Raw genomic sequence first — 57,671 nt, 5'->3', positions numbered from 1 at the left:
CCTGATGTACAGTGTGGGAAAGCTTCTCTTCAGCTTGCCGCTGGCCATTATCCTTGCCATTACCATCTATGAGTGCAACAAGCCCTTCTTGCGAAAAATCGTGCAGACCCTGGCCTACCTTCCCCACTTCCTCTCCTGGGTAATCATGTATGGCATCCTGCTTGCCCTGCTTGCCCCCGGCGATGGCATCATCAACGACGTCATCAAGCTGTTTGGTGGAAAGCCACTGGATTTCCTTACCAACACCGATGCGTTCCCCTGGATTGTCATCCTTAGTGACGCCTGGAAGGAGATGGGCTGGAGTGCCATCATCTTCATCGCCGCCCTGATGGGCATCGACCCCTCCCTGTTTGAGGCCGCCTTGGTTGAGGGGGCGAACTCCTGGCAGCGGGTGCGCTACATAACCCTGCCCTCCATACTGCCGGTGATCGTCATCGTCGTCCTGCTTCGGCTGGGGACCATCCTCGATGCGGGCTTCAACCAGATTTTCATGCTCTACTCTACACCGGTACTCTCGGTTGCCGACATTATCGATACATGGGTCTACCGTCAGGGCTTGCTGGAGTTCCAGTTTGGGCTTGCTACAGCTGTAGGGCTGTTCAAGGGTTTCATCGGAATGTTCCTGATTCTTGGATCGAACCGCCTGGTAAGGCGTTTCGGTGGAAGTTCGTTATTCTAGGAGTTGGCAGATGAAAAAGACTACAGGCTACAGAAGGGTGGGAAACACCTCAGTGGCCATAAAACCGACCAAGGCAGACCACTCCTTCAACTTTCTGGTTGATTTTTTCCTGGCTGTGCTGCTCGTTATCATCGCGGTCCCGCTCTGGAGTACGATAACGCTCTCCTTCAGGCCCAACGACTATATTGGGAATAACCTGCAGGGGATGTTCCTCGCCCCCTGGAACTGGTCGTTCGCTGCCTATAAGGCACTTTTGGGCAACCAGGGCTTCATCCTGGCATTCAAGAACAGCATCCTCATCCTCATCGGGGGAGTGGCTACATCGCTGCTGCTTACCATACCGCTAGCCTACGTGCTCTCCATCACCACCCTGCCAGGGCGAAAATTCCTCAACCTGCTGATCGTTGTGCCCTATGTGTTCAACGTTGGGATGATTCCTTCCTACCTGCTGGTGACCCACCTCGGCTTGATAGACCACCTTGCGGCAATTTTCCTTCCTGGGGCGATCAGCACCTACAACTGCCTGATCATGCGATCCTTCTTTGAAGGGCTTCCCAACGAGCTGAAGGAGTCTGCCCGGATCGATGGCGCTACGGAGATCCAGGTGCTCATCCGAGTCATCCTTCCCCTGTCCAAGGCCATCATCATGACCATCGGCCTCTTCTATGGGGTCTCGTTCTGGAACGACTTCTTCCACGCGATGCTCTATCTCAACGACAACAGCCTGCAGCCCCTGCCAATCCTTCTTAGGAACATCCTGATGGCCAGCGGCATGAACGAGTATGTTGAGGTCAATGCTTTCGGTGATGCCCCCATAGCAGCCATCAAGGCGGCATCGGTATTCATGAGCGCAATCCCGATGGTGATCGCCTATCCGTTCATCCAGAAATATTTTACCAAGGGTACTTTGTTGGGAAGTGTGAAGGGCTAATACCCCATCCCAACGTATAGATACATTGAAGTTTTTCATGAAGGAGGATTTTCCATGAAAAAACATTGCACATCACGAATTGGTATGGCAACTGTTGTGTTGCTTCTCTCCCTCTCCTTGTTTGCACAGGGTACAAAAGAGGAGGTCAAGGCCGCCGGTCCCACATCCGTTGAACTCTGGTACGGGGCAGCCATCACCGAAGCTGGACCACCCCCAGCTGACTGGGTTGGATTCAAGGTCATCAAGGACAAGCTGAACATCGACCTGAAGCTTACCGCCCTCCCTTCCAACGAGAACGACCAGGATGTGAAGATCCAGGCAGCTGCAGCAGCCAACAACCTTCCTGACCTGTTCATGGTTCGCCGTGATGTCCTCAGCCGTCTGGTTCCCCAGGGCCTGGTAGCACCGGTGGATGATCTCTATGCAAAGATGCCAGTCAGGACTGCAGACCACTATGACGCGGTCAGCCAGAACCATGCCCGCATCAACGGCAAGAGCTATGGACTTGCAGATCCCGGTTCGATCAACATGAACGAAGGCCTGCTCATCCGTAAGGATTGGCTCGACAACCTCGGGCTCGCAGTTCCCACCACAACTGATGAGCTGCTGGCTGTCATGCGTGCCTTTACCTTCAACGACCCGGACAAGAACGGGAAGAATGACACCTGGGGCTACGGAGCCTTCCAGGAGATCAACAACTTTGAGGCTTGGCCAGGCAGACGCCTTGAGCCCCTCTTCGGAGCATTTGGTGTCGATGGTACCTGGAGTCTGAAGGAATCCGAAGCCGGCCTCAATGTCCTCAAGGGCGAGTTCTACGATGCAATGGTCTTCCTCAAGAAGATTGTTGATGAAGGAATCATGGATCCCAACTGGCTCTCCTACAAGAAGGATGACTTCAGGGCCGCATGGAAGCAGGGTCGGTTCGGCATCATGCGCGAACAGAATGCTGCATTTGCCGCCCAGGCCAACTATGCACCGTTTGACAAGAACTTCCCGGAAGGCAACTGGATCGTCATCGATCCTCCAAAGGGCCCGACCGGTAAGGCCTCCATCGGTCCCTATACTGCCAACTACCGCATCTATGCGATCAGTGCCAAGGCAGCAAAGGAAGGAAAGGCTGACAAGATCGCCGCTCTTCTGGAATGGATGGCCTCCGATGAAGGCTACTACCTGCTCGGATGGGGCGTGGAAGGGGTGAACTACACCAAGGATGCAGATGGCATTCCTGTGGCAAAGGGCCTTGCCGATCCTAACCTTGCATTCTCCGCACCTGGTGGACAGACGGTCACCCAGCTGAGGAACATGGTCTTCTACAATGGCGACATCGAGCTCTATGCCCGCTATCCCCTGTACGTTACCGAGACAAGCAAGAAGGAGATGTCTGCCCTTACCGTCATGCGCGAGATGCAGACCAAGGCCTGGACAGCTCAGATCGGGTCCGACACCCTTCCTATTCCCAATGCAGACCTGAAGCGTTTCTACGAGCAGGGCTTGAGCGAATTCATCACCGGAAAGAGGGTACTCAATCCCGCCAACTGGGCAAAATGGATTGACGAGTTCAAGAAGCTTGGTGGACAGGAGTGGAATGACAAGGGCGTTGCCTTTGCAAAGGAAAACAATCTACTCACCCGATAATTTTGTAGGCAGGAGATCAACTGCTCCCGTATGGGGGCAGCTGATCATCACCTAAGATACTTTGAGTAAGGAAATAACATGAACTCTGGTGAAAACCTCTCGCTTGCCATGGCTAGAAGTGTGGCTCGTCGTTATACCAAAGATATGATGCGTTGGCACTATGAACATGGGTTGGTAATACAGGCCTGTCTTGCAGTAGGGGAGACGTTGCATCTCCAGGAGTTCTATCCCTGGGCATATGGGATGTATGACCCTTTCGTAGCTGCAGATGGGACAATCGCGACCTATCGTCAGGGTGAGTACAATCTCGATCAGATCAATGCAGGGCGGAACCTCTTTCTTCTGTATGAGAAGAGTGGGGAAGAACGATTTCTCCTTGCCGCAAAGAATCTGAGAAAGCAATTGGACGAACAACCTCGGACCTTGAGCGGGGTGTTCTGGCATAAGGAGATCTATCCTTGGCAGATCTGGCTCGATGGGCTCTACATGCAGGGTCCGTTCAATGCACAGTTTGCCAAGCTCTCTGGCAGAGGGGCCGATTTTGACGACCTGGCCAACCAGATCCAGACGGTCTACCAGACCCTGAAGGACCCCAAAACAGGATTGCTCTACCATGCCTATGATGAATCGAGGGGCATGAGGTGGTCTGACCTCTCTACAGGCCTCTCTCCCCATGTCTGGGGAAGGGCCCTTGGCTGGTTCTGCATGGCCTTGGTGGATATCCTGGATTTCCTCCCTCCCGACCATCCGAAACGGGAGAGTCTCCATGCAATCCTTCGTTCGACCCTGGGTTCTGTCTTGGCTTTCCAGGATGGTTCCGGGTTGTGGTACCAGGTTATTGATAAGCCAGAGGTGGGCGGCAACTATCTTGAGGCCTCCTGCACGAGCATGTTCTGCTACGTCCTGTTCAAGGCCGTACGGGTGGGCATCGTCGTGGATGCGAGGCAAAAAGAGAGCTTTCTCAAACAGGCCAGATTGGCTTTGAAAGGCCTGAAGGAGACCTATCTGAGGCAGGACGACCAGGGCTCTCTCCATCTTGGAGGGATCTGCTCGGTAGCCGGTCTTGGAGGCAATCCTTACAGGGACGGTTCGTTCCCCTACTATATCTCTGAGGCTGTGGTAGAGGATGACTTTAAGGGCGTAGGTGCCTTTATCCTGGCCGCCTTAGAGGCAGAACATGCAGAAAAGGGGTAATCCCTTTTTGGATTTCTGAAAGAAAAAAGAGGGAACCCTCTATACAAGTAGTTGTATCAGTACAGAATATGCGCTTTTCCTCAATTTCTATTTCGTTTTCTTTATTTGACATTGGCAGATGGTGATTGTAGAATGGGGACGTGACGACTCTTTATATTCACATTCGAAACATAGGAGAAAACGTAATGAAGAAACTGACTGTTGCACTCTGTATCTTCCTCATGCTTGGTTCCATGGCATTTGCCCAGGGATCAGGTGAGGCTGCTGGAAAAAGCAATCTTCGCGTTGGAATGGTAACTGATGCAGGTACTATTGATGATAAATCCTTCAATCAGGGAACCTGGGAAGGTATCAAGCGTGCTGGTGTTGACTATGGTCTTGATATCAAGTATCTCAAGCCAGCTGGTACAACCGAAGCCGATTACCTCAAGGAAATTGGCAACCTCGTAGATGCTGGGTACAATTTGATCATCTGCCCAGGATTCAAGTTTGAGACCACCCTGTTTGAGGCTCAGGACAAGTATCCCAAGGTAAAGTTCGTCATTCTTGATGGCGAGCCCCACTCTGCAGACTACTCCACCTTCCGCATCGAGAAGAACGTTGTAGGTGTCTATTGGGCAGAGCATGAATCCGGCTTCCTTGCTGGTTTCGCAGCAGCCCTTCAGATGAAGGATGCTGAGTTTGGTTTTGTTGGCGGAATGGAAATTCCCGCTGTCCAGAAGTTCAACTGGGGCTTCCAGCAGGGCGTGAAATATGCAAATGCAAATTTCGGTACCAAGATTGTCATGAAACAGGAAAACAACCTCTATCAGGGTTCCTTTGACAACGTCAGTGCCGGTCAGCAGATTGCAGCTTCCATGTACGACAAGGGTGTAAAGGTTATCTTTGCAGCAGCCGGCGGTGTCGGTGTTGGCGTCATCAATGAAGCCAAGAACCGTGTCGCAGCTGGAAAGGAAGTATGGGTCATCGGTGTTGATGTCGACCAGTACAACGAAGGCGTGATGAGCGCTGGTGGAAAGTCCATCATCCTTACCTCAGCAATGAAATACCTCGACCGCGCATCCTATGACATGATCAAGGCTGAGCTCAATGGTCAGTTCCCTGGTGGTTCTATCCTCCATCTTGATGCAACAAACGACGGTGTCGGAATTCCTGTGAGCAACCCGAACCTGTCCCAGAGCGTCACCGATGAGGTTGCCAAGCTTTATGCAAAGATGAAGAGTGGTGAAGTCAAGGTCGCAGCAGCTAATGACGGCCTTTTCAAATAAGGTCCGCTATCTGTCCTAATTACAAGGGTCACCATACAAAGGTGACCCTTGTGTGCTATTATAGCCCATTATTATCCTACACGCGCTGCGTGTCCTCATAGGGAGTCCACCAATGAGTCATGTTATTGAGATGCTAAACATCCGCAAGGAGTTCCCGGGTATTGTCGCCAACGATGATATCACCCTGCAGGTAGAGCAAGGGGAGATCCACGCAATTCTCGGTGAGAATGGTGCGGGGAAATCTACCCTGATGAGTATCCTTTTCGGCTTGTACCATGCCGATAGGGGCCAGATCAAGGTCAAGGGAAGGGAAGTCCACATATCCAGCCCCAACGATGCCAACGACTTGGGTATCGGGATGGTGCATCAGCACTTCCAGCTGGTACACCCCTTTACGGTTACAGAGAACATTATCCTCGGAAAAGAAGGTCACTTCTTCCTCGATCGCCGTTCGGCTGCGAAGAAGATCAAGGCCCTTTCTGAGAAATACGGGTTGAACATCGACCCAGATATGATTATTGAAGACATAACGGTCGGCATGCAACAGCGCGTCGAAATCCTCAAGATGCTCTATCGCGATGCAGAGATCCTTATATTTGATGAGCCCACTGCCGTGCTTACCCCCCAGGAGATCGATGACCTGATGCAGATCATGCGCAACCTGGTCTCTGAAGGAAAGAGTGTAATCCTCATTACCCATAAGCTCAACGAAATCAAGGCCGTCGCAGACCGGTGTACCATCATACGCCGAGGAAAGCTCATCGGGGTGGTGGATGTGAAGAAGACATCCCAGGCTGAAATGGCCTCCATGATGGTCGGTCGTCCTGTCAGCTTCAAGGTCGACAAGAAGCCTGCCCAGGTAGGGAGGGTCATCCTTGAACTGTACGACCTGAAGGTCATGAACAACAAGAAGACCCTTGGGGTAAAGGGCATCAACCTTTCGGTCAAGAGTGGGGAAATCGTGGGAATTGCCGGTGTCGATGGAAACGGCCAGACCGAGCTGATCGAGGCAATAACCGGCCTGCGTCAGGTTGAGAGCGGAACCATCGTCCTCGATGGTAATGACATCACCAATGCCCCTATTCGCAAACGCAACGAGGTTGGGCTGGGACACATTCCCGAGGACAGGCAGAAGCGGGGCCTTGTCATGGAGAACTCGCTGTTCAACAACGTCGCCATCAAGGAGTTCTATCACGCTCCTTTCAGCAAGCATGGGATACTCGATGACGAGTACCTCAAGCAGTATGCCCAGGATGTCATCACGCAGTTTGATGTCCGTAGCGGAGAGGGTATCTATTCGCTTGCAGGAAAACTGTCCGGTGGAAACCAGCAAAAACTCATTGTCGGGCGTGAGGTTGTCTCGGACCCCGAGCTGCTCATAGCCGTGCAGCCGACCCGCGGCCTTGATGTGGGTGCTATCGAATACATCCACTCCCAACTGATTGCCCACCGTGACAAGGGCCATGCGGTACTGCTGGTATCGTTTGAATTGGATGAGATCTTCAATCTCTCCGACAGGATTGCCGTCATGAATTCAGGGGAACTGATCGACATCGTGAAGACCAGTGAGACCGATGAGAGTGCTGTCGGCCTGATGATGGCGGGTGTTAAGCGCAAGGAAGGTGGACAATGAGCGAAATAGAAAACAAAGAAATGAAGAGCAATGCCTTCCTCGTTGCCATCAGTGCGGTGGTTCTGGGCCTCATTGCAGGGGCTGTGTTGATGGCACTTATCGGAAGCAACCCCTTTACTGGATTCTGGTTCTTGTTCCGTGGCGGGCTTATGAACATCGAGAGGGTCGGAAACACCCTCGCTACTGCCACCAACCTCATGTTGGTCGGTCTTTCGGTAGCCTTTGCCTTCAGGACCGGGCTGTTCAACATCGGTGCCTCCGGCCAGATGCTTGTCGGCGGGTTGTGTGCCACCCTGGTTGCCCACCATGTCTTTTTGCCCCGTCCCCTCTACCTGGTCGTACTCATCCTCTCCGGTCTCCTCGGTGGAGCTGTCTGGGGAATAATTCCTGGCTTCCTCAAGGCCAAGTTCAATGTCCATGAGGTTGTTGCAACCATCATGATGAACTGGATAGCCTACTGGTCGGTCTACTACTTTGTCCCTGCCTACCTGAAGGGACCTTCCTTGGAAACAGAGTCGGCAAGCATTGCCATCGAGCAGACCTTACGCTCCCCGTGGCTGACCAAGCTGTTCCCCGGTTCCTACATAAACCTGGGATTCCTGGTAGCCATAGCCTCGGTTATCATCATCAAGTTCATCCTTGACAAGACAACCCTGGGCTTTGAATTGAAGGCTGTGGGTTCCAACAGGTTCTGTGCCGAATATGCAGGCATCAGGGTAAACAAGAATGTGGTCCTCTCCATGATGATTGCAGGAGGTCTGGCCGGTCTGGCCGGTCTCTCCTTCTATACCGGCTACTCACGGAACATGCAGATCGGTGTCCTTCCTTCACAAGGGTTTGACGGGATTGCGGTAGCCTTGCTGGGTGCAAGCAATCCTCTTGGGGTGCTTTTCAGCTCGCTGTTCTTCGGGGTGCTTCAGTCAGGCAAGGGATTCATGAACGCCATGACCAAGGTCCCCCCTGAGATTGCCGATACCATCATCTCGGTCATCATCTACTTTACGGCAACCAGTGTCCTCTTCAAGCGTCTCTGGGAGGCACTGTTCAAGATCCTCTCCCGGAAAAAAGCGGTGAGGGATGCCAAGCCTACCAACAACAAGGAGGTGAAATAATATGTGGTTAACCCTTACCCGTATCTTTCCCTACGCCATAGCCTATACCATCCCGATGCTGGTCACCTCCCTCGGAGGCCTCTACAGTGAACGAAGCGGGGTGACGAACATTGGCCTTGAAGGCCTGATGCTCGTCGGATATTTTGCTACAGCCATTACCATCAAGCTTACCGAGGCTACCTTGGGGATCAACGCCCTGGCCCTTGGGGTGATGGTGGGCGTGCTCGCTGGGGCAGTCTTCTCCCTGCTGCATGCCTTCGCTTCCATCAACCTGAAGGCCGACCAGATCATCAGCGGTACTGCCATCAACATGTTGGCCTCTGCCCTTACCGTCTACCTTGCCCGTACCATCTCCGGAAGCGGAAACGTGCGGATCCTCATGGGTATTGTCCGTAAGAACATTCCTGTGCTCTCCAGGATTCCCATCCTAGGGCCCCTGTTCTTTAGCCAGACCTATTGGACAACCTGGCTCTGTCTGCTCATCTGGGGCCTCTCCTGGATCCTTCTCTACAAGACCTCCTTTGGCCTACGGCTCAGGGCTTGTGGGGAACACCCTTCGGCAGTCGCCTCTGCAGGTGTCAATGTGCACATGATGCGCTACTTCGGGGTCATCATGAGCGGCTCCCTTGCCGGCCTTGGCGGGTCTGTCATCCTGATCACCTACTCAGGGGAGTTCAACGGGACTGTAGCCGGTCTTGGTTTTCTCTCCCTTGCCGCCCTGATCTTCGGACAGTGGAAACCCCTTGGCATTTTGGGTGCTACCTTCTTTTTCGGAATAGCCACCACCATTGCCAACGTCTCCCAGGTCATCCCTTCGCTGAACATAGTGCCACCGGTAGTATTCAAGATATTCCCCTATGTGGCGACACTGCTTGCCTTGGTGTTGTTCTCCAAGAAGTCGGCGGCGCCCAAGGCGGCTGGTGATACGTTCTGACCTGCTATACAACTGATAATTGGAGGATATATGGAGAATCTCAAGGAAAAGATGCAAGAGGCTGCGATGTACATCACCTCACGTATTGGTGAGGAGCCTGTTTTGATCGGCATGGTACTTGGCAGTGGGTTGGGGGATCTGGCCGAGCAGTTGGAGGACCGCATCTACATCTCCTACAAGGATGTCCCCTTCTTTCCCGTATCCACGGTCTTTGGACACAAGGGCCGGTTGGTCGTGGGAACGCTGGAGGGCAAGCGTGTCATGTGCATGCAGGGCCGCTTCCACTACTATGAGGGCTATGGAATGGACCAGGTGGTGTTTCCCATCCAGGTCATGCATGCCCTTGGGATCAAGGACCTGTTGGTAACCAACGCTGCAGGTGGGGTCAACACCTCCTTCAAGGTGGGCGACCTCATGTTGATCACCGACCATATCAAGCTTATTGCCGACAGCCCGATGCGCGGGCCGAACTATGATGACCTGGGCCCCCGTTTCTTTGACATGACCGGCACCTATGACAAGTCCCTTATGGCCATTGCAAGAAAAGAGGCCGCTTCCTTGGGTATGACCCTGCAGGAAGGTATCTACATGTTCTTTGCCGGCCCCTCCTTCGAGACTCCTGCAGAGGTTCGTGCAGCAAGGATCCTTGGATCCGATGCCGTGGGCATGTCCACGGTCCCGGAAGCCATTGCGGCAAGCCATATGCGCATGAGGGTGTTGGGTATCAGCTGCATCACCAATATGGCCGCAGGAATTCTGCAGCAACCCCTCAACCATGAGGAGGTGATGGAGACCGGGGAGTTGGTCAAGGAAGGCTTTGGAAACCTGATCCGTAGGGTCACCCGCCAATGGCCGTTCTAGAGGAAGAGGTTCGCCACCTCATACAGAAGCTCGGCCTTGAGAGGCTTGAAGGCGAAGGTGGGTACTTTCGCAAGTACTATACCCACCGGAGCGGTTCTGCCATCTTGGGGGGGACGATCTACTACCTGGTAACGGAGGATAGCTTCTCGTCCCTGCACTGGTTGCCAACCGATGAGCTCTGGTATTTTTTGCAGGGGTCCAGGCTTGAGCAGCTGGTGCTCTATCCTGACGGAAGGCATAGCCTTACCTTGCTTGGTCCTGTTGGGGAAGCTGTAGCACCCCTTTCCCTCGTCCCCGGGGGATGCTATCAGGGGACAAGGTTGTTGGAGGGGGGATATGCCCTCTGTGCAACCACCATGTGCCCGCCCTATGACCCCGATCGCTATGTGCAGGGCACAAAGGCCCTGTTGGATGACTATCCAACGTGCACTCGTCTTGTGGATTTCCTACGCGAGGAGGATCGATGAGGACAGTTTTGGTTACCGGTGGAACAAGCAATTTGGGAGAGGCTATCTGCAGGCAGTTCATCCATGCCGGGGATTCTGTGATCTGCACCTACGCCCATAGCAAGGAGAGGGCGGAACAGCTGAGAGAGGAACTTGGGCCAAAACTGACCATCATGGCCCTGGACCTGCTCAAAGAGGAGAGTGTCACCGATCTTTTTTCCAGACTGCACAGCCTCGATGTCCTGGTAAACAACAGCGGCCTCTTTACCCTTGGCGAGCAGCAGAGCCTGTCCACCTCCGACTGGGATAGGGTATTTGATACCAATGTGAAGGGTCTTTTCCTGGTTACCCGGGGAGCCATTCCTCTGCTCAAGCAGTCCAGGCAGGCCAGCATCATCAATATCGCCTCAATACATGCCCTGCACCCTGGCTTTGGCCTGACAGCCCACTACGATGCCTCCAAAGGTGCGGTCGTCTCCTATACCAGGAGCCTTGCTGCCGAACTTGCACCCGCCATACGGGTCAATGCAGTTGCCCCGGGCCTGCTTGATGCCCCCTACCTCCATGAAGGGGAAAACCCTGTGGTAGAGATGTTTGAGCAGCGCGCACTGCTCAAGCGGATGGTGAAGGCGGAGGAGGTCGCCTCCTGTGTCCGTTTCCTCTCCGACTCCCCTGCGATAACGGCAGAGGTCATAACCGTAGACTGTGGATACCTGGTGGGATAGCCATGAAAATACTCTGTATCTCCGATGAGACCGACCCCCTGATCTACTCCAAGAACATCGTATCGCGGTATGGGGATGTCGACCTGGTACTGGCAGCGGGGGACCTCCCGCTCAAGTACTACGAGTTCATCATATCGTCGCTGAACAAGCCTCTCTATTTTGTGTTCGGAAACCATAACCTGGAGTTTTTGCACCAGTTTACCTCTTCCTCGGCGATCGTGCAGTACGGATACTCTGACGGAAAGGGCGAGGTACAGGTGCTTCCAGCCTTTGGTGGTGACTTTGTCGACGGGAAGGTTGTCTATGACAAGCGCAACAAGCTCATCATCGCAGGCCTCGGCGGGGCGATGCGCTACAACAAGGGGAAGCACCAGTTCACCGAGCGTGAGATGTTCTTCAGGGTGATGAAGATGGTTCCCCACCTCCTCTTCAACCGACTCTTCCGTGGCAGGTATCTGGACATCCTGCTAACCCATGCGGCCCCCCTGGGGTTGGGTGACGATTCCGACCGCTGCCATCAGGGGTTTGCCACATTTCTGACCTTTATGGAGTGGTTCAAGCCTACATACCTGTTGCACGGGCATATTCACTTGCATGACCTCAACGCAAACCGGCATACTGTCTTCAAGGAAACCAAGATTATCAACGTCTTCCAGAACTACATGCTGGAGGACCCTTCACTAGGAAAGGATAGTGCCAATGGGAATTGATATGTCCAACCAAGCCCGTGAGGATTTTGAGAAAGCCCGTTCACGGGGAAGGATGCAGTCCCTGATGGGCAGCCTTGCCTGGAAGAATACGGACCTGCTCTCCCTCTATGCGGTCACCGAGATGATCAAGCCAAAGAATGAGACCTATCTGGGGATGAGGACCATCTCTGTAGCCAAGATCATCGGCAGTGAGGGAAGGTACCAGGACTTTACCCTGGCTTTCTATCCGAAGAAGGAACTGCTCCGATCGCGCTGGCAATCCATAGACAGGGCTGCCAAGGAGTATGTGATCCTCCCTCCCATCTCTGTCTATCAGGTAGGGGACTGGTATTTTGTGCGCGATGGGAACCACCGCGTCTCGGTGGCAAAGACCCAAGGGGTCGAGTTCATCGATGCCGAGGTTGTCCGCCTGGACACGGAAATCCCCCTTGAGCCCGGACTGACCATGAAACAGCTGGCCAAACGGGTTGTCGCCTACGAGCGGGAGCGGTTCATCGAACAGTATACCCCCTCCTTTCTTCCCATGGACCAGATTGCCTTTACCTCCCCCGGTTCCTATCCGGAGATGGTCAACCACATCCTTGTGCACAAGTACTACCTCAATGAGGGAAAGGAAGAGGAGCTGAGTTTTGAGACGGCAGCCCGTTCGTGGTACCGCACTGTCTACTCGCCAATCGTTGAGGAGATTCGTCGGTCAAAGCTTCTTGCTTCCTTTCCGGGAAATACCGAGAGTGACCTCTATATGTGGATAGTACGCCATTGGGACAATCTCAAGCATATGAGTGGTAGCCATGAGGTCTCCATCGAGAGTGCCACCAACGACTACAAGGCCCGCTACGGTAGGGGCCGGCTCTTGCGTTGGGTCAACAGGATCAAGGGGTTTTTCTCCAAGGAATAGGAAACCAGTTCCATAGCATGAAACAAAGAAAGGAAGCGGTCAACGGCCGCTTCCTTTTCGATGAAACCAGGTATGGAGATCTCTCTACTCCTGGATGTATGCACTCAGGATGTCTGCATAGGTCTCCATCTCCTTGCCAAGGCGGTCGCTAGGACGGATGGAATCCTCTTTTCCTGCCAGATGTACGAGGCCGGCGACAGGCTGGTCGTAGCTGTCAAGGTCCTCATGGACACCATAGGGAATGTGGAGCATCCCCATGCTCTGTGCCCAGTAGATCATGGCGCTGAGGGTGTGGGCCCCTTCACAGGTGGAGTGGGAACAGCTGGTGAAACAGGCAAAGAACTTGCTTTCGAGGCTCTGGTCCTTGCTGAGGGGGACTGTGGTGTCAAGGAAGGTCTTCATCTCCGCTGTGGTATTTCCAAAACGGGTAGGGCTACCCAGGATGATCATGTCACTTTTGAGGAGGGTCGAGGTGTTTGCTACGGGAAGGGCAAGAATATCCTCATAGAAATCATTGGTGGTTTCTTGGGTGTTCGCCCAGATGTGCAGGTCGGGATCCTCAACACGGTAGAGCCTCGCATCGACGTTGCGCTCCATCATGAGTTCCTGAAGATAGGAACCGATGATGAAACAGTTGCCGCTTACACTGTGAATTATTATGGAACAACGCTTCATAGGTAGACCTCGCTTGTTATGTTCTTATGAGAAATATACTACAAAAAAGAGGAGACGTGGGAAAAAACAGAGAATAGCAGATTAGCACCAGGCTGTGAAGAGTCCTTCCCTTTTGTCGATGAAGACCTTCGAGCCATATACCGCAGAGAGGACATCCTCGCGTATGATCTCTTCCTTGGGACCGTCTGCCACGATCTTCCCCTTGCTCATGACCACCACGCGAGCGATGGCTGGGATGATCTCGCTCAGTTCATGGGTTGCAAGGATGAGTGTCTTTCCTTCCCTGTCCAGCTGCTCGAGGGAAGAGCGGTAGAGGTGACGGGAGGGGAAGTCGAGGTTGGCCCCAGCTTCGTCGAGCAGCATTACCTGGGGGTCGTGCACACTTGCCCGGCAGAGGAGCACCCGTCTTGCCTCGCCAGAGGAGAGGCGGTTCATCTGCTTCTCCTCCAGAGGCCAGACACCATAGGTTTTCATGGTCGCTTCCACCTTCAGAAGCTGCCCTTCTGTAACCTGGTGATGGAAGTCCAGCCCTATGGAGCTGAAGAAGCCCGATGCCACGATTTCCCAGGCTTTATAGGTGCTATTGCACAGGTACTGCAGCGACTGGGAGACGATGCCGAGCTGCTTTCTCAGTTCCAGGACCTGCCATCGTGGTTGCCCAAAGAGGATTCGCTTGGAGAGGGGGTTGTACAAGGGGTGGATCTCTTCACTGATGACCTGGACCAGGGTGCTTTTCCCCGCCCCGTTGGGTCCGATTATTGCTACATGCTCGCCTCTGGTAACCGAAAAGGAGACATCGTCAAGAATTGGTCTGCCTTGTCTTCGTACTGTTGCATGTGCAATCTCAATGATCCGTTCACCCATAAAAAATGCCTCCTGTGTGGACTATACCACAGGGGAGGCATCTTGCTGAAGGACCGGCCTCAGTTAGGCGTAGGCAACCGCGCTATCGTCAGGATAGCGGTCAATTACCTTGTTCTCCAAAGTGGTGAGGGTAACCAGCACAAGGGCTACGGCGAGGTCTGTCTGCCCGTTTTGGAGAGCTTCACAAAGATAGGAGTAATCACGGACACGCTTTTCGATTTGGGCAGGGGTGAATTTGATGGCATTGAGGGCTGTGACTAGCATGGGAGCCAGGTTGTCATAGATGCAGATGAGGATCTGGTTCCCGTTTGCATTGATGAGGATCTGGTGGAACTCATTCTCTGCATCCTGGAACATCTTGAGCCCCTGGGCATCTTTCTTGAAAATTTTGGGTAGGGCTGCCTCCATGGTGTTGCTTGCACGCCAAAGCTGGGCAAGATAGGCCTCACGGTCCTGGAGCCTGGTGAACTCCCTTGCGGCACTGGTGGCAACTGAGATACGTACCTGCATAAGGTTTCTCATGAGTTTGCCGGTACTTATGGGGCTGTTGACGAGGGTAGTGGATAGGGACTCCACGTATTGGTCGAGGTTGTTGCTACGGATCTGCGCACGACGACCTTGGGTGATGATTACCAGGCCCTTTGCCTCAAGAAGCTTCAACGCTTCCCGGATCGGACGGCTCGAAGTCTGGAATTGCTCTGCCAGCAGTTGTTGTGATGGCAGGAAAGTTCCACTTTTCAGGGTGTTATCGAGTATCATTGTTTCAAGCGCAGTGGCTATTCTGGTTGATTTGGTTTCTGAAAGATAATTCATTAAAATATCCCTTTTCAATACAAGCTATGTACAAACTTAAGATGTCATAAGTTCTATGTTGTATCCTATTATTAAGGTAACCTGTATCGTAACTTTTTGCAATAGCAAGATATCAAAAATATTATATATGTCATCAGTTGTATCTAGTATAAGAAAATAGATGCATATACCATACCTTTGACATATGAATTTATGCATAAGGGAAGGTATATTTCTCGTAAATATATATGGTTATGATCATGGGAAGGGATAAAAACAGGGGAGCTAGAAGCTCCCCTGCTGTTGATGGAATAAGGATGTACTAGAGCTTGAGCTGCTCGAACTTGTCCTTGATGTTGGTCAGGTTGACCAGGGTAAGTGCTACGGCCAGGTCGGTCTGCCCATTTTCAAGGGCCTCAACCAGGTAACGATACTCGTTGACCTTCTTGCGCTGCTCGTTGAAGGATTCCGGAAGGCGGTCAAGTGCTGCGTAGAGTTGGGGGGCAAGGTTTTCGTAAATGCTGCTGAGGATGACGTTGTCATTTGACTTGATCAGGGCAGCATGGAATTCGAAATCGATCTGCTTGAACCGGTTGATGGCCTCGATGTCCTTTCCCGATTCCAGGGAGGGTAGCATCTGCTCCATCTTGGTGCAGCTGCGGTCGAGGGAGCGGACGATGAGCATTCTGCTGGGGTCGCGGGAGAGCTCCCTGGTAGCAGAGACCTCAATGGTCGTCCTTACCTGCATGAGGTCGGTCAGCAGCTTCTTGTCAGGTGCTTGCTTGCTGATCATGGACATGGAGAGGGACTCAACGAACTGGTCGAGGTTGTTGCTCTTTACGATGGCCTTCTTTCCCTGGGTAACTTCAATGAGTCCTTTGGCCTCAAGGTTCTTGAAGGCTTCTCGGACACTTCTGCTGCTTGCAGAGAACTGTTGGGCGAGGGTGTGCTGGCTGGGGAGGTTTTCCCCTGCCTTATATTTTTTGGACAGAATCATCTCTTCGAGCTGATTAGCTATCATGGTTGATTTTGTTTCGGAAGCAATCGGCATTATCATTCTTATGTATCCTCATGGTTTTGGTCTCTGGTTAGGAGACGTAAATAGATAACCTCTTACATTTGTAAGGTTTCACCTAGATAGTATCCTGTTTCAAGGGGAATTACAATGCAAAGATGTGAGGATATGTTAGAAGTTTGGGCGTGGTTGCATAAGGATATCTGCTAAAACGATTAGGGAATATTCATTCCAATCCTTTTCTGAAAAGAAGGTTATGAAGAGATCTATACAGTAGGAGCACTATTCAGAGGTGCCTGGTACTTATTGCAAATTGACATAAGGATAGAACTGTTGGTTTTTGGGAGAAGTTGGCTATATGAGGTTTTGGACAAAAAAGAATTACCTTAAGGATGTCATAAGATGAAAACATGTAAATCTATATATAAAAATAAATAAATAGGAATAAACAAAAAATCAATATTATTTTATTGTAAAACTGAATGCGTTCTTGACATAAGTTTCTCAATGGCGCTATAGTTAGGTATAGATGAGCGGAAAGAACTTGCACACTTTCTCGGAGGAAACCATCAATACTATGAAAAAGAATTTTCTAGTCATATATATATTTTTGTTGGCAATGTCACTTGGGGCTGTAGGCAGCTCGACGTCGGTGAGCATCAGGCTGACCACCTCGGTTCCTGGGTATCTGATCCATGGATTCCTGACTGCTCCTTCTGAAGCCACCTTTGAAGAGAGCCCAACGGTCAATGATGCCTTCAATCCTAACGGGGCAGTGCTGAACTATGGCATCAAGACAAACACTCCCATTCCCTTGATCGTAAATGCGACGATTTCTGATTTCGAGCAGCAGGATGTTGTCAACCCCGCAATGATACCGGTTAGTGAGGTAAAGGTTGGCTCCACTCCTGCAACCTATAACAGCGGAGATGGCAATTTCCATCTGTTGAATTTTACCCCAACTCCAGGAACCATCTTTTATGCATATACCCTTACCATATTGGTTGACCAAGCCTTGGTTAACAGTTCTCCGGTAGGAAGCTACAAGTCAACAGTCTCCATCGCTATTGAGACCGACCAATAGTACCAAGATACAAAAGATGAAACACGAGGTGTCCGAAAGGGCACCTTTTTTCATAAAAGTCTCTATAAGTACGCAATCGATATGACAAGAGTAGGGGTATGTATGGTAAAGGTCCCTACGTTACTAGGGATTCAATCACTATTAAACAGAGCAATCTAGAATCCATGTCAGACCTGCGTTATAAGTTATGTATAGGTTAAAATATTATAATAAAAGAAAATAACATATAAAATAAATATTTATTGAAAATATATATGATTCTCAACGATTGGATATTGACATAAGTCTGAGTAGGCAGTATTGTATGTCCATAGATGAGAGAACCCCTCGGACGGCTCTCACCATAAGGAGATTTTATGAAAAAGAGAGCTTTGGCTATATTGTTGGTTCTGGTCATGGTGACAGCAGGGTTGTTTGCAGCCCCTACAGTAACTGTTCCTGGAGCAGTAACTGCAACTTTGAAAGCAAATATTGGTGAATATTTGAATCATGGATTTAATATTGCTGGTACAAAATATCAGCCTACTGTAACTGTTGAAGATGCCTTTGGTGCAACCGCCCCTTCCTTCAGGTACGGCTATAAGACCAATGCTGCTGGTACTTTTATCTTCAAGATGGCTGTAGGAAACTTTACTAACAGTACCGTTGCTGGAACCGTCAAGATTGCTTCTGTAAGCAGTGACAAGGGTACTTCTTATGTTGGAGGCTTCTACACTATCTTCACTGATACTTCTGCTACAGTTACAAGTGCAGAGCGCTATGATGAAGCACTTATCACCATTACTCCTGCAAGAACTGCCAACATTGGTTCTGTAGACCATACTGGTGCTGGTGGAAATATCGTTGCTGCAGAGACTGTCGAAGGCGGTTCTGCTGGTGCCTATACTGCTACGCTTACCTTCTCTATCTCCGCTTCATGATGTTGATCCTCTAATTTGTTGAGAGTTTGGCTGTGCAGGAATCTGCACAGCTTTTTTTTACTCATCTCTTTCCTTGCACGACACTACTTGCTATGATGATTCCATCGACAAGTATTTGTATGGGAGTTTACTATGAAAAGACTACTTGGAGTTATCCTTGTTATATCTATAGGTTTTTCACTCTTTGCTGCAGATGCTGTCTTCATCACTCCTACCCACGCCGTTGTCTACCTCAAAGGTCTGATAGGAAGTGTCTCCACCAAGATACGTGCATATGATGAATATGGCATGGAATTGGATCAGGACAGCGCCATCCTTTCCTTTGATTTCCCTGCAACTGAAGCATGGGAGATTAGCAAGGTCGTACATTTCAAGTATACCTCAAACCTGCCTACAGGAACCTATGGGAAGCTTACCTTCAATATCACCGACCTTCGGCTCAATGATATCAATACCCTGCGAACCACCATGGAACTTGCATCCGAGCATATCATGACCCAGGTCGAGGGGGCGAATACCTTTGCCATAACCTTCCTCCCTGGTGCACAGAAAGACAGGGAGATCGGGAGCATGACCGTAAAGGTCCAGAAAAAGGCGAATGACCTATTCACTGCTGGCTCCTATTCAGGCTCCTTGTCAGTTAATTATACCGATGGGTTATGATTTGCGTTGAACGATTCTATTTCCCTTGCATATCCCTATTCTCGTGAATAAGAGAAAATTATTGGAAATTTGTTTTACATCGCTAGGAAAGCATGTAATAATCATGAGTGTCGTTGCTCGAAGTCCATTCCGATTTTTCCAGCGGGTGGACAGGTACTCCAGGGGAGGGATCCTGGGGTTTTCAAGGAGGTTGCCGCTATCCAGTAACATGGATAGCGGTTTTTTATTGCTCCTGGCCCTGCATCATCTCCAGCATCGACCGCCTGAACATCCAGCTGTCCAAGGCAACTGCAATACTGCCAAGGAGCGTCTGCTTCTCGCCAAGGGATGAACAGACTATCTCGACCTTCTCCCTATTGGAGTGCTCCCTATAGAAATCCCTGAGATAGGAAAGATACTCCTCGTCGAGGTTTGCGAGCCCCCCACCCAGGATGATCCTGTTGCATCCTGTGATGGCACTTGCCGCGACCAGGGCCATTCCCATCGCCTGGGCGGCACTCTTCAGATCCTGCTTGATGGCTCCATCACTTTCCTGGGCGAGCTGCTTTACCGTCCTTCCTCCGTGTCGTTCACTGAGGGCCCACCCGGCTGCCACACTCTCCAGGCACCCGATCTTCCCGCATCTGCACAGCCCTGTCGAGGCAACCATCAGGTGTCCGAACTGGGTCCCCTGGCTGGTGACCGTCCTGTTGGCTACCCAGGCACTTCCTATATGCTCTCCCCAATTTACAAAGAAGAAGGAAGACTCCTCTTCCTTGGCGACCCAACGCTGGGCAAAGACCATCGCCTCCACGCTATGGACCAGGAGGGTAGGAAGTGAGGTGTTCTTCTCGATGAGGGCGGCGAGGGGAATCTCACTCCAATCCCATATCTCGCTTCTGAGGATATCCCGCCTGTCTTCGCTGATCAGGGCATTGACGGCAACCACCACACCAAGGATAGGGGAGGTGGCAAGCTTTGCCATCTTCCTGCAGGCCCTGATGACATCCGAGCAGAGCTGCTTTACCTCAGGCTGTTGTGGGGTGGGGAACCGTTCAAAACGGAGGATGTTTCCCTTGAGGTCAGCTATGGCGACCGATGTGTTGCGGCTACCCATATCCACCCCCAGCACCAGGGCGGCATCGGGGACGAGGGCGATGGACACAGGCCTACGCCCAGAGGTGGTTTCTTTTTTGCCTGTCTCCACCACCAGACCATCGTTGAGCAGTTGCTCGACTATCTCGCTTGTCGAAGGCTTGTTGAGCTTGAGGGTGCGGGCGATATCGGCCCGGCTATATGCATCGTCCTGCTCTAGCAGATTCAGCACCCTGAGGCGATTGACCTCCCGGGCAGCTGTGGGTTGGGTGAACTTCATGGATGAAGCATACCCCAAGCCCAACTTTTTGTTAAGGAAAGATTGCCGATACAAAAAAAAATCACTATGTTAACGTATATCCTTTTGGAGGTATCTAGCAAACATGGAACAAAAAAAGTTTAAAACTGAAGTATCAGAGTTGCTTCAGCTTATTATTCACTCGCTCTATTCAAACAAGGAAATTTTCCTTAGGGAGCTTGTCTCGAACTCTTCCGATGCCTTGGACAAACTCAAATATCTCTCCCTTACCGATGAGAAACTCAAGGGCTTCTCTTTTGAGCCGAGGATCGACATCTCCTTCGCTGAAGGTGAGAAGAGAACCCTTACCATCATGGACAACGGCCTTGGCATGGACCATGAAGACCTTACCAACAACCTCGGTACCATCGCATCAAGCGGAACCAAGAAGTTCCTTGCTTCCCTTACTGACGAGCAGAAGAAGGACAGCAACCTCATCGGCCAGTTTGGCGTAGGGTTCTACAGCGCCTTCATGGTTGCAGAGAAGGTCGAGGTCCTCAGCCGCAAGGCAGGACAGGATGCAGCATTCAAGTGGAGCAGTACTGGCAAGGGAACCTACACCCTTGAGGAGGCCACTCGCGATGCACAGGGCACCACCATTATCCTCTACCTCAATGAGGAGGGAAACGAGTACGCCAACCGCTGGCAGATTGAGCAGCTGGTAAAGAAATACAGCGACCATATCGCCTATCCCATCTTCCTCTCCTATGACCAGGAGTCAGTCGACGACAAGAAGAAGGACAAGGAAGGCAACCCCCTCAAGACAGTCGAGCACAAGGTGGAGCAGATCAACAACAGCTCAGCCCTCTGGAGAAAGAGCAAGACAGAGATTACCCCTGAAGAGTATAACGAGTTCTACAAGAGCGCTTCCTATGACAGCCAGGACCCTCTCTTCTATGTCCATACGAAGGCAGAAGGTTCCATCGAGTACACCACACTCTTCTACGTCCCAGAGAAGGCTCCCTTCGACATGAACTACGCAGACTATCGTCCGGGGGTAAAGCTCTTTGTCAAGCGCGTGTACATCACCGATGACGACAAGGAACTGCTTCCCACCTACCTCAGGTTTGTACGCGGTATCATCGACAGTGAGGATCTTCCCCTTAACGTCAGCCGTGAGATCCTGCAGCAGAACCGCGTGATGTCAGCTATCCGCAACGCATCGGTGAAGAAGCTGCTCTCCGAGTTCCAGAAGATCAGCGAACAGAATCCCGAGATGTATGCCAAGTTCATCGAGCAGTACAACCGCCCGCTGAAGGAAGGCCTCTACTCCGACTATGCAAACAGGGATGCCCTGCTTGAGCTGGTTCGCTTCAAGTCCTCCTCTGAAGAGGGGTATGTCAGCCTTGCTTCCTACAAGGAGCGCATGGGCAGCGAGCAGAAGAGCATCTACTACATCACCGGTGGCAAGGAAGCTACCCTGAAGGCAAGTCCGCTTCTGGAAGCCTATCGCAAGAAGGGATTTGAAGTTCTGGTCATGAGCGATGACATCGACGATATCGTCGTCGGTTCCATCGGGACCTACAAGGAACTTCCCCTCAAGGCCATCAACAAGAGCGGTGCCGTGGACGACCTCAAGGGCGATGATGAACCCCAGGAGAAGTCCAAGGAATCGAAGAAGCTGGTGAAGAAAATCAAGAAGGCCCTTGGCGACAAGGTCAAGGATGTTGTGGTCTCCTCCCGCCTGGTAGAGTCTCCAGCTGTCGTGGTAGTCGATGAGAATGACCCTTCAGTGCAGATGCAGCAGATGCTCAAGAGCATGGGCCAAGCCGACTTTGAGGATGCCAAGCCGATTCTCGAGGTCAATGTGGACGACCCCATGGTCAAGAAGATCGAAGAGAGCGAAGACGATGCATATGTCGCCGACCTCTGCTCGGTCCTGCTGGACCAGGCTCTGCTTGCCGAGGGTGTGATGCCCAAGGATCCTGTAGCCTTCACCAAGAAGCTGCACTCCCTGCTCTCACGATAACCCTATAGGCAACGAATTGTCAGAGGCAGGGGAAGGGTAACCTTCCCTTGCTTTTTTCGTGTCCCGATGGTAGGGTTTTCCTATATCCCTCCCCCTTAAAAGGATGAATACAAGATGCTTTCAACTATTATGGCTCTTGCGAGCGAAGCCGCAACGACCGCACCACAAGCCGCTGCAGAAAGTGGCAGTTTTTTCTCCCAGGTAGTGCTCAACCTCCATGAATGGTCCCAACTCGGACCTGTCGCATTCTTTCTCTCACTCGGTGGGGGCCTATTGATAGTTTTGATAGGAAAACTCCTCATCTACTGGCTCAGCAGGATCCTCAAGCGAGCCCTTGGCAGGTCAAAGAAGATAAACGACCTGATGGCACGCTTCATCTTGCAGCTGACCAATATCCTAGGATGGATTTTCCTTATCATTGCATTTCTGCAGCACATGGGCCTCAATATGGGTCCGGTCCTTGCAGGCTTGGGCATTACCGGGGTCATCCTTGGCCTTGCCTTCCAGGAGACCATCGGAAACCTACTCAGTGGCGTGATGATCGTCATCAACGCTCCGTTCAGGATAGGGGACTACATCGATGCAGGCTCATTTTCCGGAACCGTCACCGATATGGACATGATCTGTGTCATCCTCTCCACCCCTGACAACAAGAAGATTACGATGTCAAACAAGCTGGTATGGGGAAGCCCCATCGTAAACTACTCCAACATGGACAGAAGGAGGGTCGACCTTTTGGTAAGTGTTGCTTACGGCTCTGATGTAGCGACCGTCAAGCAGGTCATCTCTTCCATCTTCAGCCGCTATGAGGAGATCCTACCCGAGCCAGCCCCTGTCATTGAGGTCAGCAAGCTCAGTGCTTCCTCCATAGACTTCATCGCCCGTCCATGGACAAAGCCCCAGGACTACTGGAAGGTCAACTGGCGGTTCCAGGGTGAGATCTGCAGCAGGCTGGCAGAGGTCGGCATCTCAGTCCCCTTCAACCAGCTGGATTTGCATATCATCGACGCCCCCAAGGGCCTCGAGCTGTCGAATAAGGCATAGTCCAAGAGGAAGGGTAGGTAACGAACAAGGCGGCCGGTCAATCCGGTCGCTTTGTCGTCTCTGGCTCCTCTTTCTCTATACAATACTTGGTTACCAGGGTGCAGAACTCCTTGGTATCCGAAAGGATGAAGTTAGCCAGGGTTGAGTTGCTCTTCCAGCTTTTTGCACCGAAGAGCAGGGTTATGACCTGCTTCTCTGTCTCCAGTTGGACAATGATGTCTATCCACTTGCCGTTGTCCAGGGTGGTGTGGCTTGCCGTACAGGAGACCACTTCAGAGAAGGGGATCAGGTAGAAGGCATCCTTGAGCGTTATGCCCATCTTTTTCTTCTCATGGTCAAAGGTGAGGAGGATCCCTTCATTCAGGTCGTTGATGTACCCATGTTTTTCACTGAAGAAGAGCTGGCGTTTCTTCATCTCGGCAAAGGTCTTGACCTCAAGGTCTGCAAGGGTTTTCTGGTAGAGGGCGACAGCCTGCTTCTTTTTCTTCCTCCCGATGGTGAGGGCGTAGAGATTGAATAGGGTCAAGAGTACCAGAGCGACAAGGATGACGGATTGCAAAAGGTTCATGGGTAGCCTCCACTGCGACAATAGCAAGAGGGGCGATGGTTTGTAAAGCGGTGCTCTTCATGGTATCATCGGCATAACGGAGGAAAGCTTGATCACAATACTGGTAGTCGTTCCCTATAGGGAGCTACAAGATGCCTTTGAAGAGGTCATTACCACCTTCGACCATGATGGCATCTCCATCAGCACGACGCATGTGGCAGGCACCGACCCCAAGGTCATTGGGACCCTGGATGCCGACATCATTGTAGCCAGAGGCATTACCGCCAGTGCCATCGCAAAGCTCAAGCCCTCCACCCATGTCATTCCCATCGCCTTGAGTAGCGGAGATGTGCTTACCGCCCTCTCCTTGGCAAAGAAAGAGAACCATCCTTGTAATATCGGCATCATCTCCAATGAGGAGCTCTGTGACAGCTCTGCCCTTGCATCGCTAGTCGACTGCCCGGTTACCGTAGTGAAGGTATCCGACCAGAAGGATGTACACGATGCTGTATTCTCCCTGCGGGAAAGAGGGTGTACCGTGCTGGTCGGGGGCCTGACGATGACCACCCTCTGCAGGGAAAACTCCATTGCCTATGTGCATGTGAAGACCGGTTACCAGGCTATCGTGCATGCGATTGAGGATGCCATTGCCACCGCCCGGTCACTGGAGCGGGCAAAGACAAGGGGAAATCTTTTGGAGACCCTTCTCAACAACGCAACCTATGCACTCTTTGCGATCAACAGCTATGGGGTCATCATTGCAGGGAACCGTCAGGCCGAACAGCTTTTCGGCATCTCCCCCCTGGAAGGGAGATCCATCGATATGATCTACCAGGGAAGCAAGTGGTCGCAGACTGTCATATCTGGTTCCCTGGTCGAGGAGCTGCAGACGCTTGACGGACAGCAGGTCCTGGTAAGCCAACAACCCATACGGGTTGATGAGCAGACCTCCGGTGTCCTGTTTACCTTCCAGAATGCACAGGCCATCCAGAACACTGAACATAAGATCAGGACCGAACTCAACCGCAAGGGGCTGGTCGCCCGCTATAGTTTCAGTGATATTGTCACCCAGAATCCCCAGATGCTCCAGCTCGTGGAAAAGGCCAAGCGATTTAGCCAGGTCAATGGTTCTGTCTTGTTGCTGGGCGAAACAGGAACGGGCAAGGAGTTGTTTGCCCAGAGCATCCACAACCACTCCCCCCGAAGCAAGGAGCCTTTTGTTGCCGTAAACTGTGCGGCCCTTCCCGAGCAGCTGTTGGAAAGCGAGCTCTTTGGCTACAGCGAAGGCTCCTTCACCGGTGCCAGCAAAGGGGGAAAGGCCGGCTTGTTTGAGCTTGCCCACAAGGGAACACTCTTCCTGGATGAGATAGGGGAGATGCCCATCATCCTCCAGGCCAAGCTGTTGAGGGTCCTGCAAGAGAAAGAGGTACGCAAGATTGGGGCGGACAAGGTGGTTCCCGTGGATGTACGGGTCATCAGCGCAGCCAACTGCAACATCATGGAGAGGGTGAAAAGCGGAAGCTTCCGGCTCGACCTCTTCTACCGCATCAGCCTGTTGAGCTTGCAGATCATCACCCTTAGGGAGCGCAAGGATGATATTGGCATCCTCTTCAGGTATTTTGTCGAGCAGTATTGCAAACGCCATAGCCTGAAGGCCCCCACCATTACCCCTGCGGCTATCGATGCCCTGCAGCAGTTCTACTGGCCAGGCAATATCCGGGAACTTCGCAACGCTGCAGAACGGTTGGCCATCCTCCACTCCTCACCGGAGGTAGGGGTGGTTGAGATCGAACAGCTGGATATTGGTTCCACCAGCCTCTATGGAGAGGCCACGCCCCCTCCATTCTCCCCAAAGCGGCGTCTGGTGACCTCCCTGTCCGATGGAGAACTCTATCGTGAGTATCTCTCAAGCGGGCTGACTCGGGAATCCTTTGCCCGGAAGATGGGTTTGAGCAGGACTACCCTGTGGAGGAAGTTTTCCAAGTTTGAGGAATAGGGTTCTTATGTTTCAATGATGTTTCAATTGAAACATGAAACATGTAACGAAACAAAACGTATGCAGAAGCAAAATGCAGGAAAAAAAGTAATTTGCCCCTCTTTTATTTCCTATCTATTGTGTCATCAGACAGTTAGCTGTATACAAATTTACTAAAAACGATAGATTGTATACAATTCTTTCAAGTTGGCACGCAACTTGCTTCCTTGTCCTTGTCGGCACCGCCAGGTGTCTGTCCTACGACTATGAGATAAGGAATACCAGATGAACAAGAAGCCTGTATTGGGAATATTACTTGGCGATGGAGCGGGTGTCGGACCTGAGATCGTCGCAAAGCTTGCTGTAGCCGATTTTTATGCGAAGTATTGCAGACCCATCATCATCGGGGATGCAAGGATCCTCGAGCGCGCGTTTGCGATCATCGGCTCCTCCGTTCCCACCCAGGTCATATCCTCGGCCGATGAGGCTGACTGGAAGGTTGGCCTGCCTGTCCTGGACCAGAAGGACCTGGACCCCAAGGACGTTCCCATCGGCAAGCTTCTGAGAAGCTGTGGCCAGGCGAACCTGAACATGCTCGAGCTGGCTGTCAGGCTCTACCAGGACAGGAAGATCGAAGGCTTCTGCTTCGGCCCGCTGAACAAGGCCGGGATGAAGGAGGCCGGGTGCAAGTTCGAGAGCGAGCACCACTTCATGGCCGACCTGTTCGCCCATACCGAGCCCTTCGGGGAGATCAACGTGGTGGGGAACCTCTGGACCACCCGTACCACCAGCCACATACCCATAAGCGAGGTGAGCAGCCATCTCACCGTCGAGAGCATCCTACGCGCTGTGCGCCTTGCAGACACCTCCATCCGCAACAGCGGTGTGGCCAAGCCCCGCCTGGCTCTGGCAGCACTCAACCCCCACGCCGGAGAGAACGGGATGTGCGGTCGTGAGGAGATTGACGTCATAGAGCCGGCCATCAAGGCAGCACGTGAGATGGGCATCGACGCCTCGGGCCCCTATCCGAGCGACATCACCTTCATCAAGGCTTTCCGTGGGGATTTTGACGGGGTGGTCACCATGTACCACGACCAGGGCCAGATCGCCCTCAAGCTCAAGGGCTTCGACGAGGGTATCACCATAGCAGGAGGGCTTCCTGCCCCCATCGTGACATGTGCCCATGGTACGGCGTACGATATTGCTGGCAAGGGGATTGTGAAGACCCTGGCCTTTGAGAATGCGGTGAAGATGGCCAGCAAGATGGCAAGCCACCTCGCTGAAAAAGCTTGAGGAGGTATACCGGTATGGAAAAGAGGAAGATAACGAGCAAGGTGCTGATCCCAGTCTGTTCTGCACTGATCGCCGTGGTATTCATCACCATGGGATATTTCAAGTATGGATTCTGGCACTCTGCGAAGGGGCCCCTTCCAGGGTTCTTTCCTGTAATCATAGGTACCATCCTCCTGTTGGTAAGCGTCTTGTCCTTCATCTCCTCCTTCAAGGAAGAGGGTACATCCTACCCATGGGAAAATTGGTACCCAGCCTTGGGGGCTGTGGCTGTCATGCTGGCCACCTTGGTCATCGGCATGCTCCCTTCCCTGGCAATCTTTGTCGTGGTGTGGCTGAAGTGGTACGAGAAGTACTCCTGGAAGACCACCCTGATAGTGTTTGCCATCATCATGGGGATTGTCCTGGGTGCTTTTGTGTTCTGGCTTGGTGTCCCTTTTCCAAAAGGGTTCATCTACGAAATGATTGCATACTGAGGGGTTGTATATGGAAAATTTGACAATGTTGTTGGGGGGCTTCTCCGTAGTCCTGACAATGCAAAATATACTGGTAACCCTGTTGGGAGCAGTTTTGGGCCTTATCGTCGGGGCTATGCCTGGTATCGGATCCCTTGCAGGGGTTGCCCTGCTGTTGCCTCTTACCTATAAGTTCAACCCGACCACAGCAATCATCATGCTTGGGTCCCTCTACTATGCAAACATGTATGGTGGTGCCTTCAGTGCCATCCTGCTCAATATCCCTGGTGATTCCCCCGCTGTCATGACCGCCCTCGACGGCTATCCGATGGCAACCAAGCGCAATCGCCCGGGTCAGGCCCTGTTCACCTCCAACATGTCCTCCTTCATCGGTGGGCTCATCGGAATGTTCATCCTCACCTTCACCGGTCCTGCGCTGGCAAACCTTGGGCTGAAGTTCGGTCCTGCAGAGATGACTGCCCTGTTGCTTGTCGCCATGACGAGTATCGGCTGGCTGGTAGGGGAGAACCCCATCAAGGGAGTTCTGCTTACCCTGGTGGGTATCCTCATAGCCTCCATGGGTATGGATACCCTCACCGGTAGCCCCCGATTCGATTTCGGAAACATGTACCTGCTTGGAGGGATTCCCTTTACCCCCTTTGTTATCGGCACTGTCGGGTTCTCCCAGGTACTGAAGCTTATGGGCGAAAGGAACAAGAAGGTTGAAGCCAATCTGAGCCAGAAGCTCACCATCCGTGGCTCGATGCTCACCCTGCACGATATCAAGCGCCTCCTGCCTCCTGCCATCAGGAGTGGATTCCTCGGTACCTTTGTTGGGGTGCTTCCCGGAGCAGGTGCGACAACCGGTTCCTTCATGGGCTATGCGATGCAGAAGGCCTTCAAGAGTGAAGAGGAATTGGGCAGTGGTGCCATCGAGGGAATTGCCGCCTGCGAGGCAGCGAACAATGCCGCAGCCGCCGGGTCTTTTGCCCCCCTGCTTGCCTTGGGTATACCAGGCTCCGGTACCGGTGCCGTCCTCCTGGGTGGGCTGATGATGTGGGGCCTCAACCCAGGACCCCTGTTGTTCACCAACCAGCCTGAGTTCTGCTGGGGCCTTATCGCATCCCTGTTCCTTGCCAACCTGCTGACCCTGGTCATCGCATTGGGTATCATCCCATTTTTGATCAAGATCCTTACCGTCCCCATAAAGATTCTGATCCCTTGCATCACCGTCATCTGTATCGTCGGCAGCTACAGTACCTCGAACTCCATGTATGGTGTGCTGGTGATGTTCTTCTCTGGACTGTTCGGATATATCTTGGACAAGAACGGGTACTCCACGGCCCCTATGCTGCTTGCCTTCGTGTTGGCTCCCTTGCTTGAGTCGAACATGCGCAAGTCCTTCATCAGCAGCCATGGAAGCCTCGATATCTTTTTCAGGAAACCTATCTCTGCATTCCTCATCCTGGTCCTGTTTGCCATCATCCTGACCCCGGTCATCAAGTTTGTCATCAGGAAGGTGAGATCCTCTACGAAGAGCGTTTGATTTGTGTACAACGGGACAACTTGTTGTCTCGAAAAAAATAGGAGAGAAAATTATGAAGAAATTCGCTATTGTACTGGCATTTGCCGTGTTGCTCGCTTTCCCCGTGTTTGCCGCAGCTCAGGCTGAAGTGGCAGGTCCTGCGTCATTTGTTCCAACCAAGAACATCGAATGGTATGTTACCAGTTCCCCAGGTGGTGGCTCTGATATCTTTACCCGTAACCTGATGGACATCATGGTCTCTGACAAGCTTGTCAATGACCAGAACATTGTCATCCAGTACAAGACCGATGGTGCTGGTGAAGTTGGACGCCTCTTGGTTTCCAACATCAAGGCCGGATCCCAGGCTGACCACACCCTGTTGACCTTCAACAGCGGAGACCTCATGCCGATGGCCAAGAATACCAACAACCGTTTCGAGAACTTCCAGCCCATCGCTCACCTTGCTGTAGACAAGCATCTGATCTTCGTTGGCGAAGGTTCTGCCTACAAGAACTTTGAAGAGGTCATTGCTGCCCTCAAGGCTGGCAAGAACATCACCCTCGCTGGCTCCAAAGGTGACGACATCGCATGTCATGCTGCCCTCATCAAGGAACTTGGCGTCTCTGAAGACCAGTTTGCCTACATTGCACATGATGCTTCCAGTGGTGCCATCACCGCAATCCTGGGTAATCACTACGACCTGCTGATCTGTAAGCCCGCTGCTGCCTCCCAGTATGTGGAAGCCGGCAAGATCAAGCCGATCCTTGCTCTTTCCACCAGCCGCTTCCCTGGCAACCTCAGTTCTGCACCCACACTCAAGGAGCTCGGGTACAAGAACGTTGAAGTTCCCAACTGGAGATCTGTTGTTGGCCCGAAGAGCATGAGCGCCGAGGCTGTTGCTTACTGGAGTGATGTATTCAAGCAGGTTTCCACCACGGATGCCTGGACCAAGGGGTACATCGAGAAGCAGAAACTGGTTCCTGAATTCATGGACCACAATGTATTCAAGGCTTATGGTACACAGTTCCAGGCCGAATATCTTGCTTCCATCGGTAAGGACAAATAAGCTGGTTGCATTTTGTTGAGCTAGCTTGATACCAGTGTGGGGGGTGAGTAGGGCAATCCCCTTTCATCCCCCATTTTTCACTTGAGAAGAGTATTCTGTCTACAAGGAGGCCACACTTGAAGAAAGTTGCGATCATCTACACGGTGCGTCCAGTTCTCGCTACCTTCCCTGAACTTCTTGAGGAAGTGGTGGGAGAGCCTTTGAAGATCTTCAATTTGCTCGATGACTTCCTGGCATCAGATCCCGGGGAGACCGGCTCATTCTCCATCGACAACAAGAATCGTCTGTTCAATGACCTCAAGTCCTGCGAATTGACAGGAGCCGATGTCATCGTGGTGACCTGCTCGACCTTGACCCCCATAGTTCAGCTCATCAGGCCTTTCATCAAGGTCCCCATTGTCGCGATCGATGATGCCATGACGGCGAAGGCTGTCAGGATAGGCTCCCGCATCAAGGTGGTGGCAACAGCTGCGAGTACTCTCAAGCCAACTGAGGCAAAGCTCCAACAGGAAGCCAGGCTTGCCGGCGTAGAGATACACATTGACAGTGAAGACAATGAGGTTGCCTATGCAGCGATGAAACGTGGTGACTTGGCGACCCATGACAGGTTGGTCCTCTCCCGCATTGCTGAGGTAAAGGGCTACGATTCCATCGTGTTGGCCCAGGCATCCATGGCCCACCTTGAGGCTGAGGCGGAGAGCCTTGCAAACGTTCCTGTCCTTTCTTCCCCAAGACTCTGCTGTGCCCAGGTAAAGCAGATACTATCGGAGATACATAGATGAAAGATGCCATCCACAACTACTGCCGCCTAGGCATCGTCCTGTCCATGGCCTATCCCGAGTGCTCAGCAAGCGAGGATGCATATCTTGCCTCCCTGAAGAAAATCCTTGTCGATCCGTTCTTCCAGGTTGTGGAGTTGGGATCCCTTCCGTTTCCTTCCCTGGAAGCGAAGGTTCCCCCAATGGTCAGGACAGCCCATTGCGATGCTACCTTCAGTGGCCACTCCCTGCTGTTTTCCCAGAAACTGAACATAAACAGCCTTGATGAGGAAGAGAGACAAAAGGCCGTTTCCCTGTTGAAGAAGGGCATTGACCAGGCCTACAGTTGGGGGTGTGAGGAGTTCCAGTTCCTTTCAAGGGGCTATGAAGTGGGGAAGGAGGAAGCCTACCTGCAGCAGCTGATCCTTTCCACAAGTGAGCTTTGTTCCTATGCACAAATGCAAGGCTCCATGGCTGTGTGCCTTGAGGTATTTGACCATACCATCGACAAGAAGTCCCTTTTGGGACCAGCTCCATTGGTCAGGCGCTACGCCCAAGAGGTCTGTAGAAAGCACAAGAACTTTGGCATCATGGTGGACTGTTCCCATATCCCGATGATAGGCGAGACCATCGATGAGGCGATCGACCCAGTCAGGCAGTACATCCGCCATGTCCATGTGGGCAATACCCTCATAAGCGATCCCAACCATCCAAGCTACGGAGACAACCACCCACGTTTCGGCTATCCGGGGTCGGAAAATGATACGAACTACCTTGCCTCCTTCCTGCAGAAGGTCAAGGATATCGGATACCTGAAGGAAGGAGGGGAGAACATCCTTTCCTTTGAGGTGAAGCCCCAGGGCGGTGAGGATAGCGACCTTGTGGTGGCAAATGCAAAACGCACGTTGCTCGATGCCTGGAAGAGGGTGCGGTAAAAAGAAAGAATCTCTTATTTTTCGATATGGTTGTATGTATATTTTAAGGAAGACCAAAATATTGGTAAAGTATTTTGGCCTTTTCTATATGTATTGCTTCTTGATAAAAAATACAGCCAAAATGGTGAAACAAATTGAATTACCTATCATCCTTGGGTTAGTGACGTGCGAAGGATAGATTCATAAAATGATTTATGCAAAGGTTTAATAGACTTGAGGATGTTCCTTGTAATCAGGAAATACCTCAGTAATTTCTGATTTATCCTTTTTACGGTTTATATATTTCAAAAGAATATTTGTTTCATGTACGTTTCATTTGAAACATGAAACAAATAATGAAACATATGAACCTAAACAATAAATCTAGAAATAAAATTTGTTGTTAAATTGTATATTCCTATAACTAATTTGACCTTCAGTAATTAGCTGTATACAAATTTAAGAAAAACGATAGATTGTATACAATTCTTTCAAGTTGGCACGCAACTTGCTTCCTTGTCCTTGTCGGCACCACCAGGTGCCTGTCCTACGACTATGAGATAAGGAATACCAGATGAACAAGAAGCCTGTATTGGGAATATTGCTTGGCGATGGGGCGGGTGTCGGACCCGAGATCGTCGCAAAGCTTGCTGTAGCCGATTTTTATGCGAAATATTGCAGACCCATCATCATTGGGGATGCAAGGATCCTCGAGCGCGCGTTTGCGATCATCGGCTCCTCCGTTCCCACCCAGGTCATATCCTCGGCCGATGAGGCTGACTGGAAGAAGGGCCTGCCCGTGCTGGACCAGAAGGACCTGGACCCCAGGGAAGTGCCCATCGGCAAGCTTCTGAGAAGCTGTGGCCAGGCGAACCTGAACATGCTCGAGCTGGCTGTCAGGCTCTACCAGGACAGGAAGATTGAAGGCTTCTGCTTCGGCCCGCTGAACAAGGCCGGGATGAAGGAGGCCGGGTGCAAGTTCGAGAGCGAGCATCACTTCATGGCCGACCTGTTCGCCCACACCGAGCCCTTCGGGGAGATAAACGTGGTGGGGAACCTCTGGACCACCCGCACCACCAGCCACATACCCATAAGCGAGGTGAGCAGCCATCTCACCGTCGAGAGCATCCTACGCGCTGTTCGCCTTGCAGACACCTCCATCCGCAACAGCGGTGTGGCCAAGCCCCGCCTGGCTCTGGCAGCACTCAACCCCCATGCCGGAGAGAACGGGATGTGCGGTCGTGAGGAGATTGACGTCATAGAGCCGGCCATCAAGGCAGCACGTGAGATGGGCATCGACGCCTCGGGCCCCTATCCGAGCGACATCACCTTCATCAAGGCTTTCCGTGGGGATTTTGACGGGGTGGTCACTATGTACCACGACCAGGGCCAGATCGCCCTCAAGCTCAGGGGCTTCGACGAGGGCATCACCATTGCAGGAGGGCTTCCCGCCCCCATCGTGACATGTGCCCATGGTACGGCGTACGATATTGCTGGCAAGGGGATCGTGAAGACCCTGGCCTTTGAGAATGCGGTGAAGATGGCCAGCAAGATGGCAAGCCACCTCGCTGGTCGTGACTAAGGCATTGCATGGATGAAATGAGTATACGGATAGTTGTTTCTACAAAACATAGGTTTGGAGGTAATAATGCTAATTGATCTTAGTTTTCCAATACAACCGCATTGGAGATATGGCTTCAAAAGCAAACAAGTCTCTTCGTTTCAAAATGGGGACGCATGGCAAATCACCGAATTCCTTATGAGATCCCATTGGTTTTCTCATATCGATTTTCCAAGGCATACAGGGTTGGAATATCCAGATAGTGAAGCTTTTTCCCTTGAAGCCTATAATGGAAAGGCATCAGTGATTAACGTAAACAGAGAACAAATTGCAAATTATGGTATTACTACTGCCGATTTGCAACTAGCAAGTAACGGAAGGAAGTTAGAGAAAATCTTATTGATAAGAAGTGATTGGGGCTTGGAAACCTCTTGGGAAACAAAGGAATTTTGGTCTAATTCCCCTTATCTTACTGATGATGCAATATACTGGATTTTAGACCAGCAACCTACAGCAGTTGGTTTTGATTTTCCTCAAGATTACTCTATCAGACTTCTTCAAGAAAGGCCTGTCTCTCCTGAAGAACAAAAAACACATACCATTCTTTTACGAAACAATATTCTTCTTATTGAGTATCTGACCAATTTTCATTCCATCAAAGGTGATAGCTGTGAATTTTTCTGCCTGCCTCTCAATTTGAAGCATGTAGATGGTTGTCCTGTTCGTGTAGTAGTTCGTAACAATGAGGATTAGATTGATGAAAAAAGAAAAACTAGAATTACTGAAATCAGGATTTGAGCTGACATTAGGAGCAATTGTATTGGGCTGGGTGCTTCTCGTGAATCTGGGAATTATGACGCGATACGTATTTAAAGTAGCAATTCCCTGGAATGAGGAACTTACAGTTTTGCTATTCAATTGGGTCATTTTCTTTGGAGCTGCTCTCGCTAGTCTCAATGATGGTCATATCACCATTACTTTGCTTCGCGATTCCCTACACGGAAAAGTAAAAACAATGGTTTCTATTGGACAAAATGTCCTGTTTATTGTTTTTATCCTTATCGTTTGTGTGCAGAGCTGGAAAATTGTCATGCTTCAAGCAAGGACAGAACAATTTACCGCAATTCTCAATATTCCTGTCTATGTTACAACCTTAGCTATGAGTATCGGTAGCGTCTTATGGTTGTCCTTCCTAAGCATAAAGACATATCAGTTATGTAAGACACTTATTACTAAAAATGAGGCTCAGCTATGACCAGCATATTAATCATTGTTTTCTTCCTTGTATTTTTATTTTTAGGCGTTCCTGTTGTTGGTGCAATGGGTCTTGGTGCGGTCGTTTATATTATAGGATTTATGAATATTCCTATGAACATCGTCGCAAATCAGATGCTTGGAGGAGTCGGGTCCTATACCCTTATGGCTATTCCCTTCTTCATTATTTCAGGTGCACTGATGGAGTCTGGAGGTATTTCAAAACGCATCATATCATTCTCTACTGCACTTGTAGGCGGGCTCCCTGGAGGCTTGGCTTTGGTCGTTATTGTTGCAAGTGCATTCTTTGCTGCAATGACTGGTTCTGGAGCCGCTTGTGTAGCTGCAATTGGTGGTATGATGATCCCCGCTTTGGTAAAAAATGGATATGATATTGACTTTGCAAGTGCCTTGCAAGCTGCAGGTGGAACCCTTGGTCCAATGATACCCCCGAGCATCCTTATGGTTTTATATAGTGTCTCTACAAGTAATTCAGTAGGCGACATGCTCTTGGCTGGATTGGTTCCCGGTCTTCTTATTGCTGTTAGCATGATGGTCGTAACGGTATTTATATCTGTAAAGAAAGGATACCGTGGTGGCGATCCCTTCTCCATGAAAAAGGTATTGCTCTCTTTCAAAGACTCCATTTGGGCCCTGCTTACTCCTGTTACGATTTTGGGTGGTATATATTCTGGGATTTTTACGCCTACTGAAGCCGCTGCTTTTAGTTGCTTCTATGCCATTTTTGTAGGGTTTTTCATTTATAAGGAACTGACAATAAAATCCTTATTGAAATGTCTCTATAATTCCATCAAAGGTACTGGAATAATACTGAGCATCGTTGCCGTAACTCAGCTTTTTAGTTGGATTATGACTCGGGAGGGATTGCCTCAACAAATTGCCCTTATGAGTACCTCCATTTCCAGTAATCCACAAGTGTTTATGTTGATAGTCACTTTAGTGTTACTTGTTGTTGGGATGTTTCTTGATCCTGTGCCAGCTGTACTGATATTTGCTCCTATCCTAACTCCTTCAGCAATCGCTATGGGGATTAACCCTATCCACTTTGGAGTTGTCATGGTAGCAACCTTTTGTATGGGTCTTGTTACCCCACCTGTCGGAATGACCCTCTTCGTGGCTTCCAATATTGCCAATCGACCTGTCTTGATGGTCAGCAAAAAAGTCGTTCCATTTCTATTTGCAATGTTTGCAGCAATTATATTGATCGTTTTATTCCCCCAAATTTCTTTGTTTTTGCCAAGTCTTGGCAAATAGAAATTGGTTGGAAAAAAATAGTAGGAGAAAAAGATGAAAAAAAGTGTGATGGTTCTCATTCTTATGGTAAGTATGGGTATGTTGTTTGCAGCTGGCGATAAGGAAACAAAGAAACTTGAATTGTCAGTATCTACTGGGGGAATGTCTGCTACCAGTCCTGCTGGACAAGGTATGGCACAATTCGCACAAAAAGTTGAAGAATATTCAAAAGGTACAATGAGTGTTAAGGTTTTTTATGATACCACCCTTGGATCTCCCTCTTCTATGGTAAGCGGTATGCAGCAGGGTACTGTTGATTTTGGAGTATGTGGTGACGCCTATTATTCAAGCCTTACCCCTGAAATTCAGGTATTTGAACTTCCTTACATGTTTGATTCGATTGAAGAGGCTAGAGCCGCTGTTGCAGGTCCTGCAGGCAAGGCTATTGGTGATAAATTAGAGAAAAAGGGAATTCATGCTCTTACTTTCTGGGAAATCGGATTCAGACAGCTTACCAATTCCAAGAGACCTGTTAGTTCTCCTGCTGATCTGAAGGGCCTAAAGCTTAGGACGTTGCCTGCAACATTCCAAGTCAAAGCTTGGGAAAGTGCTGGAGCTATCCCTGTTCCTATGGATATCTCAGAATTGTATTCTTCTTTGCAGCAGGGAGTAGTAGATGGTCAGGAGAACCCTTTGAGTGAAATATACAACCAGAGGTTCCATGAGGTACAAAAATATCTCTCCATGACTTCACACGTCTATACTCCAATGTTGTTTAGCGCAGGCGGCACTACTTGGAACAAGCTTACAGAAGAGCAGAAAGAAATAATAACCAGAGCGGCTAAAGAGGCCCAGGCAATCGTGTATTCTGTAAATGATAGGGAAAACATAAACTATCTTCAAAAAATTAAGGATGCTGGGGTCCAGGTCATCGAGAATCCCGATAAGCAAGCGTTTAAGAGCTTGATGTCTGGTTCAAAGGCCCTATATACAAGTCAGTATGGTGACGAAATGCTTGTTTTGCTCAATAAATAAAAATATATAGTGATACGGAGAGTGCTGTCATTTGACAGCCTCTCTCGTATCTATTGCATGGATATATCTACAATTTTAATCTGTAGATGATGCTTCTAGCAAATGTGTATAGTTGAGTATTACTTAGTTTCCCACGAGGATGACAATGAAAAGAATTGTACTGATCCATACGGTAAAGAGTGTCTATGAAACCTTTGAGAAAGATCTCAGGGCAGCAGTAGGCGATGTCAAGATCTACAACATGCTTGATGAATTCCTGGCAGCAGATCCTGCTGAACGTGGCATCTTTTCCATCGAGAACCGGATGCGCCTGATGCATGACCTGCAAAGTGCCCAACTCACAGGCGCTGACCTCATCGTGGTAACCTGTTCAACCCTTACCCCCCATGTGGTCGCCGCAAGACCATTTTTTACCACCCCTATCATTGCAATCGATGATGCAATGTGCGCTCTTGCTGTACAGCAAGGGGAGAGGATAGCCGTTCTGGCAACAGCCGAATCAACAGTAAACCCTACCTTGAAGAAATTGGAAGAGGAAGCTTCCCTTCAGAAAAAAACGATAAAGCTCTCTTCCCTCTGCTGTCCAGAGGCGATCGTGCAGCTTAAGGCCGGGCATAAGGCCAAGCATGACAAGCTCGTCCTGGATATGGCCCGTGAAATAAAGGATGCCGATACCATTATCCTGGCACAGGCATCCATGGCCCATATGCAGGATGTAGTCCAGGCCCAGACAAGGATACGCACCCTCTCATCGCCGCAACTCTGCATCCAGGATGTTGCAAGGAAGTTGGGAATAGCACATTTTAACTGACTTTATTATTGGTAGTAGATAGATAAAATTATTTTCCCATAGGTAAAGACGTTTGAATAATTCTAGTGGGAGTGATGAGATTGGTTTAGGATTATTTTTGGTATACAATTTAGATTATTACACACATTCATAAATATATTAAAAGTAACATCTAATATTTGGAGATAAACTAATTATTTATGTTACAGATAATAAATCTTATTATTGACAGGTTGTGTTGTTCATGATATTGTAATGTATACAATATACAAATATAGAAAATGGAGTAGAAAATGAAGAAGATTGTATCTCTTGCCCTTGCCTTTTTGATGGTCTCCTCACTGGTCTTTGCCAGTGGTGCTGAGGAACAAAAGCCTGTATCCAGCTATCCCAACAAGACTATCCAGATGATAGTCCCTTATGGAGCTGGTGGTGGTGCTGACATTTCTGTTCGTCTGCTTACCAAATACCTTGAGCAGGAACTTGGTCAGAAATTTATTGTGCAGAACGTCAGCGGCGGAAGTGGAACTATTGGTTTCACTCAACTCGCGAATGCAAAAGCTGATGGATATACCCTAGGGTATTTCTCTTCAACCCAGACCAATGATGCTCTTTTGTTTGAAGGGATCAAGTATGATAATACATCCTTCACCCCAATCTCTCTCTTCTCAAATGACCCACATATTGTTGTCGTTTCGAAGGCTTCTGGAATTACCAATATGAAGCAGCTTATTGAAGCAGCAAAGAAGAACCCTGCCGGAATGACTTTTGGTCTAGGCGGTGCTTGGACCAGCCATGATTTTCTCCGTATGAGCCTTGAAGAGAAAGCCGGTGTTACATTCAAAAGAATGGTTTTCCAGAGTGGTGCGGCCGCTATCACAGCTGTAGCTGGTGGCAACTGTACTGTTGCAGTTCCATTTGTTAGTGAAGCTCTTGCTCAGATTGAGGCTGGAAACGTTGTTCCCATTGCTATCTCAAGCGCAACTCGTTTCGAACTGACACCCTCCATTCCCACCATCAAGGAATCTGGATATGACTTTGAGCACACAATGTGGAGAGCCCTTGTCGGACCCGCTGGCTTGAGTGCTGACGTAGTCGCTACAATTGACGTTGCCATGGCAAAAGTACTGAGTAATCCCCAATACCTTGCAGAAGCTCTGAATGCTGGTACGTTTGCAGAGTATATGAATAATGCAGACTTCTCAAAGTATTATGAAGAGAACCATAAGTTCTACCAGAAGCTCATCATGGATTCTAATCTATCCAAATAGTTTGTTTTTAAAGGTTGTTCCGGACAGCTTGTGCTGTCCGGATTATATATCGGAGAATATGTATGTATAAACTTACGGGCAATAGAGTTTTCCTGTTGTTTTTTGGTGCGATCCAGATTGCATTTGCAACACAAATAGCAAAAATTCCTGATGGTGCCAGTGAATATCCTTTGGTCCTTCTCATTTGTAGTTCCCTTCTTACCATTGCTTTATTTGTTAAACCACAGAAGGAAGAGATTTCAATAGGGAAGGAAAATTCACTCAGAATACTGGTGTTCACGATTTTGATAGGTATATCCCTGCTCTTGCTGACAAAAATTGGGTATATCCTATCCACAATCCTTTTCTTGTATTCGGGGCTTTGGTTTTTGAAACTGAAGAAGGGGCTGTTGTTCTACCTATTCCCCATTGTACTGAGTTTGGCTATGTATTTTTTATTCAGTCGTGGGCTTTCGGTGATTCTTCCAGAGGGTGCTTGGGTCTCCCTCAATCTGTAGGAGATTGATATGATCGAAAATATTATGCTGGGCCTTCAAGGTGCCTTTACTCCTCAGAATTTACTGTTTGAGTTTCTAGGGGTAGCAATTGGGATTATTTTTGGGGCCCTTCCTGGCTTTAGCGCCACCATGGGAGTTGCCGTATTTGTCCCTTTTTCATATGTTCTTGAGCCTGGTGCTGCTCTATTGTTGCTCAGTGGAGTCTATTGTGGTGCTATTTATGGAGGATCCATTCCGGCGGTTCTTATTGGCATTCCAGGAACTCCTGCAAGCGTGCCCACAAGCCTTGAGGGACGGGAGCTGGTGAAACAGGGTAGGAGCGGAGAAGCCTTGGCCTTGGTTACATTTAGTTCGGCATTTGGAGGGTTTGCTTCCTCCATAGCCCTGCTGCTTTTTGCCCCATTACTTGCAATAGTTGCCCTGAAGGTTGGTCCTCCAGAGCAGATGATGATCGCAATTTTCGGCCTGAGTGTTGTTTCAATACTTAGTGAAGGAAATATGCTCAAAGGACTTTTTGTTGGGTTCTTGACCCTCTTGATTGCAACCATTGGGCAAGACCCGATGCTTGGATTCCCTAGATTTACCTTTGGGAATTTTCAACTTACTGGTGGTTTGGAAACTGTCTCTGTCCTTATAGGACTATTCAGCCTTCCTGAAGTCTTCAAGATGCTTGAGGATACCAAACAAAGTGAAAAAGCTTCAAAAGTAAGTAAAATGCGATTATCCATAAAATCAATACTAGCAAATAGTTTTAACTTGATCCGATCGACGATAATTGGAATTGTGATTGGAATCATCCCCGCTGCAGGTCCAGATATTGCTTCCTTTTTGTCATATAATGAAGCAAAAAAAGCAAGCAAGCATCCTGAGAAATTTGGCAATGGGTCAGATGAAGGTATTATTGCCAGTGAAGCCGCTAACAACGGAGTTACTGGAGGCTCTTTGATACCATTACTTACCTTAAGCATCCCAGGCAGTGCCCCTGCGGCAATTTTCCTTGGGGCAATGATCATACATGGATTACGCCCAGGCCCTCTTCTTTTTACTCAACATGCCAGCACCGTCTACACATTGCTTGTAGGTTTTGCAATAGTTAACATAATGATTTTCTTCGTGGGGTGGGCCTTCTGCAAGTTTGCTGGAAAGATTCTAATCATTCCCAAACAAATACTGGCAGTGATTATTGTAGTGCTTGCTACAGTAGGATCCTTTTCTATTCAACAGAATATGATGGATGTTGTCACTATGTTTGTCGCAGGAATTGTGGGATATTTCATGCTTAAGTATGACTACCCCCTGTCCCCAGTTGCATTGGCCCTGTTGCTTGGCCCTATGCTTGAGGAAGCGATAACCCTTACGAATACCATGTACGATAATTTCTTTATGATATTTACCAGACCCTTGACCATTGTGTTTGCATCCTTCATTGTTTTTTCGTTGCTTTGGCCTGTAATCAAGAAGAACTTATTCAAACGGAGAGCTTCAGCATGAAGACGACATTGTTTACTTCCCGATTACTGTTTGGTAAGGATTTGGAGCCAAGAGATAATCAATTGGTGGTAATTTGTGATGGAGTTATTGAGAGTGTTCGGGCAGGGCAAGCTTCTGAGGCAGATCTGGTTCTGAAAGAAGGTGATACACTTCTGCCTGGAATGATTGATTGTCATACCCATCTTGCTCTTGATGCTAGGATTCCAGGTCACCTTGGGCTTATGGAAGACTCTGAAGCAAAACAGACTATACGGGCCTTGCAGGTTGTAAAAGATAATCTCCAAGCTGGAATTACTGGTTTGCGAGCAGTTGGTGATCGGTACTATTTGGATGTTCTTCTTAGGGACATGATCGCAACGCATCAATTGCAAGGTCCATGGATGCAGGTCGCTGGAATCGGTATGAAGGGAGTGCATGGACATGGATATGTAGGAAAAAGTTTCAGTGGGACTGAAGAATTCCGACGCCAGGCACGTCTTAACATGTATAACCACACAGACTGGCTTAAGATATTCATTACCGCAGGAGCCCCCCCTACGGAATCGGTTGTAAACTGCTTTCTTACAAGAGAAGAGGTTCAGACCGTGGTCCAAGAAGCAAAATCCTGTGGTTTGAAGACAAGTGCCCACTGTATTGGGGGCCAAGGATTACGGTACTGCACAGAAGAGGGAATAGATGTTGTTGACCATTGCTACTGGGTGGATTCGACGGATATTGACCTAATAAAAAAACATGGGACAACAGTCTGTTTCACTCCAGGAGTATTCCTGGATGATACCCGGCTTCCTCTCTGTCCGGAGTCTCATGCAACAAGCGTAATTCGAACCAGATCTGAGGTTATCAGAAGATTGTCTTCGCTTGTTGTTTCCAATCCAAAATTTGTCATTGGCAGTGATGCATATCACACATATCTCTATAAGGAAATTGAGTATATGACCCAATTGGGAATGAGCCGAATTGAGGCCATAAAAGGGATTACCGTCTATGCTGGGGACCTTATGGGTCGGAAGGTAGGATCTTTAGAAGAGGGATACCTAGCCGATCTTATTACTGTCTCTAAAGACCCTCTGTCATGCAAGAATGCTCTTGGGAATGTGAATTTTGTCATGCGAGAAGGGGTTGTTGTCAAATAATTATCTTGGCGCATGCAATGAAGGCTGATCAAATCCTCGATTGGTCCTGGTTACTGGTGTAGAGTGAAACAAAGGAGATACCGATGCAACAGAGATTCTTGGGTAAAACAGATATATGCATTCCCTCCCTCGCCTTGGGAACCTGGGCGATGGGTGGTGGCGACAGCTGGGGCCCTTCTGATGAAAAGCAGTCATGCAGGACCCTTGAAAAGGCCCTGGATTTCGGCATCAACTTGCTTGATACCGCCCCTGCCTATGGCAATGGCCTGAGTGAGGAGATCATTGGTCGCTGTATTTCCGGCAAACGTGACAAATACCTGCTTGCAACCAAATGCGGCCTTATCTGGGGCGAGCATGATGAGGGTTCGGTCCACAAGAGCCGTGATGGGGTAACCATCCGCCGGAACCTCTCTGCCCAAAGTATCCGAGTCCAGGTGGAAGCGAGCCTCAAACGACTGGGCACCGACTACCTTGACCTCCTCATAACCCACTGGCAGTCCATCGAGCCGTTCTTCACTCCCATCGAGGAGACCGTTGGTGTCCTCGAGGCCCTGAAACGGGAAGGGAAGATCCGCTCGTATGGAGCCTCCAACGTGAACCTTGAACAGATCAAGGAATACCAGAAATATGGGAGCCTCTCACTGGTACAGGAGCGTTTCAGCCTGCTTAGCAGAGAGAACTGGGCCCTGGCAACATACTGTGAAACCGAAGGTATCACCTTCCAGGCCTACAGCCCATTGGAACGGGGCCTGCTTACCGGTAAGGTCACCTTGGATAGCCCGATCGTGGGTACAGCAAAAGCATCCATCCCCTGGTACAAGCCCGAACAGCGCAAAGAGGTGCTGACCATGCTTGGAAAACTCTCCGAAATGAGTAGTCGCTACCACTGTACGGTAGGTTCCCTGGTGATCGCATGGACGATGGGCCAGACAGCGACGATGAATGTCCTCTGCGGTGCGCGAAGGCCCGAGCAGATAGAGGAGAATGCACAAGCAGCATCGGTGCATCTTTCCCAGGAGGATAGCTTTTTCATCGATACTCTGGCAAACTCCCTGCTTCTGGGTAGGCCACACCAATAAATCTCCCTAGTACCGACGTTTTCTCCTGCAAAATAGTAGTACAAACAACAAATTCCATGCTATTACAGTGAAATAGTTGGTAGGGGAGGCACATATGTGCGGAATCGTCGGATATGTTGGCGGTGACCAGGTTTCTCCGGTATTGTTGGAAGCACTCAGGAAACTTGAGTACCGTGGGTACGATTCAGCCGGCATTGCAGTGGTAGGCGAGAAAGAAAAGCTGCAGGTACGCAAGATCAAGGGGAGACTTTCCAATCTGGAACTCCTCGTTTCCCAGCAACCAGTACAGGGAACATGCGGTATCGGGCACACCCGGTGGGCAACCCATGGGGAACCCAGCGACATCAACAGCCATCCCCATACAGACGTATCGGCCAAGATTGCAGTCGTCCATAATGGGATCATTGAGAACCATGCTTCGTTACGGCTATGGCTGGAAAAGCACCATGTGGTGTTCAGAAGCCAGACCGACAGTGAGGTGATCGCCCACCTGGTCGACTTCCACTACAACGGGGATCTCTTGCTTGCAGTGCGGGAAACGGTGAAGCGACTGCAAGGCTCCTATGCAATAGCAGTCATCTGCGAGGACTTTCCAGGCATGCTGGTCGTGGCAAGGAAAGACAGCCCCCTGGTGATTGGCCGGGCCGACTCCTATACCATGATAGCCAGTGATGTCCCTCCCTTGCTTTGCCATACCCGTGAGGTCCAATATTTGGAGGATCTGGAATTGGCCCTGCTGACCAAGGATGAGGTAACCATCTACAACCTCGAAGGGGAGGTCCAGCAGCGGGAGGTCTTCCATGTCGATTGGGACATAGAGGCAGCCGAGAAGTGTGGGTATGAACACTTCATGCTGAAGGAGATTTTTGAGCAACCGAAAGCCTTGCACGATACCCTGTTCAGCCGCATCAATGAAGGCAAGATTGCCCTCAATCCCAAGATCCAGGAAGCCCTGTCCCATTGCGACCATCTGCTGATAACCGGGTGCGGGACAGCATACCATGCAGGAATGGTGGCCAAGTATGTGATCGAGCACTTTGCCAAGGTCCGTGTTGAGGTGGATGTTGCCAGTGAACTTAGGTATCGGACACCCCTGTGCAAGGCAGGCGACGTAGCGATCCTCATAAGCCAAAGTGGAGAGACTGCCGATACCATTGCATCCTTGCGCCTGCTCAAGTCTCTCGGGGTCGTAACGATCGCCCTCACCAATGTGGTAGGGTCGACCATCAGCCGGGAGGCTGACCTTGTGATGTATACCCAGGCTGGACCCGAGATCGCCGTAGCCTCGACCAAGGCCCTTACCACCCAGCTGATGTGCCTCTATGTCATTGCCCTGGTGATGACAAAGACAGAACCTGGGTTGCTGCTCGAGCACTTGATGCAACTTCCAGAACAGGCACAGCTGCTTCTCGACAAGCAGGAGGATATCCAGAGGTTTGCCGCAAGGCAGTTCAACAAGGACAAGGTATTTTTCATGGGGCGACTTACCGACTATGCAATCAGCATGGAAAGCGCCCTCAAGCTAAAGGAGATCAGCTACACACACAGCGAATCCTTTGCTGCAGGGGAGCTGAAGCACGGTCCCATCGCGTTGGTCGACCAATCAACACTGGTCGTCGCAATGTGCACCCAGCCAGCACTCTTTGCCAAGATGGATTCCAACATAAAGGAAGTGAAGGCACGGGGTGCAACGGCGTTGGTCATTACCTTTGATACAGTACATGACTTTGACACTACCGCTGATGAGGTATTCAGGATTCCCACCACCGAGCCCTACTTTTCCCCGATACTTACCGTGATCGTCAGCCAGCTCTATGCCTATTACTGTTCTGTGCTGAAGGGCAATGATCCTGACAAGCCAAGGAACCTGGCCAAGTCAGTTACGGTAGAGTAGGGTTGTGGTAGGTCAGGCCTTGAGTTTCTTGAGGAAGGCTATCATGTCGATGGCCTTCGGAGGGCAGCCGGGGAGGCTCTTTCCCAAACCTCTTGTGCAGATGCCGACGCCGACCTTCGATGGGTCATTGACCCCTTTGTAGCCCTGTCCGATACAGATAGGGATATCCACGGCCGAGAGGCGGTCCACCTCGTCCAGGCGCTTGAGTGCATGGATCAGGTTGCCGTAACAGGCCGAACATGCCGAATCGGGCTCGGTATGCTTGGCAAGGTAGGTGACCCTTCCGCTTGGTCTTGCGCTCTCTTCATCGCTGGGCTCATTGAGCTGGATGATGTTTGCCTTCTTGAGGTCGGTGGTACCCACCCCCAGTTCTTCGGCAAGGCCGATATAGGGAACGTCCCTAAGCTCGAAGCCCAGGAGGGCCGCTCCATAGCTGTCGCAGAGCACACTGTCCCGTGTTGCAAACATCCTGTTTGTCTGGACAGGGTTTCCCCCTTCCTCGAAGTCCAGGTCCCCATTGAGGCTGTCGACTATCACCAGGTCGGCCGATCGTACGGCATTGAGGGCTGCGATGGGAGTATGGAGCCCAAGGGTGTGGAACAGCCGTTTGGAACGGTCTGAGATGCACCCCTTCATATTCTTCAGGGCGCAGGTCATTGCCGTCTGGCAATGTCCCTTAAGGACGGGGAGGTTGATGAGGAAATCGGTCTCAAGGATGGTCTTGCTCACCTCCATCGTGACTTTCCCCACAGTCTTCTTGACGTATTCGTCGTCCTTCACATCGATGAGGGGGACCGAGTACCGATCGCTTATCCGATCGTATCCATTGACCCTGAACCCCTCTTTTGTCGAGTCGCCGACCCAGGCGCTCTCGACAATGCTGATGTTTGAGTATCCCTTTTTCTGGAGATGCTCAATGATGGCAATGACGATTTCAGGGTGGGTGGTTGCCCCACTGTCGGCCGTTACCGCCACAACCAGGTTTGGTTTGAGTGTGATGGAGGCGTTCTTGTTTGGCAGGAGGGTTTCGAAATCGATCGTCTCCAGGATGGCTTTGGTCATGGTTGAGGGATTTGATCCATAGATGGTGATGATGTCGTTCTTATGCATGGTTTCTTTCCGTTACATGGCTGGTAAGGTCATGGGTGATGTGCTCGTAGAGTAGCTGTTTGCAGGCTTCCTTCTCGCCGTTCTTCAATAAATTCATGATCTTGGAGTGCTGGTGGAGGTAGTAGGCCAGCTCATCCTCAGGAAGGTTCTGGGCGATACGCAGCTGTTGTATCTTTGCATCGAGGCGTTCGCAGATGCTGATGAGGGCGGAGTTGTTCGACGCCTTGATTAGGGCAAGGTGGAAGAGGCTATCCTGTTCGAATACCGTGGCACGATCGCCAATTCCCATGGCGTACTGGCAATCGGCAGCATAGCGGGAGAGCTCCTTGACGTGTTCGTTGTACGCCTGTTCGGTGATGCTGTCGATGGCAAGCTGCTCAAGGCTGACACGCACCCGTGCAATGTCCATGGCTTCATCTGGGGAAATTACCGAGACAATCGCATGGCTTCTCGGCTTGATGGTAACCAGGCCATATTCACTCAGTCTCCTGATGGCTTCCCTGATCGGGGTACGGGAAACCCCGAACTGCTCAGCAAGCGCCTCTTCAGGAATTTTCATCCCCCCTTCGAGTTGCCCCGACAGGATCTGTTCCTTGAGCATGGTATAGACTTGGTCAGAAAGACTATTTTGTACACATTTGGCCATAAATTCCCCCTAATACGTTCACAATAGTAGGCTGTATCGTATGTTTCGTCAATGATTATCTGGGTACAAACACGTTTCCTCTATGAATTATCATGAATTGTATACAGGATTATTTTTAGACTAAACGCTATAATATAATTATTTATAAGGATGTATCCTCCAAATTTACCTGTTTTTCCAAGATTGTACTAAAAAAACAGATTTCTATTTGACAAGATTGCCTCAGCATGATATTACTATTGTATACAGTACACAATGCTGAATCTCTCTCTTCTTAATCTTGAGGGTTTCTAGCTTGGACAAGGAGTTTCCTAGATGAATACCGGAGTTACACAGCTGCTCTCAGACCCTGAGCGCACATTCAGCGCACAGGAGCTTGCAGCATTAGCCGCCTATTTTCGGGTAGTGATGTTTGACACCCTCCATGACAGGGGTACCGGACATTGGGGCGGGGCAGCCTCAAGTGCCGAGCTCACCACTTCCCTCTACTTCAACAGAATGCATATCAGGACAAATGACCCCCATTGGGAAGACCGGGACCGCCTTATCCTTTCCAAGGGCCATGCCTCGATGAACCTCTATACCATCCTCGCACACAGGGGCTTCTTCCCTGTAGAGGAACTTGCAACCTTCAGAAAACTTGACTCCAGGCTACAGGGGCACCCCTGCATGCAGAAGATTCCAGGGGTGGACATGTCCACCGGGGCTCTTGGCCATGGGATTTCCGTTGGCCTTGGCATGGCTCTGGCCGCCAAGCTCAACAAGAGGTCATACTGGACCTACGTGATCGTCGGTGAAGGCTGCCTCAACGAGGGGCAGAGCTGGGAGGCCATCATGAGTGCCGCCAAGTTCAAGCCTGAGCATTTTGTGCTGATGGTCGACTACAACAAGGTCCAGCTTGATGGCACCGAGGATGAGATCATGCCCCTGGCATCGCTATCTGACAAGCTCTCCTCCTTTGGCTGGAATGTATGTCCAAACGCCTATGACGGCAACAAGACTGAAGACATCCTCGCTTCCTATGAGTGGATGGACAAGGACAACGTCTGGCCGAAGGCTGTCATCTACGACACCATCAAGGGAAAGGGTATCTCCTTCACGGAGGGGAAGAGCAGTTGGCACGGGGCTGTCATCGACGATGACTCCTATGCCAAGGGAATTGTAGAGCTGAAGAAAGACCTTCAGAACAAGGAGGCCGTCCTATGAGCATTGCCATGAGAGATGCCTTCGGCAAGAAACTTGTCGAGCTTGGCGCAACACATCCAGAACTCGTCGTCCTTGACGCCGACGTCTCCTCCTCAACAAAAAGCGCCCTGTTTGGCAAGGCCTATCCCGACCGCTTCTTCAACGTCGGCGTAGCTGAATCAAATATGGTGGATATTGCAGCCGGTATGGCGACAGCGGGCCTGAGGCCTGTGGTCAACGCCTTCTCGATCTTCCTTGCCCTCAAGGGGACCGACCAGATCCGCAACACCCTCTGCTACAACAACCTTCCTGTAGTCATTGCCGGGGCCTACGGCGGCCTTTCTGACTCCTTTGACGGAGCAAGCCACCAGGCTATCTGCGACATCGCCATCATGAGGGCACTGCCCAACATGCAGGTGATCGTCCCCTCTGATGCCAGACAGGCAGAACAGGCCCTGGAATATGCCCTGAAACAGAATGGCCCTGTATTCATCCGGCTCAACCGCAACCCGATGCCAGACCTTCCCGCCTCCGATACGATCGGGACGGTCGTCTGTACAGAAGGAAGGGATGTCACCATCGCAGCAAACGGCATTACCGCCTCCTATGCAAACGAGGCAGCTATCCTGCTTGCAAAGGAAGGCATCAAGGCCGAGGTACTCAGCGTCCCGATGGTGAAACCCTTGGATGTGGAGAGCCTGAAGAAGAGTGTGGCAAAGACGGGCAAGCTGCTCTGTGTCGAGGAACATGTCCTGATGGGCGGTTTCTCCTCTGCAGTAAGTGAGGTCTTTATGAAACAGGGAATCCAGTGTATATTTGATGCAATCGGTATTGAAGACAGGTTTACCGAATCGGGTCCTTATGAACCCCTTTTGGCTAAATACGGAATTAGCGCAGAGAACATTGCCTCAAGGGCAAGAGAGCTTTGCAAGTAGGAGAAAAACATGGACCAGATGAAAAAAGCATATGAACTGCTCAATGATTGGAAAGGGAGTGCCTATGTGCATGGCCTTGGAGTGCTCGACCAGGTCGGCACCATCGCCAAAGGCTTTGGGAAAAGGGCTTTGGTGGTAAGCAACACCACCTATATGAAGCCGGTGGCTGACCGCGTCGTCTCCTACCTGAAGGAAGCAGGTGTTGAACTTGCTGGTGGCGTCATTGCCCCCGATGCAAAGCCCAACGCTCCCCGTGAGGATGTCTACCGCCTTGAATCCTACATTCTGCACACCAAGCCCGATTGCATCGTGGCAATTGGTGGTGGGTCCGCCATCGACGCCTGCAAGGCTGCAAACGCCCTGGCATGCCTTGGTGCGAAGGTTACCCCCGAGATCGACCACTATTTCGGGACCAATGTGGTGACCGATGCCCTCAAGGCAACGGGAGTCTCCCTCATTCCCCTCATTGCAGTACAGACCTCAGCCTCCAGCGGTGCACACCTGACCAAGTATTCGAACATCACCGACCCGGTGGTAGGGCAGAAGAAGCTCATTGTTGACAATGCCCTCAACCCCACAGTAGCCCTGTTCGACTATGAGACCACGGTCTCGATGCCCCTCTCGGTTACCATCGACGGTGCCCTTGATGCCATCGCCCACACCTTTGAGGTGTTCTGCGGTGCCAAGGAAGAGACCTACGAGAAAGCCCGCCAGATCGCAGAGTGTGCCATCAACCTGGTTGCAGAGTATTCCAAGGTCCTCATCGAGGATCCCAAGAATGTGAAGGCCCGTGAGGCAATCGGCCTAGCAACAGACCTCGGCGGCTATGCTATCATGATCGGAGGCACCAGTGGTGCCCACCTCACCAGCTTCTCCCTGGTCGACATTGTCTCCCACGGTACTGCCTGCGGGATCATGAACCCGTACTATGCGGTCCTCTATTCCAAGGCAATCCAGAAGCAGCTGAAGGTGGTTGGTTCCATCTTTGCAAACCACGGATTTGCCGACAAGGCAATTGTGGACCTCAAGGATAGGGCACTTGCCGTTGCTGTTGCCAATGCGATGATCGCATTCAGCAAGAGCATCAAGGCACCAACCAAGCTCAATGATATCGCAGGTTTCTCCGAGAAGCACATCGAGCGTGCCCTCTCTGCAGCCAAGGATCCCCAGCTTGCCATGAAGCTGAAGAACATGCCCGTCCCCATGGCCACGACCGATGTCGATATCTTCATGGAACCTCTGCTTCGTGCAGCTTCCAATGGGGATCTCTCCCTCATCAAGGAGATGTAGGCTATACGTTTCACAAGGCACCGGGTCTCCGGTGCCTGATCTATCTGGAGGTTACCCATGAACGTTACCAATCCTTTGGGCAGCAAGTACGACCCTCTTGTCCTTCCCGAACATACCTACTGCATCCATATGCAGGCACCGGCTACCCTTGCCAATGTCGGTGAAGCTATTTTGGATTCCTTTGAGCATCCCATAGCAAGCAGGAGCCTCAGGGCCATTGCCCAGGAGAAGCTTGCCAACAACCCCTCTGCCAAGGCTGCCATAATCATCAGCGACAATACCAGACCTGTCCCCTACAAGGGGGAGGAGGGTATTCTCCTGCCTATTCTGGAGACACTCTTCTCAGTGGGCTACCAGGCCAAGAACATTGTCATCCTCATTGCAACCGGCACTCACCGGGCCATGAGTAGGGCTGAGATCGCGAAGATGGTCGATGAGCGTGTCCTCTCCAGCGGGGTCGCGATCATCAACCACGATGGTAGGGATGAGAGCCAGCTAGTCTATCTTGGTGACAGCAGCCGTGGGACCCGCATCAAGGTGAACAAGCTCTATGTGGAGGCCGACCTGAAGATTGCCACCGGCCTGGTGGAGAGCCACTTCATGGCTGGTGCAAGCGGTGGAAGAAAGGCCGTATGTCCCGGTATCATTGGAGAGGGTTCGACCTTTGTATTCCATGGTGTCCCCCTGATGGCCGACCCTGCTGCAAGGGATCTGAACCTTGAGGGTAACCCGGTCCATCTGGAGAGCCTGGAGGTTGCTACATTCGTAGGGGTGGACTTCCTGGTCAACGTAACGCTCGACCATGCCTTCCATGTCACCGGTGTCTTCAGCGGGGACCTCAACGAGGCCCATCTCGCAGCGGTTGCCAAGATTTCCGAGACCTTGAAGGTTCCTGCCCCCAAAGCTGCAGACATTGTTGTCACCCATGGCGGCTTTGTCGGCATGAATCACTACCAGTGTGCAAAATGCGCGGTTGCCTGCCTTGGCGTCCTGAAAAAGGATGGCTACCTGGTTATCATTGCCGACACAACCGATGAAGGTAACGTGGTTGGGGGCATCAACTACCGCACAACCCTGGCCCTTCTGAAGCTGCAGGGTGCAAAGGGTTTTTTGCGCACCATCGGTTCTTCTGACTGGACCTTCCTTCCCGAGCAGTGGCAAGTACAGCAGTGGGCAAAGGTCTTCGACAGGATTGACCAGGACCATATGCTTTTCTACAGTCCCTCTCTTGACGAGATCTGGTGGCCAGGGCTTCCTGGCATCAATGCCAAGCGCTTCCTCTCAGAGAAGGACCAGAAGAACCCGGGCCCAGACTGCTTTACCAAGGTGGTCAGCGGTGCCATCGCCTATATTGAAGAACAGACGAAGAGGAAAGCCAAGGATATGGACATCGTGTATATCAGCGATGGCCCCTATGTGATCCCCTACACGAACGACTCATTGGAGAAATAGTTGTATGAAACTTTCAGTTGCCATAGCAGGCGCCGAGGCAATGGCCAATGCCTTTGTCGTATTTCGCGGCGTGGAATCGTCGATCATCAAGGCCCACGAACTTGGGTTCGACGGGGTGGAGCTTGCCCTCAAGCGACCCGATGAGGTCGACAAGAGTGTGTTGAGGAAGCTTCTGAAGGAGAACAGCCTGGAGGTGAGCGCTGTCTCCTCAGGGCAGGTCTTTGCAGCCAGGAACCTGTACTTTACCGATGAGGACAAGGCCAAGCGCAAGGAGCTGTACGATACATTCTGTGGTTTCATCGACCTTGCCTCTGATTTCGGTGGCCTGGTCAACATCGGGCGTACCCGAGGCTCGATTGGTGGCCGCGACCCCCAGCTGTGCGAACAGCTTTTCCTGGAGATGGCGCACTCGGTTGCAGACCATGCCGAGAAGAGGGGAGTCGAACTGATCCTAGAACCGGTAAACCGGTATGAGATTGACTTCATCAACAACCTTGATGAGTGTTCGGCACTGCTGAAGAAGGTCAACAGGAAGAATTTCGCCATGATGCCCGATGTGTTCCACATGAACATCGAGGATGCCCATATTGGCCAGAGCCTGATCAGAAACAAGGAGTATGTCCGGTATGTCCACTTTGCCGACACCAACCGTCATGCTCCTGGCGATGGCCATATGCCTTGGGATGAGATCTTCAGCGCGCTGACCACCATTGGGTACAACGGGTGGACAACGGCAGAGATCCTTCCCTTTCCCGATCCTGAGACAGCAGCAAAAAGAAGCGTAGCCTTCCTGAAGGGAACGTACGGAAAGTACTATAGCTGAGAGATTCTTGGGTTACATGCATTGATTGTAGTAGATACCAAAAACAGGCTACCAGAAGAGAGCAATCTCTCAAGGTAGCCTGGTTGTCATTTTGGGTATGAAGCGGGTAAAACTACCCTAAGGTAATCTTCAGTCAGAATGTATTGAGGTTCGACATTGTTCATTTTTATCATGAGAGGAACAACTTTCGTCCTTACTCCCATGCCTCTTGCATCAACATAGCCATAATCCCGCATAATCTCAACGATGAGAGGATTTCTTGGTGTCCTCTGACCAGCAAGCATTTTTTCTATGGTCATGGAATTTGGGAGTTTGCCAGGGCTTGTGATTTCCATTCTATCAGAATAGAGAGCGATTTCTATATCAACACTTTGTGTCCAATCGCGATGGACAAGGGCATTCACGACTGTTTCGCGAACTGCCTCCCAAGGGTACTTCATATGAGTTGTTTTTCTCATGGAAAGGTCAATTGAATCACTTTCTTCAGAAATGAATGGCCTGATCGTATTGGAAAACTTTTCCAGCAAACCATCATCCACTATACTTTTCTGTCCTGAATAGTCCTCCCATCTGCCTACCAAAGGTCCATCGAGTTTTGTATCCAGGATAGCTCTGTATTCCTTTTTGTCACCAGAAAAGGCCATTACCCTAAGACCAGCTTGGGGGAGGAATTTGCTAGGATTCTTGCCAAAGCAGACTAACCCAGCAATCGTACATACTGCTGAGCCCAAACCATCCTCTGTCATGAGGCCCAGACCTTTGAGGCGATCAACCCACTGCTGTTCGTTGGTAGGTATCTGAATATCATGAATCACCTGTTCCAGGTAATATTCAAATCGTACAAGATCCAAGCTCTTCAGTGTTGCTCCAGATACAGGCAACACTTCGATATGAAGGATTCCCCCTATGGAGAACAGGCGTGCTTGTTGCTCTCTTGAAGCTATTTCGGACCGGTTACCCATTCTTATATAAATTTCTTCACGTCCATTATTCCGCACGACATAGGGTTTGGAAATTCCACGAGGAATAGTAGCGACGCCGATACGTATCCCATCAACATCGACCTCCTCATAATAGGGGATGATCATGGGAAATACTTTGTCTCGAAACACATTCAATACCCATTCCTGGGTGTCGGGACGATGCAAGCCCGATAGGGTTCCATCGTCTTCAACCCCCAGAAGAATGCGTCCCCCCTCCAAATTAGCGAATGCCACAATTTCTTTTGCTAGTTGTTCGGGCCTGATATCATCTCTTTTGAATTCTATTCCTGAACTCTCGCCATTTACCAATAGTTCCAGCAGTTCCGCTTTTAGCATATATACCCCAACATCAGAAAGAATATGTTTCAATACTTATACTTACCATAATTGATTTTCACGGTGGTGTGTGACACTTTCATGACAAGAATAGCATCAAAACAACAAAAAGTCGATATTGGTAAATATGCAGTGAAACCAGCTTCCTTTCATCTTGCTTGGGAGAAACCTCCAGCAGGGGAGAGCCGATGGGGTTGCAGACATTGTCGGTAGTGAGGTGATATCTGTTTTTGGCCACCCCAGCTATCAGGCTACCAGAAGAGAGCAATCTCTCAAAGTAGCCTGTTTGTATTGAGGTCTCCTTAGGTAGGTGAGCAGGGTCCTCTGCAGGTATGGATGGAGGATTCTCCTGAGATCACCTGTTTACTTCAGAAGGGCATCTATGTTTGCCTGTACCATCTTTTGCAGACTTCCTCTTTCCACTGTTTCTGGGAAATTCCTCCAGACCACCAGCTTGGTCTTGGGGGAGACCTCCAGCAGGGGAGAGGCGATGGGGTTGTGGATATTGTCGATGATGAGGTCATATCCGCCCTTGGCCACCTCTGCTATCTGGCTTGCGGTAAGGGGCCCGGGTCCAAAGGTTCCGCCCACCTGCAGGCCAAGGTCCTTGGCAAGGAAAACTTGCATGGCATGGCAATATACCTTCAGTCCATCCAGGCCTTTCTTTGCCACAGCCTCTTTTCCTTTCTGGATTGTCTCTACATAGTCGTAGACCCTGTCCGAGCTATAGTATTGCTCGTGCAAAAGCGAGGCGATGATGGCTGCCTGCTTGGTGACGTTCTCGATGCTGTTGTCGGTGTTGATCAGCACCATCTCTGTGCCTGTTTTCTTGATGGAGTCCCCCATGCTCTGCATCATCCTTTCATAGCCTGCATAGACGAAATAGTCTGCACTGCCAATCTTCAACACGTCACTGACGGTAATCTCATACTCAGGTGGGTGCACGAGCGAAGCCGGTGCAATGATCTGGATATTGTCGGCTCCCCCAAGGTCTGCAAAGGCTGCTGTCCAGGTAGTTGAGGCGACGACAGAGAGAGGTTTCGAGGCAGAGGAGACGGCTGTCCGTTCACCCGTCCCTTCAGCAAAGAGGCCAAGGCTAAGGGTGAGAAACAGGAGCAATGTGATACGTTTTTTCATGATACTTTCCTTTTCACTATAGTTGATACAACGAGATAGAGGGCGGCAGAGAGCAGGGCGATGGTCCCGCTGGGGGGGAGGTCGGTTGCGACTGCCGCGATGAAACCAAACAATGAGACAAACAGGCCAACCAGGCAGGAGCGTATAAAGAGTTGCTTCAGGCTCTGGGCACCTATTGCGGCAATGAGGACAGGAAGGATGAGTAGGGCATCGATGAGCAGTGCCCCAAGCAACTTCATGGCAAAGGCGATGACAAGGGCGATGACCAAGACCATCGCCGTGTGATGGAGCTTCACGCGCATGCCCAACGATTGGGCAATCTCCTGGTCGAAGAAGATTGAGCTGATGCTTCTGAAATTCGCCGCTACATAGAGGGTAAGGCCCAGGGCGATGGCCAGCAGGGCCAGCACATCGGCCCACCGCAAGGCGAAGGGACTCCCCCACAGGAGCTGCAGCGTATCCTTGGCAGGGACGTCAAAGAGGTGCATCACGATGGAAGCTAGGGCCATGGTAAATACCATCGCCGCAGCACTGCTGACCCCAAAGCCGGAGGCAGAGTCCTTGGTAAGCTTGAGCATGCCCAAAACCAGGAGGAGGTTCAGGGCGATGCTTACCGGTAGCAGGGGAAGGGAGAATGCAAGGGAGATCGCACCCCCCAGGATTACCCCGTGCATCAGCATATAGCGCATGGGTACCAGGTCGAGGCGAAGCACCATGACTCCCGCTACAGGAAAACAGAGTCCCGCAATGACCATAGCCAACAAGCCTTTGGCTACCGGGGGGAGGGTGAGCATGAACAGGAGGTCACTCATCCTTTCCTCCAAGCCTTAGGGTAGGCCACCGGAGGTCCTCTTCCAGCTGTTTGTCATGGGTCACAATGATGATGGTGGGCATCTCGTTGAGGGTGAGTGCCTTGATGGTTTCCACCAGGGCAGCCCTGCTTTTTGCATCAAGGAAGGAGGTCGGTTCGTCCAGCAAAAGCAGCCTGGCCTTCTGGCAAAGACAGCGGGCGAGAGCCACTTTTTGCCTCTCTCCTCCGCTGAGGGTATAGAAGTTACGGCCTTGCAGGTCCTGGATGCCTACCCGTCTCAAGGCGGTGTCGATCTCCCATTTTTGGCGTTCCTTGGAGAGGCTCTTGTCTGCAGCCATACTCACCACCTCCCTAACCGATACAGGGAACTGCTGTTGGCTCTGCTGTTGCTTGATGTAGCCGATGGTCCTGCTCTTGATCTGGCTAGGGGGAAGAGCGTCAATGAGGACCCTTCCCTTGGTTGGCTCCAGCTTTCCCATCAGGATCTTGAGCAGGGTGGTCTTTCCCTTTCCATTATCCCCTTGGATGAGGAGCCTCTCCCCTTCGGGAATGGAGATGTTGAGCCCTGAGAAGAGCAGGTTTCCTTCATAGCCGAAAGATGCGTCCCGAATCTCGACAGAGACACCCCTCACCAATTTTGCCCGCATCCTGAGCAGGCGGTACATCTCATCCGCTTCAGTGAGATTCTCAAGCAGGCCCTCTGTCATGCAGGCGAGTTTGTCTACCTTGGCCTCATAGGAAGCCTCGACTCCATGCTCCTCGTAGTAGGCGAGGGCAAGGGCGCTCATCAGATTGATATGGACGCGCCTGATACCCATGCGAACCATGAGGATGGCTGCAGCCTTGCCTGCTGCCGTATCATGGGCTGCCAGGTTGCTCTTGTCCCCTTCATAGGTAAGCAGAAATTCCTCAAGGGCAAAGAGAGGGGTAAGCCACCGTCCCTTATCGGAGAAGATGAGCCTCTCCCTGTCATAGACACACAGGGTAAGGCCCTCTTGCAGCGGCTGTTTGTATGGTTCCACAACTCCTCCAAAACACAAAAAATAGGCCACAAAAGCGAAAAGGAAGAATTTCCTTTTATGCCTTCATGGCTGTATATCATTAGGTCAACTGTAGTAAGCAAAACTTGGGAATAACCCCTTCATGGGGTTGGATTCCCCTATACTACAGAAGCCCGGAAGGTGTGTCAAGAAACCAAAATCAGAGCATCCCATCCAACTCCTGCATTGCAAGCTCTATCATCTGGCCAAGGGAAAGCTCCTGCCTTCCCACAATGGAGATATTGCACTTGCTGATGGGGATGAGGATCTTATGTGCCCTGCTTTGGGATATGGCGGATGCCATGGTCGGGGTGATCTCCCCATGCAGGGAGTCAGAGGCGATGAGGCCCAGAGGCCCGATGATGACATCGGCATCCCGGGAAGCGACCACAACAGGATTCTCCCCAGTTGCAATTGCACTGGCGCCGCTACGGAGCATCGCACTGGAAGCCATGCTGTTGGTCCCAATTGCCAGGATCTCAAGTGAGGGGTGGCCTTTTCTGATGGCCTCAACCAATGCTTTGCCAAGGCTTCCACCCTGGCCGTCTATGATTACTAGTTTCATCTCAATCTCCGTTCTGCAAGCAAGTATAGGATAGAAAGGGGCTTTCTTCCAGCCGAATGACCGTCATACCTACTTTCCACCCCGATTACTTGCAGATAATCCCGCTTCCTTGTACCATAAGGCTATGCAATCCCTAAAAAAAGAA

At 50.7% G+C, this 57,671-nt stretch carries 54 protein-coding genes and 2 pseudogenes (1 of these 56 running past the window's edge); 42 read left to right on the top strand and 14 right to left on the bottom strand.

The genetic code is table 11. From position 1 onward, the window contains the following. The 13 genes from ROJ03_RS10910 to ROJ03_RS10850 all read left to right on the top strand — a co-directional run. Positions 1–679, top strand: partial view of an ABC transporter permease subunit gene (locus ROJ03_RS10910; protein WP_313727086.1) — the 3' portion only. 254 nt of this gene lie to the left of the window's left edge; the window shows 679 of its 933 coding nt (coding positions 255–933); its start codon lies beyond the left edge, outside the window; its stop codon occupies positions 677–679. A gap of 10 nt (positions 680–689) precedes the next feature. Beyond that, a complete protein-coding gene (locus ROJ03_RS10905) occupies positions 690–1,610 on the top strand; it encodes a carbohydrate ABC transporter permease (RefSeq protein ID WP_313727085.1) in 921 nt (306 codons plus the stop codon). 54 nt (positions 1,611–1,664) lie between these two features. After that, positions 1,665–3,245: an extracellular solute-binding protein gene (locus ROJ03_RS10900; RefSeq protein WP_313727084.1), complete on the top strand. Its 1,581-nt coding sequence runs from the start codon at positions 1,665–1,667 to the stop codon at positions 3,243–3,245. Between the two features lie 78 nt (positions 3,246–3,323). Then, the gene (locus ROJ03_RS10895) at positions 3,324–4,439 is read left to right on the top strand and encodes a glycoside hydrolase family 88 protein (protein ID WP_313727083.1); all 1,116 of its coding nucleotides are present in this window, start codon (positions 3,324–3,326) and stop codon (positions 4,437–4,439) included. 221 nt (positions 4,440–4,660) lie between these two features. Beyond that, positions 4,661–5,707 carry a BMP family protein gene (locus ROJ03_RS10890; RefSeq protein ID WP_409530497.1) on the top strand — a complete coding sequence of 349 codons (1,047 nt, stop codon included), beginning with the start codon at positions 4,661–4,663 and terminating at the stop codon, positions 5,705–5,707. A 112-nt stretch (positions 5,708–5,819) separates the two neighbouring features. Next, the gene (locus tag ROJ03_RS10885; RefSeq protein ID WP_313727082.1) at positions 5,820–7,340 is read left to right on the top strand and encodes an ABC transporter ATP-binding protein; all 1,521 of its coding nucleotides are present in this window, start codon (positions 5,820–5,822) and stop codon (positions 7,338–7,340) included. Then, positions 7,337–8,452 (top strand): ABC transporter permease, encoded by a 1,116-nt coding sequence (locus ROJ03_RS10880; protein ID WP_313727081.1) that lies wholly within the window; start codon positions 7,337–7,339, stop codon positions 8,450–8,452. The genes ROJ03_RS10885 and ROJ03_RS10880 overlap by 4 nt, the downstream gene beginning before the upstream one ends. A gap of 1 nt (position 8,453) precedes the next feature. Beyond that, on the top strand, positions 8,454–9,386 hold the full coding sequence (locus tag ROJ03_RS10875) for an ABC transporter permease (protein WP_313727080.1): 933 nt from the start codon (positions 8,454–8,456) through the stop codon (positions 9,384–9,386). 30 nt (positions 9,387–9,416) lie between these two features. Continuing rightward, a complete protein-coding gene (locus ROJ03_RS10870; RefSeq protein WP_313727079.1) occupies positions 9,417–10,247 on the top strand; it encodes a purine-nucleoside phosphorylase in 831 nt (276 codons plus the stop codon). Next, entirely contained in the window at positions 10,235–10,714 is a 480-nt protein-coding gene (locus tag ROJ03_RS10865; protein WP_313727078.1) for a cupin domain-containing protein, read from the top strand. Before ROJ03_RS10870 ends, ROJ03_RS10865 begins: the two co-directional genes overlap by 13 nt. Continuing rightward, positions 10,711–11,418: an SDR family NAD(P)-dependent oxidoreductase gene (locus tag ROJ03_RS10860; RefSeq protein ID WP_313727077.1), complete on the top strand. Its 708-nt coding sequence runs from the start codon at positions 10,711–10,713 to the stop codon at positions 11,416–11,418. Before ROJ03_RS10865 ends, ROJ03_RS10860 begins: the two co-directional genes overlap by 4 nt. A 2-nt stretch (positions 11,419–11,420) precedes the next feature. Then, on the top strand, positions 11,421–12,128 hold the full coding sequence (locus ROJ03_RS10855) for a metallophosphoesterase (protein WP_313727076.1): 708 nt from the start codon (positions 11,421–11,423) through the stop codon (positions 12,126–12,128). Then, entirely contained in the window at positions 12,118–13,026 is a 909-nt protein-coding gene (locus ROJ03_RS10850; protein ID WP_313727075.1) for a transcriptional regulator, read from the top strand. The genes ROJ03_RS10855 and ROJ03_RS10850 overlap by 11 nt, the downstream gene beginning before the upstream one ends. 84 nt (positions 13,027–13,110) lie before the next feature. Here the strand turns inward: ROJ03_RS10850 and ROJ03_RS10845 are convergent, their stop codons facing one another. The 4 genes from ROJ03_RS10845 to ROJ03_RS10830 all read right to left on the bottom strand — a co-directional run bounded on the left by ROJ03_RS10845 (position 13,111) and on the right by ROJ03_RS10830 (position 16,414). Beyond that, the gene (locus tag ROJ03_RS10845; RefSeq protein ID WP_313727074.1) at positions 13,111–13,701 is read right to left on the bottom strand and encodes an NAD(P)H-dependent oxidoreductase; all 591 of its coding nucleotides are present in this window, start codon (positions 13,699–13,701) and stop codon (positions 13,111–13,113) included. 81 nt (positions 13,702–13,782) lie between these two features. Next, a complete protein-coding gene (locus tag ROJ03_RS10840) occupies positions 13,783–14,565 on the bottom strand; it encodes an ATP-binding cassette domain-containing protein (RefSeq protein ID WP_313727073.1) in 783 nt (260 codons plus the stop codon). Between the two features lie 63 nt (positions 14,566–14,628). Beyond that, a complete protein-coding gene (locus tag ROJ03_RS10835) occupies positions 14,629–15,378 on the bottom strand; it encodes a FadR/GntR family transcriptional regulator (protein ID WP_313727072.1) in 750 nt (249 codons plus the stop codon). 301 nt (positions 15,379–15,679) lie between these two features. Beyond that, positions 15,680–16,414, bottom strand: coding sequence for a GntR family transcriptional regulator (locus ROJ03_RS10830; RefSeq protein WP_313727071.1), 735 nt, complete (start codon positions 16,412–16,414; stop codon positions 15,680–15,682). A 571-nt stretch (positions 16,415–16,985) separates the two neighbouring features. Between ROJ03_RS10830 and ROJ03_RS10825 the strand changes: the two genes are divergently transcribed. The 3 genes from ROJ03_RS10825 (at position 16,986) to ROJ03_RS10815 (ending at position 19,039) form a co-directional block, all read left to right on the top strand. Then, positions 16,986–17,456: a hypothetical protein gene (locus ROJ03_RS10825; RefSeq protein ID WP_313727070.1), complete on the top strand. Its 471-nt coding sequence runs from the start codon at positions 16,986–16,988 to the stop codon at positions 17,454–17,456. 356 nt (positions 17,457–17,812) lie between these two features. Beyond that, positions 17,813–18,376 carry a hypothetical protein gene (locus ROJ03_RS10820; RefSeq protein WP_313727069.1) on the top strand — a complete coding sequence of 188 codons (564 nt, stop codon included), beginning with the start codon at positions 17,813–17,815 and terminating at the stop codon, positions 18,374–18,376. 132 nt (positions 18,377–18,508) lie between these two features. Further along, positions 18,509–19,039 (top strand): hypothetical protein, encoded by a 531-nt coding sequence (locus ROJ03_RS10815; RefSeq protein ID WP_313727068.1) that lies wholly within the window; start codon positions 18,509–18,511, stop codon positions 19,037–19,039. A 223-nt stretch (positions 19,040–19,262) separates the two neighbouring features. Here ROJ03_RS10815 and ROJ03_RS10810 read toward each other — a convergent pair whose 3' ends face one another. Beyond that, a complete protein-coding gene (locus tag ROJ03_RS10810; RefSeq protein WP_313727067.1) occupies positions 19,263–20,393 on the bottom strand; it encodes an ROK family transcriptional regulator in 1,131 nt (376 codons plus the stop codon). Positions 20,394–20,496: 103 nt separating this feature from the next. Between ROJ03_RS10810 and htpG the strand changes: the two genes are divergently transcribed. Continuing rightward, complete coding sequence (gene htpG / locus ROJ03_RS10805) at positions 20,497–22,380, top strand: molecular chaperone HtpG (RefSeq protein WP_313727066.1); 1,884 nt, start codon at positions 20,497–20,499, stop codon at positions 22,378–22,380. Between the two features lie 114 nt (positions 22,381–22,494). Beyond that, on the top strand, positions 22,495–23,424 hold the full coding sequence (locus ROJ03_RS10800) for a mechanosensitive ion channel family protein (RefSeq protein ID WP_313727065.1): 930 nt from the start codon (positions 22,495–22,497) through the stop codon (positions 23,422–23,424). 37 nt (positions 23,425–23,461) lie between these two features. Here the strand turns inward: ROJ03_RS10800 and ROJ03_RS10795 are convergent, their stop codons facing one another. Continuing rightward, entirely contained in the window at positions 23,462–23,992 is a 531-nt protein-coding gene (locus ROJ03_RS10795; protein ID WP_313727064.1) for a hypothetical protein, read from the bottom strand. Positions 23,993–24,080: 88 nt separating this feature from the next. Here ROJ03_RS10795 and ROJ03_RS10790 point away from each other — a divergent pair, with 88 nt between their 5' ends. The 19 genes from ROJ03_RS10790 (at position 24,081) to glmS (ending at position 45,213) form a co-directional block, all read left to right on the top strand. Further along, on the top strand, positions 24,081–25,967 hold the full coding sequence (locus ROJ03_RS10790) for a sigma 54-interacting transcriptional regulator (protein WP_313727063.1): 1,887 nt from the start codon (positions 24,081–24,083) through the stop codon (positions 25,965–25,967). 264 nt (positions 25,968–26,231) lie between these two features. Beyond that, the gene (locus ROJ03_RS10785) at positions 26,232–27,239 is read left to right on the top strand and encodes a 4-hydroxythreonine-4-phosphate dehydrogenase PdxA (protein WP_313727062.1); all 1,008 of its coding nucleotides are present in this window, start codon (positions 26,232–26,234) and stop codon (positions 27,237–27,239) included. A 14-nt stretch (positions 27,240–27,253) separates the two neighbouring features. Next, positions 27,254–27,712 (top strand): tripartite tricarboxylate transporter TctB family protein, encoded by a 459-nt coding sequence (locus ROJ03_RS10780; RefSeq protein WP_313727061.1) that lies wholly within the window; start codon positions 27,254–27,256, stop codon positions 27,710–27,712. A 10-nt stretch (positions 27,713–27,722) separates the two neighbouring features. After that, a complete protein-coding gene (locus ROJ03_RS10775) occupies positions 27,723–29,237 on the top strand; it encodes a tripartite tricarboxylate transporter permease (RefSeq protein ID WP_313727060.1) in 1,515 nt (504 codons plus the stop codon). Positions 29,238–29,289: 52 nt separating this feature from the next. Then, complete coding sequence (locus ROJ03_RS10770) at positions 29,290–30,282, top strand: tripartite tricarboxylate transporter substrate-binding protein (RefSeq protein WP_313727059.1); 993 nt, start codon at positions 29,290–29,292, stop codon at positions 30,280–30,282. Between the two features lie 116 nt (positions 30,283–30,398). Beyond that, complete coding sequence (locus ROJ03_RS10765; protein ID WP_313727058.1) at positions 30,399–31,064, top strand: aspartate/glutamate racemase family protein; 666 nt, start codon at positions 30,399–30,401, stop codon at positions 31,062–31,064. After that, positions 31,061–31,975, top strand: a complete 915-nt coding sequence (locus ROJ03_RS10760) for a TIM barrel protein (RefSeq protein WP_313727057.1) — start codon at positions 31,061–31,063, stop codon at positions 31,973–31,975. Before ROJ03_RS10765 ends, ROJ03_RS10760 begins: the two co-directional genes overlap by 4 nt. Before the next feature lie 553 nt (positions 31,976–32,528). Next, entirely contained in the window at positions 32,529–33,536 is a 1,008-nt protein-coding gene (locus ROJ03_RS10755; protein ID WP_313727056.1) for a 4-hydroxythreonine-4-phosphate dehydrogenase PdxA, read from the top strand. A 66-nt stretch (positions 33,537–33,602) separates the two neighbouring features. After that, positions 33,603–34,268: a cyclase family protein gene (locus tag ROJ03_RS10750; RefSeq protein WP_313727055.1), complete on the top strand. Its 666-nt coding sequence runs from the start codon at positions 33,603–33,605 to the stop codon at positions 34,266–34,268. A 4-nt stretch (positions 34,269–34,272) separates the two neighbouring features. Next, positions 34,273–34,770, top strand: a complete 498-nt coding sequence (locus ROJ03_RS10745; protein WP_313727054.1) for a TRAP transporter small permease — start codon at positions 34,273–34,275, stop codon at positions 34,768–34,770. Beyond that, positions 34,767–36,044, top strand: a complete 1,278-nt coding sequence (locus ROJ03_RS10740; RefSeq protein ID WP_313727053.1) for a TRAP transporter large permease — start codon at positions 34,767–34,769, stop codon at positions 36,042–36,044. The genes ROJ03_RS10745 and ROJ03_RS10740 overlap by 4 nt, the downstream gene beginning before the upstream one ends. Before the next feature lie 33 nt (positions 36,045–36,077). Further along, a complete protein-coding gene (locus tag ROJ03_RS10735) occupies positions 36,078–37,058 on the top strand; it encodes a DctP family TRAP transporter solute-binding subunit (RefSeq protein ID WP_313727052.1) in 981 nt (326 codons plus the stop codon). 145 nt (positions 37,059–37,203) lie between these two features. Beyond that, on the top strand, positions 37,204–37,869 hold the full coding sequence (locus ROJ03_RS10730) for an aspartate/glutamate racemase family protein (protein ID WP_313727051.1): 666 nt from the start codon (positions 37,204–37,206) through the stop codon (positions 37,867–37,869). A 272-nt stretch (positions 37,870–38,141) separates the two neighbouring features. After that, positions 38,142–39,119: a tripartite tricarboxylate transporter substrate binding protein gene (locus ROJ03_RS10725; protein WP_313727050.1), complete on the top strand. Its 978-nt coding sequence runs from the start codon at positions 38,142–38,144 to the stop codon at positions 39,117–39,119. 62 nt (positions 39,120–39,181) lie between these two features. After that, positions 39,182–39,616 carry a tripartite tricarboxylate transporter TctB family protein gene (locus ROJ03_RS10720; RefSeq protein ID WP_313727049.1) on the top strand — a complete coding sequence of 145 codons (435 nt, stop codon included), beginning with the start codon at positions 39,182–39,184 and terminating at the stop codon, positions 39,614–39,616. 9 nt (positions 39,617–39,625) lie between these two features. Further along, positions 39,626–41,107, top strand: coding sequence for a tripartite tricarboxylate transporter permease (locus ROJ03_RS10715; protein ID WP_313727048.1), 1,482 nt, complete (start codon positions 39,626–39,628; stop codon positions 41,105–41,107). Beyond that, positions 41,104–42,240, top strand: coding sequence for an amidohydrolase family protein (locus ROJ03_RS10710; protein WP_313727047.1), 1,137 nt, complete (start codon positions 41,104–41,106; stop codon positions 42,238–42,240). The genes ROJ03_RS10715 and ROJ03_RS10710 overlap by 4 nt, the downstream gene beginning before the upstream one ends. Positions 42,241–42,323: 83 nt before the next feature. After that, entirely contained in the window at positions 42,324–43,319 is a 996-nt protein-coding gene (locus ROJ03_RS10705; RefSeq protein WP_313727046.1) for an aldo/keto reductase, read from the top strand. 94 nt (positions 43,320–43,413) lie between these two features. Further along, complete coding sequence (glmS, locus tag ROJ03_RS10700) at positions 43,414–45,213, top strand: glutamine--fructose-6-phosphate transaminase (isomerizing) (RefSeq protein WP_313727045.1); 1,800 nt, start codon at positions 43,414–43,416, stop codon at positions 45,211–45,213. A gap of 12 nt (positions 45,214–45,225) precedes the next feature. Here the strand turns inward: glmS and ROJ03_RS10695 are convergent, their stop codons facing one another. Together ROJ03_RS10695 and ROJ03_RS10690 are read right to left on the bottom strand one after the other, a co-directional pair. Then, a complete protein-coding gene (locus ROJ03_RS10695; protein ID WP_313727044.1) occupies positions 45,226–46,323 on the bottom strand; it encodes a DUF362 domain-containing protein in 1,098 nt (365 codons plus the stop codon). Then, positions 46,316–46,969 (bottom strand): GntR family transcriptional regulator, encoded by a 654-nt coding sequence (locus tag ROJ03_RS10690; RefSeq protein WP_313727043.1) that lies wholly within the window; start codon positions 46,967–46,969, stop codon positions 46,316–46,318. The genes ROJ03_RS10695 and ROJ03_RS10690 overlap by 8 nt, the downstream gene beginning before the upstream one ends. Positions 46,970–47,284: 315 nt before the next feature. On the opposite strand from ROJ03_RS10690, the gene ROJ03_RS10685 reads away from it, so the two are divergent. The 5 genes from ROJ03_RS10685 to ROJ03_RS10665 are packed head-to-tail and all read left to right on the top strand — an operon-like array spanning position 47,285 to position 52,654. Beyond that, entirely contained in the window at positions 47,285–48,175 is an 891-nt protein-coding gene (locus ROJ03_RS10685; RefSeq protein ID WP_313727042.1) for a transketolase, read from the top strand. Beyond that, on the top strand, positions 48,172–49,089 hold the full coding sequence (locus tag ROJ03_RS10680; protein ID WP_313727041.1) for a transketolase family protein: 918 nt from the start codon (positions 48,172–48,174) through the stop codon (positions 49,087–49,089). Before ROJ03_RS10685 ends, ROJ03_RS10680 begins: the two co-directional genes overlap by 4 nt. 9 nt (positions 49,090–49,098) lie before the next feature. Further along, complete coding sequence (locus ROJ03_RS10675; protein ID WP_313727040.1) at positions 49,099–50,379, top strand: iron-containing alcohol dehydrogenase; 1,281 nt, start codon at positions 49,099–49,101, stop codon at positions 50,377–50,379. Between the two features lie 57 nt (positions 50,380–50,436). Further along, on the top strand, positions 50,437–51,831 hold the full coding sequence (gene larA, locus ROJ03_RS10670) for a nickel-dependent lactate racemase (RefSeq protein WP_313727039.1): 1,395 nt from the start codon (positions 50,437–50,439) through the stop codon (positions 51,829–51,831). Between the two features lie 4 nt (positions 51,832–51,835). Next, the gene (locus ROJ03_RS10665; RefSeq protein ID WP_313727038.1) at positions 51,836–52,654 is read left to right on the top strand and encodes a sugar phosphate isomerase/epimerase family protein; all 819 of its coding nucleotides are present in this window, start codon (positions 51,836–51,838) and stop codon (positions 52,652–52,654) included. Positions 52,655–52,740: 86 nt separating this feature from the next. On the opposite strand, the gene ROJ03_RS10660 is transcribed toward ROJ03_RS10665, so the two are convergent. From ROJ03_RS10660 to ROJ03_RS10640, 6 genes and pseudogenes are all read right to left on the bottom strand, one after another. Continuing rightward, complete coding sequence (locus tag ROJ03_RS10660) at positions 52,741–53,973, bottom strand: RNA-binding domain-containing protein (protein ID WP_313727037.1); 1,233 nt, start codon at positions 53,971–53,973, stop codon at positions 52,741–52,743. A gap of 363 nt (positions 53,974–54,336) precedes the next feature. Then, entirely contained in the window at positions 54,337–55,110 is a 774-nt protein-coding gene (locus ROJ03_RS10655; RefSeq protein ID WP_313727036.1) for an ABC transporter substrate-binding protein, read from the bottom strand. Continuing rightward, positions 55,107–55,922, bottom strand: coding sequence for an iron chelate uptake ABC transporter family permease subunit (locus ROJ03_RS10650; protein WP_313727035.1), 816 nt, complete (start codon positions 55,920–55,922; stop codon positions 55,107–55,109). Before ROJ03_RS10650 ends, ROJ03_RS10655 begins: the two co-directional genes overlap by 4 nt. After that, positions 55,915–56,472, bottom strand: a pseudogene (locus tag ROJ03_RS13065) (metal ABC transporter ATP-binding protein); the annotation flags it as partial. The gene ROJ03_RS10650 and the pseudogene ROJ03_RS13065, both read right to left, overlap by 8 nt. A gap of 108 nt (positions 56,473–56,580) precedes the next feature. Continuing rightward, positions 56,581–56,943 (bottom strand): annotated as a pseudogene (locus tag ROJ03_RS13060) (DUF1893 domain-containing protein); the annotation flags it as partial. A gap of 178 nt (positions 56,944–57,121) precedes the next feature. Further along, positions 57,122–57,526, bottom strand: coding sequence for a DUF3842 family protein (locus tag ROJ03_RS10640; protein ID WP_313727033.1), 405 nt, complete (start codon positions 57,524–57,526; stop codon positions 57,122–57,124). Positions 57,527–57,671: the final 145 nt, after the last annotated feature.

The sequence above is a fragment of the Sphaerochaeta sp. PS genome, assembly GCF_032144095.1.
In the GTDB taxonomy this organism is placed as follows: domain Bacteria; phylum Spirochaetota; class Spirochaetia; order Sphaerochaetales; family Sphaerochaetaceae; genus Sphaerochaeta.
Note: the sequence above shows the minus strand (reverse complement) of the source record. Positions and strands in the feature narration are given on the sequence as shown.

Coding starts and splice junctions, on each gene's coding strand:
- ROJ03_RS10850 (WP_313727075.1), top strand. CDS start 12,118: ATGGGAATTGATATGTCCAACCAAGCCCGTGAGGATTTTGAGAAAGCC.
- ROJ03_RS10835 (WP_313727072.1), bottom strand. CDS start 15,378: ATGAATTATCTTTCAGAAACCAAATCAACCAGAATAGCCACTGCGCTT.
- ROJ03_RS10860 (WP_313727077.1), top strand. CDS start 10,711: ATGAGGACAGTTTTGGTTACCGGTGGAACAAGCAATTTGGGAGAGGCT.
- ROJ03_RS10820 (WP_313727069.1), top strand. CDS start 17,813: ATGAAAAAGAGAGCTTTGGCTATATTGTTGGTTCTGGTCATGGTGACA.
- htpG (WP_313727066.1), top strand. CDS start 20,497: ATGGAACAAAAAAAGTTTAAAACTGAAGTATCAGAGTTGCTTCAGCTT.
- ROJ03_RS10710 (WP_313727047.1), top strand. CDS start 41,104: ATGAAGACGACATTGTTTACTTCCCGATTACTGTTTGGTAAGGATTTG.
- ROJ03_RS10680 (WP_313727041.1), top strand. CDS start 48,172: ATGAGCATTGCCATGAGAGATGCCTTCGGCAAGAAACTTGTCGAGCTT.
- glmS (WP_313727045.1), top strand. CDS start 43,414: ATGTGCGGAATCGTCGGATATGTTGGCGGTGACCAGGTTTCTCCGGTA.
- ROJ03_RS10685 (WP_313727042.1), top strand. CDS start 47,285: ATGAATACCGGAGTTACACAGCTGCTCTCAGACCCTGAGCGCACATTC.
- ROJ03_RS10870 (WP_313727079.1), top strand. CDS start 9,417: ATGGAGAATCTCAAGGAAAAGATGCAAGAGGCTGCGATGTACATCACC.
- ROJ03_RS10675 (WP_313727040.1), top strand. CDS start 49,099: ATGGACCAGATGAAAAAAGCATATGAACTGCTCAATGATTGGAAAGGG.
- ROJ03_RS10770 (WP_313727059.1), top strand. CDS start 29,290: ATGAAGAAATTCGCTATTGTACTGGCATTTGCCGTGTTGCTCGCTTTC.
- ROJ03_RS10875 (WP_313727080.1), top strand. CDS start 8,454: ATGTGGTTAACCCTTACCCGTATCTTTCCCTACGCCATAGCCTATACC.
- ROJ03_RS10800 (WP_313727065.1), top strand. CDS start 22,495: ATGCTTTCAACTATTATGGCTCTTGCGAGCGAAGCCGCAACGACCGCA.
- ROJ03_RS10705 (WP_313727046.1), top strand. CDS start 42,324: ATGCAACAGAGATTCTTGGGTAAAACAGATATATGCATTCCCTCCCTC.
- ROJ03_RS10900 (WP_313727084.1), top strand. CDS start 1,665: ATGAAAAAACATTGCACATCACGAATTGGTATGGCAACTGTTGTGTTG.
- ROJ03_RS10650 (WP_313727035.1), bottom strand. CDS start 55,922: ATGAGTGACCTCCTGTTCATGCTCACCCTCCCCCCGGTAGCCAAAGGC.
- ROJ03_RS10780 (WP_313727061.1), top strand. CDS start 27,254: ATGGAAAAGAGGAAGATAACGAGCAAGGTGCTGATCCCAGTCTGTTCT.
- ROJ03_RS10750 (WP_313727055.1), top strand. CDS start 33,603: ATGCTAATTGATCTTAGTTTTCCAATACAACCGCATTGGAGATATGGC.
- ROJ03_RS10745 (WP_313727054.1), top strand. CDS start 34,273: ATGAAAAAAGAAAAACTAGAATTACTGAAATCAGGATTTGAGCTGACA.
- ROJ03_RS10830 (WP_313727071.1), bottom strand. CDS start 16,414: ATGATAATGCCGATTGCTTCCGAAACAAAATCAACCATGATAGCTAAT.
- ROJ03_RS10730 (WP_313727051.1), top strand. CDS start 37,204: ATGAAAAGAATTGTACTGATCCATACGGTAAAGAGTGTCTATGAAACC.
- ROJ03_RS10845 (WP_313727074.1), bottom strand. CDS start 13,701: ATGAAGCGTTGTTCCATAATAATTCACAGTGTAAGCGGCAACTGTTTC.
- ROJ03_RS10640 (WP_313727033.1), bottom strand. CDS start 57,526: ATGAAACTAGTAATCATAGACGGCCAGGGTGGAAGCCTTGGCAAAGCA.
- larA (WP_313727039.1), top strand. CDS start 50,437: ATGAACGTTACCAATCCTTTGGGCAGCAAGTACGACCCTCTTGTCCTT.
- ROJ03_RS10815 (WP_313727068.1), top strand. CDS start 18,509: ATGAAAAGACTACTTGGAGTTATCCTTGTTATATCTATAGGTTTTTCA.
- ROJ03_RS10880 (WP_313727081.1), top strand. CDS start 7,337: ATGAGCGAAATAGAAAACAAAGAAATGAAGAGCAATGCCTTCCTCGTT.
- ROJ03_RS10760 (WP_313727057.1), top strand. CDS start 31,061: ATGAAAGATGCCATCCACAACTACTGCCGCCTAGGCATCGTCCTGTCC.
- ROJ03_RS10655 (WP_313727036.1), bottom strand. CDS start 55,110: ATGAAAAAACGTATCACATTGCTCCTGTTTCTCACCCTTAGCCTTGGC.
- ROJ03_RS10865 (WP_313727078.1), top strand. CDS start 10,235: ATGGCCGTTCTAGAGGAAGAGGTTCGCCACCTCATACAGAAGCTCGGC.
- ROJ03_RS10755 (WP_313727056.1), top strand. CDS start 32,529: ATGAACAAGAAGCCTGTATTGGGAATATTGCTTGGCGATGGGGCGGGT.
- ROJ03_RS10890 (WP_409530497.1), top strand. CDS start 4,661: ATGCTTGGTTCCATGGCATTTGCCCAGGGATCAGGTGAGGCTGCTGGA.
- ROJ03_RS10740 (WP_313727053.1), top strand. CDS start 34,767: ATGACCAGCATATTAATCATTGTTTTCTTCCTTGTATTTTTATTTTTA.
- ROJ03_RS10735 (WP_313727052.1), top strand. CDS start 36,078: ATGAAAAAAAGTGTGATGGTTCTCATTCTTATGGTAAGTATGGGTATG.
- ROJ03_RS10885 (WP_313727082.1), top strand. CDS start 5,820: ATGAGTCATGTTATTGAGATGCTAAACATCCGCAAGGAGTTCCCGGGT.
- ROJ03_RS10855 (WP_313727076.1), top strand. CDS start 11,421: ATGAAAATACTCTGTATCTCCGATGAGACCGACCCCCTGATCTACTCC.
- ROJ03_RS10660 (WP_313727037.1), bottom strand. CDS start 53,973: ATGCTAAAAGCGGAACTGCTGGAACTATTGGTAAATGGCGAGAGTTCA.
- ROJ03_RS10905 (WP_313727085.1), top strand. CDS start 690: ATGAAAAAGACTACAGGCTACAGAAGGGTGGGAAACACCTCAGTGGCC.
- ROJ03_RS10720 (WP_313727049.1), top strand. CDS start 39,182: ATGTATAAACTTACGGGCAATAGAGTTTTCCTGTTGTTTTTTGGTGCG.
- ROJ03_RS10775 (WP_313727060.1), top strand. CDS start 27,723: ATGGAAAATTTGACAATGTTGTTGGGGGGCTTCTCCGTAGTCCTGACA.
- ROJ03_RS10810 (WP_313727067.1), bottom strand. CDS start 20,393: ATGAAGTTCACCCAACCCACAGCTGCCCGGGAGGTCAATCGCCTCAGG.
- ROJ03_RS10725 (WP_313727050.1), top strand. CDS start 38,142: ATGAAGAAGATTGTATCTCTTGCCCTTGCCTTTTTGATGGTCTCCTCA.
- ROJ03_RS10690 (WP_313727043.1), bottom strand. CDS start 46,969: ATGGCCAAATGTGTACAAAATAGTCTTTCTGACCAAGTCTATACCATG.
- ROJ03_RS10895 (WP_313727083.1), top strand. CDS start 3,324: ATGAACTCTGGTGAAAACCTCTCGCTTGCCATGGCTAGAAGTGTGGCT.
- ROJ03_RS10695 (WP_313727044.1), bottom strand. CDS start 46,323: ATGCATAAGAACGACATCATCACCATCTATGGATCAAATCCCTCAACC.
- ROJ03_RS10665 (WP_313727038.1), top strand. CDS start 51,836: ATGAAACTTTCAGTTGCCATAGCAGGCGCCGAGGCAATGGCCAATGCC.
- ROJ03_RS10785 (WP_313727062.1), top strand. CDS start 26,232: ATGAACAAGAAGCCTGTATTGGGAATATTACTTGGCGATGGAGCGGGT.
- ROJ03_RS10840 (WP_313727073.1), bottom strand. CDS start 14,565: ATGGGTGAACGGATCATTGAGATTGCACATGCAACAGTACGAAGACAA.
- ROJ03_RS10795 (WP_313727064.1), bottom strand. CDS start 23,992: ATGAACCTTTTGCAATCCGTCATCCTTGTCGCTCTGGTACTCTTGACC.
- ROJ03_RS10715 (WP_313727048.1), top strand. CDS start 39,626: ATGATCGAAAATATTATGCTGGGCCTTCAAGGTGCCTTTACTCCTCAG.